The sequence below is a fragment of the SAR86 cluster bacterium genome (genome assembly GCA_023703615.1).
Lineage (GTDB): Bacteria > Pseudomonadota > Gammaproteobacteria > Magnimaribacterales > D2472 > MED-G85.
In genome coordinates, this window is sequence record CP097971.1 from 1038085 (window position 1) to 1095755 (window position 57671).

Sequence of the window (57671 nt, forward strand, 5' to 3'; positions counted from 1 at the left end):
TATATTTCTTGATGCAATCACTTCTCCAAGACTTACAGCATGAATCCAAACACAACTATCAAGATTTTTTGTTTGATATATACCAAATCTGTTAGAAATGTTTAATTTGTAGTCCTTATCCCAAATGCTTTTAAATAGAATTCTTAAAACCATGAAAGGTGCTAACAAAAATATTAAAAAGTTATATAAAAAAAGAATCATTTATGAATCATGCATACTAATAATGTAATAATACATTCAAATACTCATGAATAAAATCATACTTAATATTATTATTTTTTTTTGGAAACTTTTAATAAGGTTACCCAGATCTTTTCAAATAAAAATTTCAAAAATCCTCGGGGTAATAATCTGGACACTTCCTTTTAATAGAAATAAGTATTCAAAGATTAATATAGAATCATGTTTAAAAGATTTTTCAAATCAAAATAAGACACAAATTTATAGGCAAAATATTATTGCGTCAGGAAGAATTATTTTTGATACAGGCATTTCATGGTTTTGGTCTAATAAAAAAATAAATCGATCAATCAACTATGAAATGATTGGAGAAGAAAAAATATTAAAAGAACAACAACAAAAAAATGGCGTTTTATTAATTTTTAAACATTCTTTACATCTTGAACTCGACGCAAGATTAATAGGTATGAACTTAGAGGCTTATGGCGTTGAAAGATCTCATAATTCTAAAATATTTAATGATATTCAATCAACTGGTAGAAACAAAAGCTTATTAGGAAGTGCGGATAGAAGAGAACCAATTAAATTTATTAGGTGGTTAAAAAATGGAAAAACAGTTCTATATGCACCTGATCAAGACTATGGAAATAAAAATTCAATAACCGTCAATTTCTTCGGTCTTCCTGCCGCAACTATCAAAGCTCCATATAAAATTTTAAAGTCAACTAAATGTAAATTATATTTTGTAAATAGTTATATCAAAAAAGATAAATATTTTTTAGAATTTGAAAAATTAAATCTAAATGAATCAAGCGAAAAAGAATTTTTACAAGAATTAAATATCTTTATAGAAAGTAAAATTAGAAATCATCCACATGAATATCTTTGGCAACATAGAAGATTCAAATCTACTCTTGGAAAAGAAAATTTTTATGGAAAATAACTTAACAGATTTTAAAAAAATTAAGGGGTTTTTATGTCATGAGGAAGGACTATTTTTGCATAAGTTAGCAAAAATAAATTGTTCAAAATCTTTTTCAGTTGAAATTGGATCATATTGTGGTAAATCCGCATGTTACATAGCTGAAGCATGTAAAGAAAATAAAACTTATCTTATTTCAATAGATCATCATCAAGGTTCTGAGGAACAACAGTTCGGTGAAGAATACTTTGACAAAGAAATATATGATTATAAAAAAAAAGTTGTTAATACCCTTCCTCTATTTTTAAAAAATATAAAAAAATTTAATCTATCTAATTATATTAAGCCATTAGTTCTCTCATCTGAGGAAGCCTCAAAAATAGTGGATAATGAAATAGATTTAGTTTTTATCGATGGAAGTCATACATATAAATCTGCAAGATTAGACTTCAATTGTTGGAAAAATAAAATTAAGGTTGGTGGCATACTTGCCATCCATGATATTTATGATTCAGAACAAGAAGGGGGACAAGCCCCAAGAGAGATTTATGAAACAGCTCTAAAAGAAAACTTTGTCTTAGTTGATAGAGTAAAAAGTTTGGTGGCACTAAGAAAGATCTCTTAAAAGTAAAAAAACATTTTCATTTGTTTTGTTGAGATTACATAAAGCATGAGCGCCAATAATTATAGCAGCATTAGACCATGTTGAATTTTCTTCAGGCCAAAGTATATCTAATTCATATTGATATCCAGTTGGGAAAATGCCATCTGGATTTTGATATTTTAAAATATCTTTAAAAATATCTTTAGCAACCCTATGCTCACCACAAATAATTGCAGCTAGCAAACACTCAGAGCTTTCCGCTACTGTTACCCATGGTTCTTCCTTTACACATTTTACTCCTAACCCACTTACATAAAAATCTTCTAAATTTTTTTTAAAAACTTGTTGATTTTTCTTTACTCCAGCCATGTAGGGATAATAAAAATCCATTGAAAAACGCGATCTATCCTCACCATCTCTATCAAACTTCTGATCCCATAATGATAGATCTAAATTAACTGAATTATTATTTTTATATAGTTTTTCAGACATAATATTTGACATTGTTGCAGTAATTAATGAGTTGTCAGAATAACCTTTTTCATTCTTTGCCCAATAAAAATATCCATCATTGTCTTTAAAAGAATTTAAAGCATTAAAAATTTTATCGATTTTAAATTCGAATTCTTTAAACTCTTTAGATTTTCTTTTATGTAGTAATGAAGCTTGTTTTAGTGGAAAAATAATATATGGAGCATGGTGACTTTCAAAATAAAATTTACTAGGTTTACAATTTTGATATTCAGAATAAATTAGTCCATCATCGTTTAGATTTTTAAAAAACCATTCGACTCCTTTATCATAAGCCTCCCATTCTTCGTATATTGCAAGAGCAATTAAACACTCACAGTGATCCCATGGATCACATTTTCCTTTTTCATCCCATTGTATTGAACCATCGTTTAATTGATTTTTTATTATCCAATCTAATGCAGGTCTTAAAAGAGATTTATATTTATCCCAATTCATTTTTTTTCAAAATAAAGAGCAATGCTTTTTCCAAGGATAGGATTGAAAAATTGATCAATTAGATCAATCCATAAAGGTTTCTTAAGAATATGAGTTTCAAGAAATTTTTTATATGCTTTTATAAAAATATTAGTATCCTGCGTGTTCCAAAACAAACATCTAAGCCACCAATACGGAGAATGAATAGAATGAAACCTTTCAGAACATAAAAATAAAAAATCTTCATCACATATTTCTTTTATAAGCTTTCTTTTTTTAAAAATTCTTAGATGGCCGCCAGGTTGATTTTGATAGTCTTTAGATAGAAACCAACATATCTTTTCTGGAAATTCAGAGGGCACACTTGCTAAAAATTTACCACCAGATTTTAAGACTCTATTAATTTCCTTTATTGCATCATTATACTCATGAAGATGTTCGAGCACCTCAGAACATATTACTAAATCAAAAGTATTATCTTTAAATGGCAAGCAATATGCTGATCCACTTGTAAATGAGGTATCCTTGTTTGATATATCTTTAAAATACTCAAGACCCTCTAAAGATTTATCCAAAGATTCTAAATCTGGATCAAGACCAACACATTTGATGTTAGGAAATTTTTCCATCACTGCAAATATATGTCGACCTTCGCCACAACCTAAATCTAGCATTATCCCATGATCATTTGAGAGTGTAATTTTATTGAAATTAAATGTTAGCATTGTGCTCCTTGATGGTTTTCATAAAAATTTGTTCATAATTATCTATTACATTTGTCCAATTAAACCTTTCAATAACATATTCTCTTGCTTTTAATGAGTTTTTATTAAATTTCTCTCTATTTTTGAAAATTTCTTCTACTGCTTCGCAAATCGCCTCAGGATTTTTTGAAGGTATTAAAGTAGCATATTCTTTAACTAAATCAGGAATCGATGCAACATTTGTTGCAATTAATGGAATTGCGCAACTCATTGCTTCTATTGCAGGATAGCCAAAACCTTCATAAAGAGATGTGACAAGTGCAATTGAACTTTCAGCATATTGAAGTGATATATCTTCTTTACTTAATCCAGTTTTAAAATGAACAACGTCTATAATTCCTAAATTTTCTATGAGCTTTTGTGTATGTCCATCTTGCTTTATCTTTCCAATAACAATTAATTCAATTTTAGGATACTTTTTTCTTAACTTACTTATTGCCTTTAATGAAAAATCTAAACCCTTGAGAGCCACATCTGCACTTGCTGTTGTTATTAATCTAAAATCTTTTCTTATAATATTCTTATGTGGTAAAAATCTTTCGGTATCAATTCCGTTATCAATAACACTTATATCTTTACAAAGGCATTTAAAATCTGTTTGAATATCTTTTTTTGAGTTTTTAGAAACTGTAATTATTTTTAGTAACTTTGGAGCAACTTTTTTCTGCATTTTCAAAAAAGAATACCAACGATGTCGTGATAATTTGTATGTAAAACTATTTGAAAGGGTTAATTCAAATTCAAAATCTTTTGATATTGGATGATGTATTATTTCAATAAGAGGAAATATTTTTTGAATCTTCAATAAACCATAGCTTAATGATTGGTTATCAACGACAATATCGTACTTTTTATCCTTTATCCATGAAGAAGCTCTATAGCCAAAAGTTCTCATCTCAGGAAATCCTCCAAATAAGACTGAAAAAAATTCATAATAATCTATGATAGATTTTCCTTTTTTATAAAGAAACTTTTTTACTCTATCCTTAAACGAAAATGACTCAAACAAATCTAAACCAGGCAGCTTTATTAAATTTACATTATTACTGAGTATGGGGTATGGTAGTCCTGATAATACATCAACCAAATGTCCTCTTTCAGAAAGTCTTTTTGAAATGTCATGGATGTATATTCCTTGCCCTCCTCCATATGGAGCACTTCTATAACTTAAAATTAGTATCTTTAATTTTTGCAAAAGAATTTATTTGACGAAACTTAGCCAGTCTTTATATATTAAATTATTGCCAGAAACTATTTCAAGATATGTTCTTTGAAGTTTTTCAGTAACATCACCTCTTAATCCAATTCCTATGCGTTGATTATCAATCTTTGTTATTGGCGTTATTTCAGCAGCAGTACCTGTAAAAAAAGCTTCATCACAATCAAGCAACTCATCAAATTTAAGATTTTTTTCAATAACATCATAATTAAAATCTTTTGCAATTTTAATTACAGATTGTCGAGTGATTCCATTCAAACAATGTTCAACTGTAGGAGTATAAATAATGTTATCTTTTACAAAAAAGATATTTTCGCCACTTCCCTCAGAAACATAATTATTTTTATCAAGAAGTATGGCTTCATCTGCTCCTTTTTTTATAGCCTCATTAACTGCCATAGTTGAATTAATATAAGTACCAATAATTTTATTGCCTGAATGAAGTGGATCACTATATTGCTTGTAAGAAGATTTAATAATTGAAATGCCTTTTACTCTAGCTTCGGGGTCCATATATGAAGGCCATTCCCATGCAGCAATAGCAACGTTAACACTTAAGTCTTTAGCTCTAAGCCCAAGACCTTCACTACCTAAATATACAATTGGCCTTAAATAGCCTTCATCAAGATTGTTTATATTAAAAATCTCTTTTTGAATAGTATTTAGATAGTCTTTTGTATACGGGATTTCAATGGAAATTTTATCTGCAGCCTCAAAAAGTCTCTTTGTATGATCTTCTAATCTAAAGATTGCTGCACCATTTTTAGTTTTATAGGCTCTAACGCCCTCAAAAACACCTGTGCCATAATGTAACGTGTGAGATAAAATGTGAACAGAACTTTCATTCCATTTCTCAAAAGTTCCGTTTTTCCAAATAAATTTTGAATCAGTATTTTTAAACATCCTAAAAAGATATAATAAAGGTTGTTTATTATGACAAACTCACCAAGATAACTAAAGAAATAATTATGTCTGTTGATAGAACTATATTTCGAGAATATGACATTAGAGGTGTCTATCCATCTGATTTAAATGAAAAATCAATTGAGGTTATTGCAGATGCTATTTCAAAAAAATGCTTTAAAGAAAATATAAGATCTGTTGTTGTTGGAAGAGACGGAAGAAATTCTGGTCAAAGCCTTTTGAAAGCTTTTTCGGATAGATTGATAAAAAATGGAATAAATGTAAAGAATATTGGTTTAGTGACGAGTCCAATTCTTTATTTTGCAGCAAAAAAAGAAGTTAATAAAAGTGGCATTATGATTACTGGGAGTCATAATCCAAAAAATTATAACGGCTTAAAAATGATATTAAATGACGAGCCTGTATCTGGAAAGGAAATATTTAATTTAATTAACGAAGAAATAAAATTACCTTTACTAAATGCTAAAAGTGAAGAGATTGACATAATAGATGAATATATAGATGAAGTTTGTAAAAATATTTTCATAAAGACAAGAATTAGGGTTGTCCTCGATTCTGGTAATGGAGCTGCTGGCTGTGTAGCGCCAAAGCTATTTAAAAAATTAGGTTGTGATGTTATTGAGTTATTCAGTGAAATCGATGGTAATTTTCCTAATCATCATCCAGATCCTGGAAAGATTGAAAATCTGCAAGACTTGGTAAAAAGCGTAAGAGAAAATAATGCGGATTTAGGTATTGCTTTTGATGGAGACGGTGATCGTCTTGGAGTCGTTACCGAAAAAGGAGATATAATTTTTCCTGATAAAATAATGATGTTATTTTCAAAAGAAGTATTAAAAAGAAAAAAAGGTAAGGTAATTTATGATGTTAAATGTTCTAGAGATCTTGAATATATAATTAAAAAATATAATGGCGAACCAGTAATGTCTCCAACTGGTCATTTTCATATAAAAAATGCAATTAAAGAAACCAAAGCTATTTTAGCTGGTGAAATGAGCGGACACATTTTTTTTAATGACATATGGTATGGTTTTGATGATGGACACTATGCTGGAGCAAGAATGGTAGAAATAATATCTAATTCCTCCAGAAATCTCTCTAGTATTATCGATGATTTTCCAAAATCATATTCAACTCCAGAATTAAATATAAGTGTTACTGATGATACAAAGTTTAAAATTATTAAAAAATTCACCGAAGAATGCGAAATTAAAGGCGATAAAATTTCTATTGATGGATTAAGAATAAATTTTAAAAATGGATGGGGTCTTATAAGAGCATCTAATACCTCTCCAAATTTAGTTTTGAGATTTGAAGGAAGTAGTGAAAATGATTTAAATATAATTAAAGATGAATTTATTTCTGAGCTTTCACGGATTTGTCCTGATGTTGATATACTAATTAATTAGATATGAAAAAAGATAGAAAAAATATCATTCTCGAATCTTTGGCTAATCTGCTTGAAGAAAGAAATATGTCAAAAGTTACAACCGCCCTTCTGGCAGAAAAATCAAATATAACTGAAGCAGCTTTATATAGACATTTTCCTAGCAAGAGAGCCATATATGCTGAATTATTTTCTTTTTGTGACAATGCAATTTTTTCAAAATGTACTGAGTTAAAAAAACAAAAAATTTCATCAAAAGAAAAAGTTAAAAATGTTTTTCTATTTTTTATGATTTTTATTGAAAAAAATAAAGGGTTTGCTCGACTATTATCAAGAGAAGCTCTCTCAAATAATGAACAAAATGTTGTCGATTCAGTTAATCAATTTTATGATAGATTCGAACTATCTATTAAGCAAATGCTTAATGAAGATGCTAACGCCTTAATATCTCAACCAGGAATTTCTTCGCAATTGATAGTAACCTGCCTTGAAGGTAACGTAGGCAGATACATCAGATCAAAGTTTAAGGAAAATCCTAGTTCTTACATTGAGAATATATGGACCTTGCTTTCGATAAACATTTTTAAGAACTAATCATTTATATTTTCGTCTAAGAACAACTCAAAATAGGTTTCATCTGAAACAGTATTATCTATTTCTCCAGTATTTTTATTTATTCTTACAAAAGATATATTTTCTGGTATTTTGTTTGCTTCAAGATCTAAACTTTCATTTATTTGCATCATAAAATCACTCCAAATTGGTAAAGCAATTGTTGATCCATATTCATTTGAGCCTAAAGATGAAAAATTATCTGTGCCTACCCAAACAGTTGTTACTAAATCTTTATGAAATCCTGAAAACCAGGTACTAACAGAATCATTAGTAGTACCAGTCTTGCCCGCAATATCATTTCTTTGTAAATTTGATGTTTTTTTTCCAGCTGAGCCTCTTTTTAAAAAATCTTTTAATATATCTTTAATTAAGAAAGCAATACGTTCGTCGATAACTCTCTCATCTATATTAATTGGGTTTACAAGATAATAAGGTCTTTTCTTTTCAATTTCTAACGTATTCAACCACGGAAATGCTACAAAATTTGATTTAATATCAATATTTTCATAAAGTTCATGAGAAAAAATTATATTTTTACTTCTGTCTTCTATCCTTGAAATAAAATAAGGATCTTTTAGATAACCGCCATTGGCAAAGACGCCATAAGCTCTTGCCATCTCTGCTGGGGAAAAATTTCCAGATCCTAAAGCTAAAGATAGGTCTGGTGGCAATCTTGTTTTTTTAAAACCAAAATTTACTAGATAGTTTCTTGTTTTATCAATCCCTAGTTCTCGCAAAAGTTTAATTGAGACGATATTAATAGATTGTATTAATGCTTCTCTTATTGAAGTAAGTCCATAAAACTTGCCTGTATAGTTTTGAGGCTTCCAAACGCTTTCCAAATTAGCATCTTGAAAAGCAATCGGTGCATCATTTATTTGTGATGATAAGTTATAACCGTTTGCTAATGCGCTTGCATATATAAAAGGTTTAAAACTAGATCCAGATTGAGGATATGCGAGTTTTACTCTATCAAAATTACTTTTGTCAAAACTATATCCTCCTATATATGTTAGAACTGCACCTGAGTTAGGATTAATTGATATGATCGAAGCCTCTGCTTCAGGAATTTGATCTAATAATAAAAACTCATCGTCTTTTTTTAAGTAGATGATGTCACCAAATTTTAAAAAGTCACTGAAAGATTTTGGTTTAGGTCCAAATTTATCAATATCAATTCTTTTTCTTGCCCATTCATATTCATTAGTCCAATTAATACTTAAAATATTCAAATCCTCATCTAAGAAAAATAGTTTTTCATTTACTACTTCTATAACTATTCCTAATTTATGAGACTTATATGCTGGAAATGTTTCAAAAAGCTCATTTATTGTAAGAAAAATATTCTCATATTCGTATAAATTTCTATCAGAAAGAGCTTTAGTAATATTTTCTTTATTTAAATTTTGAAACTCTAATACTTCATTATTATTGAAATAATCTTCGATATTTTGTGAATCAATCCATCCATGCCTTTTATGATAAGCAGTTAGTTGATTCTTTAAACTTCTTAGAGCGCTCTTCTGATGACTTGAATTAATAGTTGTATATACTGACCAACCTTCATTATATGCTTTCAATCCATATCTATCTATAACTTCTTGACGAACCATTTCAGTTAAATATCTTGCATCAATCTCATATTGATTGATATTTTTGTATGTTTTTATGTTTTCTATAATTGATTGTTCGTATTCTAAGTCTGAAATCAACCCAAGAGCATTCATTCGATATAAGATCCAATTTCTTCTAATTTTTGTTCTAGATGGATTTTTAATTGGGTTTATTTTTGATGGAAGTTGAGCCATAGAAGCAATAGTTGCACTCTCAGATATAGATAAATTACTAACGCTTTTATTAAAATAAGTATTTGCGGCGGCCTCTATACCATATGATCTATTTCCAAGAAAAATCCTGTTTACATATAATTCAAAAATCTCTTCTTTTGATAATGTGCCTTCTAACTCGAGCGCTAAAAAAATTTCTTTTACTTTTCTTGAAATAGTTTTATCTCTAGAAAGTAGATATCCCCTTACAACCTGCATTGTTATAGTTCCTCCACCACCAGAACAACCATCTGATGAGATACATCTTACAAAGGATCTTATAAGTCCTTTGTAGCTAATTCCTTGATGATTAAAAAAATTAGAATCTTCTGCAGCAATAAATGCATTTCTTAAATCTTCAGGAATGTCTTTAAATGATATAGGTCTTCTTTTAATTTCTCCAAATTCACCAATTAGTACTCCATCCTCGGTATAAATTTTTAGAGGCATTTGAAGATAAGATTCATCTACTAAAGAAATTTCTGGCAAACTTGGTTTTAAAAAAAAGTATGAAAATAAAATTGTTAATAAACCTAATATGCAAACTGACATGCTTGAGAGAAATAAAAATTTTGCAACTCTTTTCATATTAGAAATATTACTATTAAAAAATATAGGGTAAAGCTTTTTTTTCTGTATAAAACTATTTTATATAGTTAAGTGTTAAAATTAACAAAAATTAATTTCCTTTTATGAATATATTTATAGTAGGTCCAATGGGCTCTGGCAAGTCAACCGTAGGAAAGATTATATCTAGTGAACTTTTTTTGACTTTTCTTGACACTGACGAAGAGATAGAAACAAGAACAGGTGCATCTATAGATTGGATTTTTGATCTTGAGGGTGAAGAAGGTTTTAGAAAACGAGAAAGTAAAATCCTTGATGAAATGGTTAAAAAAAATTCAATAGTACTGTCTACAGGTGGTGGGATAATATTGTCAGAACATAATAGAGAGTTGCTTTCCTCTAGAGGAAGTGTTTTTTACCTAGAAACTCCTATTGAAATTCAACTTGAAAGAACTTCTAAAGATAAAGATAGACCTCTATTAAAGGAGGGAGATCCTGGAAAAATTTTAAAAAAACTTCATGAAGAAAGGCAAGCGCTTTATGAAAACGTAGCTGATCACATTGTTAAAACTGAAAATAAATCAAGCCAAGAAGTTGCATCTGAAATTATAAAATTAATAAAAAATTATGCCTAAATCATTTAGTGTTGGTAAAGATACATCAAAATACAAAGTAGTAATCTCTAAAAATTCACTATCAAAAAAAAATCTTGATCCAGTAATTAATAAAAGTAATAAAGTAATGATTGTTACTGATTCAGGAATACCAAAAAAATATTTAAAAGAATTAAGATCGATCTTAAAAAATAAAACCTTATATATTCATATTTTAGAAAAAGGTGAAAACTCAAAATCGTCTCTTAATTTTTTTAAAATACATGGAAAATTATCTGACCTCAAGTTTGATAGAACAGACTGTTTGCTTGCTCTTGGTGGTGGGATGGTTGGAGATATAACTGGTTTTTGTGCTGCAACATATTTAAGAGGTATCCCATATATTCAAATTCCAACAACTTTATTATCTCAGGTTGATTCATCGGTTGGAGGGAAAACAGCTATTAATATAAAGCAAGGTAAAAACTTGGTTGGTGCATTTAATAATCCTGCCTTGGTACTGATTAGTACAAATTATTTAAGTACTCTTCCAAAAAAAGAATTCAAGTCTGGATTGGGAGAAATAGTTAAGTATGCATTTATCAAAAATAAGAAACTTTATAAATTACTAGAATTAAATGGCAATAAAGTTTTAAAAAAAGAACCAAAAATTTTAGAGGAAATCATTACTGAATCCATAAAAACAAAGGCAAAGATTGTAACTGAAGATGAAAAAGAACAAGGAATAAGAGCTATATTAAACTTTGGTCATACTTTTGGACATGCCATTGAAGCGTATGAAAAATATAAGGGCATTACACATGGAGAAGCTATAACTCTTGGCATGGTAATTGCGCTTAGAATATCTCTGTTGGAAAAACATATATCAAATACGAAGTTTTCTAAATTTGTAAGCCTTATAAAGTCTTTGCAATTAAATACTAATTTTAAAAAATATAAATATAATAAATTAAAGAAATTCTTAATGAATGATAAAAAAGTGGCTGATGGAGAATTAAATTTAGTTTTGATCAATAAATCTGGCTATGCATTTAAAACCAATAAATTTAAGACAGATAATTTAATTAAAGCTTTTGATTAATTTTTATGCAGCATTTGCTGTTGTAGCTTTTAATAAATCTTGAATATTTGATGCCGCTGGCATAACTAACCAAAAATATGGCTCAAACTTTTCAAAATCATCTATAAGTTCTTTTGCTTTACTGCTTTTCGTTTCCTTATAGTGCTTTGCAATGAGTTCTTTCAAGTGTTTTCTGTGCGGTTGCATATCTTCAGTTATTATTCTTTCTATATTAACAAGGCCTCTATTGCATTTATCAAAAAAACTTTTATCTTCGTCTAAGACATATGCAAAACCTCCAGTCATTCCTGCACCAAAATTAGCTCCAACAGAGCCCAAGACTGTTATTTGTCCACCTGTCATATACTCGCAGCAATGGTCTCCCGCACCCTCAATAACTGCTTGCGCACCTGAATTTCTTACACCAAATCTTTCGCCCGCTCTACCAGATACATATAATTCACCGCCAGTAGCACCATAAAGGCATGTATTTCCAACCAAAACATTATCAGATTCTGAGGAGTATGAGCTGCTGTTTTTTATAACAATCTTTCCTCCATTCATACCTTTGCCAACATAATCATTAGCATCACCTTCTATGCACAATTCAACTCCATTAGCATTCCAACAGCCAAAGCTTTGTCCAGCTGAGCCATTAAAATTAACAATTAATGGTTTCGAAAGTCCTTTTTCTCCAAACTTATCAGCAACATATCCTGAAACAGATGCACCAACAGATCTATCAGTATTTGAGATTTGATAATTTAAAGTAATGCTTTTGTTTCTGTTTATATGTTTTTTTGAATCTTTCAAGATTTTTTTTGCAAGCGTTCCCTTATCCCAGGGTTCATTCTTTTTAGAAGTGCAAAAAAAGGACTCTTTTGAATTATTATCTTTAAATAGTAAATCGCTTAAATCAATTGATTTGTAGTGATTCTCCACATTAGTTATCTGCTCCAAATATTGTGTTTGACCAATAATATCGTCTAATTTTTTTACACCCATTTTAGATAAATGATTCTTTACATCATTTGCAATAAATTCAAAGTAATTCATTACTCGTTCTTTCTCACCAATAAAATGATGATTAATAAGATCATCTCTTTGTGTTGCAACCCCGGTCGCACAATTATTTAAATGGCATATTCTTAAGTACTTACAGCCCATCGCTATCATAGGACCAGTGCCAAAACCAAATGATTCAGCACCTAAAATAGCTGCCTTAATAACATCTAGGCCTGTTTTCATTCCACCATCTGCTTGAAGTCTAACTTTATGTCGAAGTCCACTGTCTCTTAAACTCTGGTGGGCTTCAGCCAAACCTAACTCCCAGGGAGATCCTGCATATCTTATAGAAGTTAGAGGGCTTGCACCTGTGCCACCATCATGACCTGAAATTGTTATTAGATCTGCATACGCTTTTGCTACTCCTGAGGCTATCGTGCCTACTCCTGGTTCAGAAACCAACTTAACAGAAACTAAGGCTTTTGGATTGACCTCTTTTAAATCATAAATTAACTGAGCTAAATCTTCAATGGAATATATATCATGATGTGGAGGTGGTGATATCAAGGTCACACCAGGTGTCGAATATCTTAACTTTGCAATTAATTTATTTACTTTACCTCCAGGTAATTGTCCACCCTCGCCTGGTTTTGCACCTTGCGCAATTTTAATTTGTAAGACTTCTGCATTTACTAAGTAATGAGGCGTTACTCCAAATCTTCCAGATGCGACTTGTTTAATCTTTGAGGTTTTATCAGTTCCGTATCTTTCAATAGCTTCTCCGCCTTCGCCAGAATTTGACCTTGCACCAAGGTTATTCATTGCTTCGGCGAGAGTTTCATGCGCTTTAGGCGATAATGCTCCTAAACTCATGCCAGCTGAATCAAATCGCTTTAATATTTCTTTGCTCGATTCAACACTTTTTATATCGATGCTTTTTCTGTTTGTTTTGATTTCTAAAAGATCTCTTAACATTGCAGGAGGTCTTTTATCTACAAGATTTGAATACTCCTTATATGATACCTCTGAACCAGTTGAGACTGCTTCTTGTAGTTTTTTAACAATCTCTGGATTATAGGTGTGGTATTCGCCTCCATGAATATATTTTAATAAGCCTCCTACATTCATATCACTTAAATTAGATCTTGCATATTCATCAATAGATCTGATTTCTTTGTCAAAGTCATTAAAGTTTCGTCCTCGAATTCTGCTTGTTGTGTTTGTGAAACACAGGTCAACAATATCAGAATTTAATCCTACAATTTCAAATAATTGTGAACCTCTATAGCTCGAAATTGTTGAGATACCCATTTTTGATATTATTTTTAATATGCCTTTGTTAACACCCTTCCTATATCGAGCACAATTTTCATGAGGCGAACCTTTGAGTTCGTTTTTGTTAGTTAAATCTAATATTGTTTGATAGGCCAAAGTAGGATAAACAGCAGTTGCTCCAAAACCAATTAAACATGCAATTTGATGAGTGTCTCTTGCTGAAGATGTTGTTATAACAATATTTGCATCTGATCTTAATCCAAGCTTAACAAGTTTTTGATGAACACCGCCCACAGCAAGTAAAGCATTAATGGGTAAAAAACTAGCATCCGGCAATTCTTCTTTAAGATGAATTATTGCGTAGCCCTTTTTTACACTACTTACAACTTGATTTTGTATATTTTTTATTGCTATCTCTACTGATGAGTTTTTTGGATAAGATAATGGAATTTCTTTTGTCTTAAAATAAGGATTTTTAATAATTGACTGGAGTTTTTTATGAGATAAAACTGGTGAAGTTGTTACCAATCTTTTTGCGTGATCTTTAGATTCCTCATAAATATTTAATTCTGGACCAAAACATGTTTCCAGTGACATAACACTTCTTTCTCTCAAAGAATCTATAGGTGGATTTGTTACTTGTGCAAATTGTTGCCTAAAATAATCATATATTTGTCTATGCATTTTGCTCATTACTGCTAGAGCAGTGTCATCACCCATGGAGCCTGTACCCTCTTGGGATTCAATTGCTAAAGGTTTTAACACTGAAGTTCTCTCTTCTTTAAATAGTAGAAAAAGTTTAGATGAAGTATTAAATTCATCAGCAGGAATTGCTTTGAGCCCTGGACCCTCAAATTTATCTAGACTTGATTCTATGTAAATTGCGTTATTTTTTAACCATTTTCTATAGGGGTTAGTGCCTTTTAAATCATTATCAATTGGATTTTCATTCAATATTTCACCAGTTTCTGTGTTGATTGCCAAAATTCCACCTGGCTGAATTCTTCCTTTTGTAATAATTTTTGATTCTTTAACAGGATTAACTCCGGTTTCAGAGGCAATCGTAACGAAATTATCTTTATCAATCTGATATCTAGCCGGTCTAAGGCCATTCCTGTCAAGCATACAAACTGCCCACTTGCCATCTGACATGACTATACCAGCAGGACCATCCCAAGGTTCCATATGCATAGAGTTATACTCGTGGAAAGCTCTTATATCTGCATCCATAGATTGTGTATTTTGCCAAGCGGGTGGAAGAACCATTCTTATTGCTCTAAATAAATTGATGCCACCCTTAATAAGAAGTTCTAGCATATTATCTAGTGATGAAGAATCAGATCCTGTTTCATTAACCAATTGTTTGAATTTTTGGATTTTTGGAATTAGTGGCGTAATAAATTTAGATGATCTCGCTTTTACCCAATTTCTGTTACCTCTAATTGCATTTATTTCTCCATTATGAGCTAACAATCTGAAAGGTTGTGCTAAATGCCATCTTGGACTTGTATTTGTAGAAAATCTTTGGTGAAAAACACAAGATGAAGCCCTAAAGTCTTTTTGACTTATATCAATGTAAAATTCTTTGATTGCGTCAGGTAGCATTAAACCTTTATAGACAATAGTTTTAGATGAAAAGCTACAAATATATAAAGTTTCGTCATCTAAATATAATTCCTCAATAAATTTGCGGGCTTGGAGCAAATTAGTCTCAAACTCCTGATCATTAAAAACTTTCTCATCTAATGTAATAAATAATTGATATATATTTGGTGCGTACTTAAATGCTATTTTCCCTAAAATATTTTTATTTACGGGTACATTGCGACAAGCTAATAACTTTAATTTTTCTTTACCTAGAATTTTCTTTATTTTGGGTAAAATCTTTGAAATATCGTCTTTATAAAAAACTTGGCCAATTGCATAGGTTTCAGGTAGTTTGATGTTTTCTTCTTTAAGTAAAGTATTTCTATAAAAATCATGGTCTATGTCAAATAGTAAACCACAACCATCACCAGTTTTTCCATCAGAGCCTATAGCACCTCTGTGCGCCATGCTTTCCAGAGCTTTGATAGAATTAATAATTAATTTGTGCGATTTTTCACCATGAATATTAGTGATTAAGCCAAATCCACAATTGTCTCTAAATTCTTGTTTTTTAATTAATCCAGGCATGTTTCTCTAAAAGTGAAAGATAATAATATCACAGAATTCTATGATTTGTATAAAAAAAGTGTCATACTATGTCATACACACTTTGAAAAATGAAGACTAAAAATAAACAATACAGAATTGAAAAAGGACTTCTCCTATTTACTCAGCCAAGATCACCCTATTTTTATGGAAAGCTAAGAGTAAACGGTAAATATATAACACAATCTTTTGCTCCCATATTAAATATTGAGGATGCGAAAAGACATTTATATAAATGGAGAGATGAAATTATTGGTAATGGTTCTTTTGGAACAACAAGCAGTGATAGAAACGAATATATCAATCATGAAAAGTTGGATAATGATTTTCAATTTTTGGATGTTGGAAGATTCGATCCAAATAAAAAATCTATTGAAGAAAGGAAGATTAGTTTTGTAGAAATATATGATGAATATAATCAAGTAAATGCATCTAACCAAGCACATAGATGTCTAGATTGTGGAAATCCATATTGTGAGTGGAAATGTCCTGTTCATAACTACATTCCAGATTGGTTAAAATTAGTTAATGAAGGAAATATAATAGAGGCTGCGGAGTTATGTCATTCAACGAATAGTTTACCGGAGGTTTGCGGTCGCGTTTGTCCTCAAGATAGGTTATGTGAAGGTGCATGTACATTAAATGATGGTTTTGGTGCTGTAACAATAGGCTCAACTGAAAAATATATCACCGAAAAAGCATTTGAGATGGGCTGGAAGCCAGATATGTCATTTAGAAAATGGACAAATAAAAAAGTAGCAATAATTGGTTCTGGTCCTGCAGGTATTGCATGTGCTGATGTTTTAACAAGATCTGGGGTTAAAAGTCATGTATTTGATAAAAATCAAGAGATTGGTGGTTTGTTAACATTCGGTATTCCAGAATTTAAACTTGAAAAATCTGTTATAAAAAGAAGAAGAAAAATCCTTGAAGAGATGGGTGTTGAGTTTCATTTAGGCAAAGAAGTAGGTAAAGATATCCCATTTAAAAAAATATACGATAAATATGATGCGGTATTTTTAGGTATGGGAACATATACTTCTTTAGAAGGAGGTTTTCATGGAGAGAAGCTAAATGGAGTATATAAAGCAATTGATTATTTAATATCTAGTACTAATAAGCTTCTAGGTATAAAAGATAAGCAAAACAAATTTATAAATTTAAAAGGTAAAAATGTAATTGTTTTAGGTGGTGGTGATACTGCGATGGATTGTAATAGAACAGCAATTAGACAAGGTGCAAAGTCTGTAAAATGTTTATATAGAAGAGATGAAGAGAATATGCCAGGATCAAAAAGAGAAGTTCTAAATGCTAAAGAAGAAGGTGTTAAATTTGAATTTAATATACAACCGATTGATATTGTCGGTGATGAATATGCAGAGGGGGTTAAAATAGTAAAAACAAAGTTAGGAGAGCCTGATCAAAATGGAAGAAGAGTCCCTATTCCTATTCCAGGATCGGAGGAAATATATGAAGCAGATGCGGTAATTGTTGCTTTTGGTTTTAGAGCGAGTCCATCAGAATGGTTTAAAGATTTTAAAATTAATACTCATAAAAATGGTTTAGTTGATGCTGAAGAACATCAAGAATATAAATTTCAGACTACAAATAACAAAATTTTTTCTGGTGGCGATATGGTAAGAGGATCAGATCTAGTTGTCACTGCTATTTGGGAAGGCCGTGAGGCAGCTAAAAGTATTATTAAATATGTTTCATGAATTTATCCCAACCAATATTTCTTAAGGCACTAAATAAAGAAATTTTAGATACTCCACCAATTTGGTATATGCGTCAAGCTGGAAGGTACATGCCAGAATATCAAGCTGTAAGAAAAAATTACAAAAATTTTCTTGATATGTGCAAAGATCCAGATACATGCTGTGAGCTTGCATTGCAACCAATAAATAAATTTAACCTAGATGTAGCAATACTTTTTTCAGATATTTTAACAATTCCTGATGCTATGAATTTAAATGTAAAATTTATTGAAAGTCAGGGTCCCGTTTTTAATAACCCTATAAGAAGTCCTGATGATATTTTAAATATCCAACAATTCGATGAAAGTAGACTTTTGTATGTATACAAAGCAGTAAGTAACATAAAATCTGCTTTGCCAAAAAATATTCCATTAATTGGTTTTTCCGGTAGCCCATGGACATTGGCGGCATACTCTATTGAAGGAAAATCATCAAAAGACTTTTTAGTTACTAAAAATTTTATTGATCACAATGAAAAAGAAACTCATTTGTTTCTAAAAATATTAACAGAGGCATGTTTTAAATATCTCAAAAAACAAGTTGAGTCTGGAATTGACGTGATACAAATATTTGATTCTTGGGCAAACCTGCTTTCTGAAAAAAATTATGCTATTTATTCCTTAAATTATATTGAAAAGTTAGTTTCAAAATTAAAAGAGGACCCTATTACCTCAAATATTCCAATTATTCTTTTTGCAAGAAGCCCCAAGTGCGATCTTGATGAGCTTGCTTTATCTAACATAGATTGTTTAAGTCTTTTTTGGGATGTAAACCAAATGGAGAGTTTAAAATTGTCAGGTAAAGTTTCTATTCAAGGTAATCTTGATCCAAAAATTCTTTTAGAATCAGATGAGATTATAAAAAAAGAAACATTCAAGATCTTAGATACATATAAAAACTATCCTGGTTATATATTCAACTTAGGGCATGGGATTACACCCAACATAAATCCAGAAAAAATAAAGTTTTTAACTGAAATAATCAGGTCAAGATAATTATTTTTTTTCAGGCCAAAGTCTAATTAATCCCTCCTGTGTGCAGGAAGCAACTAAATCGCCGGTTCTAGAAAAAATTGAGCCCCTTGAAAAACCTCTTGCATTCCTCGTAATTGGGCTATCAATTGAATAAAGAAACCAATCATTCAAATCAATTTTTCTATGAAACCACATAGCATGATCTAAACTAGCATTTTGAAAATTTTTTGTTAAAAAATTAACTCCAACAGAATTATTTGCAGCAGCTAGTAGTCCCATATCTGATATATATAACAAAAAAGCTTGTTGAGAAATAAGATCTTTTGGCAATTTACCCTCAGCTTTAATCCAAGTATTTTTATAAGGAGGCAATTTTTTTGGATTAAAATAATCTTGAACTTCAACAGGCCTCATTTCAATCTCTCTTTGTTTGAGAAACATTGGCATGTCGCCCTTATCCATATTTAATTTCTCAAGTAAAGCTCTTCTATTCTCAATCTCACTTTTTAAGTCTTCTGGTTTTGGCACATCAGGCATTTTTATTTGATGCTCTAGTCCTTTTTCTTCTTTTTGAAAAGAAATTGACGAATTAAATATTGCTTCTCCATCCTGAATTGCTTTTACTGTTCTTGTAGAAAAGCTCTTACCATCTCTAATTCTATCGACAGTAAAAGTAATAGGCTTTTCCATTTGACCCGGTCTTAAAAAGTAAGAGTGGAATGAGTGTGCAAAATGTTTAACATCAATTGTTTTATATGCAGCTATCAAAGTTTGTGCCATGACTTGGCCGCCAAAGATTCTTTTATAGCCAACATTCTTTCCAGACCAGCTATAAATATCCCTATCAACTTTATCTAGATTAAAAAGGCTTAAAGATTTTTCTAAAAGAGATTTCATGGCTTACAAATATCTTATGAATTATTGATATTCTATTTTACATTAGATTCTTTCATAAAAAACTAGAACTTTGAGCATTCTAAAGGTAGGATATTCAACTCAAAATTCTTAAAACTATGACAATAAATAAAAACATTGAAATTCCAAATAAGCCAAGCGAAAAATATAGTGTTTCAAAAACATATGGAATAGATAGTAAGCTCATTGTTAAGGGCTTTAAAGAGAAATCTGATTGGGTTCCTGATATTGATAATGATTATGTTTTTGATAAAGAAACAACGTTATCAGTTCTTGCTGGTTTCGAACATAACAGAAGAGTTATGATTCAAGGCTATCACGGAACCGGTAAATCAACACATATCGAACAAATAGCAGCAAGACTTAATTGGCCTTGTGTAAGAATTAATCTTGATAGTCACATTAGCAGGATAGATCTTCTTGGAAAAGATGCTATTACTCTTAAGGATGACAAGCAAATAACTGAGTTTCAAGAAGGTTTGTTGCCATGGTCAATTCAAAACCCAGTTGCTCTTGTATTTGATGAATATGATGCTGGCAGACCAGATGTGATGTTTGTAATACAAAGAATTTTAGAGGTAGAAGGTAAATTAACACTTCTTGATCAAAATAAAATAATTAGCCCTCATCCATCCTTTCGACTTTTTGCTACAACTAACACTGTTGGTCTTGGTGATATAACAGGCTTATATCATGGAACGCAACAAATAAATCAAGGCCAGATGGATCGATGGCATATTTTGTCAACACTTAATTATCTTGATCCAAAGCAAGAATTTAAGGTTGTTTTATCTAAAGTAAAAGATTTTAAAAGCGCAAAAGATAAAAGCCTTCTTCAGGACATGATTAAATTAGCAAACCTTACTAGAACAGGTTTTGCCAATGGCGACGTTTCAATTTTGATGTCACCAAGGACCGTTATTTCATGGGCTCAAAATTACAAAATATTTAAGAATATTAAAGATACTTTTAATTTAACCTTTTTAAATAAATGTGATGATCTCGAAAAACCAATATTTGGTGAATATTTTCAAAGATGTTTTGATGAAGACATAGATAATGCTAACTAATTTAAATGGCTAGAATAAAAGACAGAGATAAGCTTCATGAGGCTTCTATATCAACAGTCAAATCAATTTCAAAACAAAAAGATCTAAATTCAATTAGTGGGGTTATACATAGGCCGCCTTTAAAAAATCAACTTAATACCCAAACAGCACCAAGTTCGACTAATCAACTGAATTCTTACCGGGGAGCCTCAGATTTTCAAGCATTTTGGCACCTTTATCATGAAGAAGTTGCTGAGATACCTCTAACAAAAGAAGCAAGGAAAATATTTAATGAGCTTGAATTAGCAAGGGTAGAAATCTTAGGTTCTATAGAATTTAGAGGATCGAAGACAAACATTAATGAATACATAAAAAATAAAATTACTAGCTTAGAAGAAGAAAAATCAAATGAATACCTAGCGATAGCCTCAAATGTTTGGTTGAAATACATGCTTGGTTTACTAGATGACAGAAATTCAAAAGAAATTGCAAATAATTTCAATAACAAATTTAATTTAAAAGGTAATAATAATCTAATAAGTGAATTTAAAAAAAATATATCGAATCAAGAATCGTTTCAAAAAACATCATTAAAATTTCTTCAAGCAATCAATTTGGTTGAAAAGTCTGAGGATATTATTGAAGAAAATGATGAGTCTATAGATCCACCTGGATCATCAGATGATCTAGAGAGTAATATTGATGATGTAAATGATGGAGATGAAACTGAAAGCATTGAGTCTAATGAAAGTATGGATATGCCTGATGAAATGCTCTTTGAGGAGGATTCGACCTCCTCTGCAGAAGCTTCTATTGATGAGGAAATTGAAGCATTATCTTATCCAGAAAATACTTTTAATTCTGAATTACAAAAAAATTACGAAATATATACAAATGATTTTGATGAAGTTATTGATGCAAAAGAGCTGACGACAAATGAAGAATCACTAAGACTCAGAAAACAATTAGATAATCTAATAAAACCCCATCTTACCACTATAGGAAAACTTGCTAATAGACTTCAAAGATTGCTTCTTGCAAAACAAAATACTAGTTGGAACTATAATCTTGAAGAAGGAATTTTAGATACAGCAAGATTACATAGGATCATTGCAAAACCTGGCTTCCCATTAAGTTTTAAAGAGGAGAAGCAGACAGACTTTAAGGATACTGTAGTTAGTTTGTTGATTGATAATTCAGGGTCAATGAGAGGAAGATCAATAAGCCTCGCAGCAATCTGTGCAGATATCATTAGTACAACATTAGATAGATGTCAGATTAAAACAGAAATTTTAGGGTTTACAACAAAACATTGGAAAGGTGGACAATCAAAACAATTATGGTTGCAAAGAGGTAGCCGATCCTATCCTGGAAGATTAAACGATATAAGGCATATTGTTTATAAAAGTGCGGACAATAGCTTAAGGAGAGCTCGTAAGAATTTTGGCACAATGTTAAGAGAAGGTTTGCTAAAAGAAAATATTGATGGTGAAGCGCTTGCATGGTCTCATGAAAGATTAATAAAAAGAGGAGAAGAAAGAAAAATTCTTATTGTTATATCAGATGGAGCACCGGTTGATGATAGTACATTGTCAGCAAATAAAGATGATTATTTAGATAATCACTTAAAAGAGATAATTTATTTAATTGAAAATAACAGTCCTGTTGAACTTCAAGCCATCGGGATTGGTCATGATGTAACAAAATATTATAAAAACGCTTTAACAATTAATAGAGCTGAAGAATTAGGTGAAGTTTTGCTTGATGAGTTAACAAAACTTTTCAAGGATTGATAATTAATATAAAATTGGGCTTACGCGTATGCGAATTTAAGGATTAGAATAATGAAAGTTACAAAAAAAAGTGGTCCGCCAAAAGACCTAGTTTATTTTGATGAAGATCTTAATCTTACAAAGATGCATGTTGAAGATGTTGTTGAGATTTTTAATACGCCTCTTACAGGATCTTATAATTGGGACTACACAATTGCAGATAACCGCATAAAAAAACTTTATGAGTTAGGTAAAGAATTAAATTGGAATGGGTCAATTGATTTAAACTGGGAATATACTCATCCAAGAGATGAAAAAATTGTTGAGCCTGATGAAGATCTTCCTCACGAAACACTTGAAGCCTATCAAAATCTTTCTGAAGAAGACAAAATATTATTCGACAGACACAGTACTGCTGAACTTATGAGTCAATTTTTACATGGGGAACAAGGAGCTTTATTAGTTGCATCTCAACTTGCTTGCTGTGCTCCCACTTACAATGCCAAGTTATATGCAGCATCACAGACTTTTGATGAAGCCAGACATGTAGAAGTTTTTAATAGGTATCTTCAGGAAAAAATAGGTATTCATTATCCTATTAATCCAGCATTAAAAATTTTATTAGACAAGATTCTTACTGATGAGAGATGGGACCTAAAATTTATTGGCATGCAAATAATTATTGAAGGACTAGCATTAGCTGCTTTTCAAATGCTCAAAGTAATCACCAAGGATCCTCTGTTAAAGCAACTTCTGCATTATGTTGTAAGAGATGAAGCAAGGCATGTTACGTTTGGTATTAACTATCTCGAAGATTATATTAAAACACTTTCTCCAGAAGAGATTAATGAAAGAGCTGAGTTTGCTTATGAGGCATGTGTTATTTCAAGAGAAAGACTTATCAATACGAAATCTGAACAAAGATTTCTTAAAATGTCAGAGGAAGAAGCTAGAGAATTTCAATTAAATACGAAGACATTTGAGATGTTTAGAAATTTCTTGTTCTCAAGAGTTATACCAAATCTTTCAAGAATTGGTCTTTTGACTGATGAGGTAAGACCAAAGTTTGAAGCTTTAGGTCTGCTTGAATATGAGCATGCTCCAAGTGATTTTGAATGTGACTGGGCCGAAATGAGAAAACCACTTGAGCAATTTGGTCAAATTCCAGAAGCTATATAATTCTCATTATTTTTAAATTTTTATATACCAATATATTAGGATACAACTATGTCAAAACACACAGCTATAAATAGATTTGGAAGATCAGGAAATCCTGCATTTTCACAAGGATTTGGAATAAATCAAAGTGTTACTGGAGAAGTTATGACTCTTGATGGCACTGTTAATAAAACTGGCATTCTTTTAGGATTATGTGTCGGAGGGGCTTATTTTGGCTGGAATGCTCCAGGGCTAGTCTTACCAGCAGTACTTATTGGATTTGTAATAGCGTTATTTACTATATTTAGACCAAAAAATTCTCCTTATACTGCTCCTGCATATGCAGCTATTGAAGGAGTAGCTCTTGGCGGAATAACTATGATTTTTGAAGCTCAGTATCCAGGAATAGGTATACAAGCTATTGGATTAACTTTTGGAATACTTGCATCACTTTTATTTTGTTATAAAAGTGGAATTATTAAACCAACTGAAAATTTAAGACTTATGATTGTTGCTGGAACAATGGGTATATTTATACTGTACTCAGTTAGCTTTATTATGAGCTTTTTTGGAAATAGCATTGGATTTATTCATTCAAATGGTCTTTTTGGCATAGGTTTTTCTTTGTTTGTGGTTGCAATTGCTTCACTTAATCTTGTTCTTGATTTCGATTTTATCGAAGAAGGTGCTGAAAAAGGTATGCCTAAATATCTTGAATGGTATGGTGCATTTAGTCTGATGGTCACTTTGGTATGGTTGTATTTAGAAATACTCAGACTCCTAGCAAAACTTAGAAGCCGGTAACCTCGTTGAACTCAATCGCATTTATAGTATTGGCATTATTTTCTTTATTTGTTTTTTTTAAATTAGGAAAGGTAAGAGCCTCTAATAAGCAACTCAATAGAAATAATAGAATTAATAGAATTAATAGATTTGGACAATCTAATAAATCTAATATCTATGAAGGAGAAGCAAAAGAAATTCATGAAGACAAAAAAGAAGATAAAGATAACTAAAAAATTTGCCGTTCTTTTAACATTAATACTTTTAAATAATTTAGTATTATCAAAAGAAGCGCCAATACTACAACCAGGATCTCCTGGAGAACCATCAAAAATTCTTGATGAGAAATCTGCAACAGATATTGCAAATACATCATATATTCATGCTGATATTAGTTTTCTGCGGGGAATGATAATTCATCATGAACAAGCAATTCTTATGGCAAGCATGATAACTGAAAGAACCAACAATAAAAAAATTGTGGATCTTGGAAAAAGAATAGATGTTTCTCAAAAAGATGAAATAAATTTCATGGAAAGTTGGCTAAAAGATAGAAATGAATTTGAATCTAAAGCACATAATCATATCCATCATGAAATGATTGGTATGGCATCGAAGATGCAACTTGATAAACTTGAAAACTCTTCAAGTGCAGATTTTGACAGATTATTTCTTCAATTGATGATTGCGCATCATGACGGTGCACTTGAAATGGTCGAAGAACTTAAAAAATATCCTGGGTCAACATACGATCCAATTCTCAATGAATTTGTTTCAGATTTAGTAAATGATCAAGGTATTGAGATTGAAAGAATGAATACTATTGCTGTGAATATCTCTGATGATCCTAGATCAGGTTTATCGCCAGGACTATATATTGCTGGTGAAGCAATATTAAATCTTGAATTAATTGCTTCCCTAAGAAAGCCTGCTGGTTTTTTTGATCCTAAAAATCCAGAAGGAAAAGGATCTGAGGATCTTACAGAAGATAATTCAGATAAAACTACAGAAGAAATGTCTAGATCTCTAAGAAGCCCGATGTTAAGTTTTGCTAGCACTGATATGGCATTTCAGGATGATATTCTTATTGCTGGTAGTTATCATGGTTTTAACATATACAAGTTGAATACTAATGGTATTCCTGAATTAGTTTCATCTGTTGTTTGTCCCGGTGGGCAAGGAGACGTTTCCATAGTTGATGATTTACTTATTATGTCGGTAGAGGAAAATAGAAGCAGAATTGATTGCGGTCTTGAAGGTGTAAAAAGTGATGCAAGTCAAGAAAGATTTAGAGGAATTAGAATTTTTGATATATCTGATCTTTCCAATCCTAGACAAGTTGGAGCAGTTCAAACTTGTAGAGGCTCACATACCCATTCTGTTGTTTCGTCCTCAACTGTTGATAATAAAATTATTGTCTATAATTCTGGGACGGGCCGAGTAAGAGATATTGAAGAAATGGATACCTGTTTTGGTTGGAGTAGTGGTGGATCTTCATATTTTACGATCGATATTATTGAAATTCCAATTAGCAATCCAGAAAAATCAAAAATTGTTAAGAGTCCAGCTGTCTTCACAAATCTAGAAACTGGCAATCGAGCAGGTTTATGGAGTGGTGGCGATCATGGTGAGGAGACTCAAGATACCAAAGCAACAGATCAATGTCATGATATAACTGTCTTTCCAACAGCTAAGATTGCAGCAGGAGCATGTTCTGGAAATGGAATCTTATTTGATATATCAGATCCTTATAACCCTACCAGGCTAGATGCTGTAAGAGATATTGGATTTGCATATTGGCATTCAGCAACATTTAATAATGATGGAACAAAAGTAATATTTACTGACGAATGGGGTGGCGGTGGAAGAGCAAGATGTAGAGCATCGGATCCTTTAGACTGGGGTGCTGATGCAATTTACGAAATTATTAATAATAAACTAGTCTTTAAAAGTCACTACAAGATGCCAGCGCCACAATTAGAAACTGAAAATTGCGTTGCGCATAATGGCTCAATAATTCCAATTCCAAATAGAGATATATTTGTTCAAGCTTGGTACCAGGGTGGTTTATCTATAATGGATTTTACTGATTCTGAAAATCCACAAGAAATTGCTTATTTTGATAGAGGTCCAATTTTTGATGATATTTTGATTACAGGCGGTTATTGGTCAACGTATTTTTATAATGGGTATATATACGGAACTGAGATTAAAAGAGGTCTTGATGTTTTTAAACTTGTGCCAAGCGAGTTCTTAACAGAGACTGAGATTGATGCAGCTTCAAATGCATATCCTATATCTGGTTCAAAAGTTTTTAATCCTCAGCAGCAAATTCCAATGACCTGGATTGAGAGTGCATCAGAATAAGTTGTAAAAACTATGAAATTAGGAATTGACTTTGGAATTACAAATACGGATATAGTTCTTTGTGAAGGTAATGCAAAAAAGTTCTATTCAATGCCTTCAGAGCAAATAAATGAAGAAATATTTTATAAAGTTTCTAAGCTTATCGGAATTGATTTGATAGATATTAGCAAAATTGCAGTTACAGGAGGCAAATCAAGCGATCTTCCAAATTTATATAAAAATATTTCAATAGTTAAAGTAAATGAAGTTGAGGCAATTGGTTTGGGTGCTAAAGAAGTATATGGGTTTGAAGATAAATCTTTTGTTGCAGTTAGTACTGGAACTGGTACTGCGTGTGTTTTTGGTAAAAAAAATAACTTTACTCATCTTGGAGGAATTTCTATTGGTGGAGGAACTCTTCAGGGGATTTCTAATTATTTATTGGGGACATCAGAAATAAATGCAATCACTGATCTAGCGAAAAAAGGTTGTCGAAAAAAACTTGACTTTTCCATTGGTGAGGTAGTGAACGACATAGGCAATCTTTATCCAGAAGTTACTGCGTCTAATTTTGCAAAGGCTAAATTAAATAATAATCATAAAGCTGAAGATGTTGCTGCATCAATTACTAATATGATTGGAGAAGTAATTGGAACAGTAGCATATTTAAATGCACTATTAATGAATGTTGATAAGGTATTTTTTTTGGGGAGAGTTTGTAAAATTGAACCAGTAAAAAATGGTATAATTGACAGACTTAATCTTGCAAGTATTAAAGGTGAATTTAATAAAAGCCTTGAGTATGGTTCTGCGCTGGGCGCACTTGCATTTTTATCAATAAATCATGAAAATAACGACATTAAATAAACTATTATGATTGTTACAGATAAATCTTTAGTAATAACATTCGCAATACCTGTCTTTTTTATATTGATGTTGGTTGAGTATTTCTATGGGAGATCAGTAGGAAAAAATACTTATAGATTAAATGATACATTCACTAGTGTTGCTATTGGGATGATTAGTAGATATCCAACAATGCTAAATCTTGGGTTTCAAAGTGCTGTATTTATATTTATAAGTAATAACTTAAATTTTGAGCTTCTTTCAACAAAAAGCCCACTAACATGGGTAATTGCTTTTTTGCTTTATGATTTATCATATTATTGGATGCATAGAATGCATCATGAAATTAAGTTTCTTTGGGCTACTCATAGTGTCCATCATCATGGTGAAGATTTTAATCTTTCAACAGCTTTAAGACAGACAAGTACAGGTTGGTTGTGGAAGTGGGTTTTTTATTTACCAATGGTTTTAATAGGTATCCCAGGTGAAGTATTTATTACAGTTGCAGGAATTAACTTAGTCTATCAGTTTTGGGTTCATACAGAACATATTGGTCACTTAGGTTTTTTAGAGAAAATTTTCATAACACCGATGAACCATGGTATTCATCATGCTAAGAATAAAGAGTATATCGATGCAAATTATGGAGGAGTATTCATAATTTGGGACAGAATGTTTGGAACATATATCGCACGCGATCCTGACATTGAACCTGTGTATGGAACCGCGACAGCTTTAAAAAGTTGGAATCCAGTATGGGCAAATTTTCAGATCTTTTCTCAAATGCTAAAAGATAGTATTAAGACAAAAAAACTCTCTGATAAAATAAAAGTTTGGTACTCCAAAACTCATTGGCGCCCTGAAGACTGTTTAGAAGAAAAGGACCCAAAAGATTTTTATGTAAAATATAATCCAAACATTACTAATGATATAAAACTGTTTTGTTTCATTCAGCTTGGTTTTATAGGACCTGTATCATATTCAGTCTTATTTTACATAAGTAACTATACTTATATTGAAATAATATATTTTGGTATTGCATTGTTAGCAATAAGTTCTTTAACTTCATATTTACTGACTGGAAATAAAAATGCCTATCAGTGGTTATTTGGTTTTTCAATTTTTGGCATTTGTGCAATCTATCCTCTTGGTTTAATCGACTTATCTTTGATTTCAACTCAACTTTTACTGGCACAATTTATTACAAATATTGTAATAATAAGTTCGATAACTCTGGCAAAGGTTTTTCTTGAAAAAGAAAAGACTTATAACTAAAGAATCATTATTTAATTTTTAGTTCTTTGGCTGGCACGCCTGCTACAGTTGAATTTTTTTCAACATCTTTTAAAACCAAACTTCCTGCAGCAACAATTGAGTTTTCACCAATAGTAATATTTCCTAAAACAGTACTTGCTGCAAAAATAGATGCTCCTTTTTTAACATTTGGATGTCTTTTTCCTGATGCAAATCCCCTACCTCCAAGAGTAACACCTTGAAATATTGAAACCTCAGATTCAATTACTGCCGTCTCCCCAATTACAACTCCTGTAGCATGATCAATCATTACGCCGCCTTCAATTAATGCAGCAGGATGGATGTCTAGGCCAAAAACTTCTGAGGCACGATTTTGAAAAAATAAGGCCATGGTATGCCTTTCACTTTCCCATAAACAATGAGCAGCTCTATAAGTAGCCAATCCTAAAAATCCTTTATAAAAAAGAAGAGGTGTTGAATAATATTTACATGCAGGATCATGTTCTTTAAAAAATATTAAATCAGCTTCTAATTTTGACTCGATCTCGTCGCAACTTTTAAAGGCATCTAAAATAAATAATTTTATGTCTTTTGCAGACAGCGCATCGCTATGTAATTTTGATGAAAGAACTGAAGCAACAGCACTTTGAAGATCATCTTGTGAAATAATTAAAGAATTTAAAAATGGTCCTAATGAAGGCTCAGCATCAATTCGCAAATTAATTTCATCGCATATCTTTTCCCATACTTCTATAGTCATATGGTGCGAATTATAAGTTATCTAGCTAAAAATAAAATATGTAATCTATTCTATATCAACAATTTTTTTCATATGCAGACGTGTTTCAGCAAGTAAATCACTCATATATTCTTGAAAAAATATAATCTTTTCATCTTTTAGACGCATTACCATTGCATAATTATTATTATATTCACCATTAATAGCTGTTGCTTTTCCCTTAACCATATAAACAACCATATCTCCATCTGCAATTCGTTGATAGATATTTATATCAATGCCATTTGGTAAAACTTCTGGAATGACTTTTCCCAACCAAACAGATTCATAAGTTTCTTTATTATACTTCTGACAAATTTCACAAATACCCATAAATTCAAATTCAAAATCATCATGAAGAAGATCCATTGAAACTGAGGGATTTGTTAAGATATTCTCCCAAAATGTATCAACTATAGCGATATTATTTGCTCTGGTATCTTTATGATGTCCTGCCCAAATTGATGTTGATGCTATGAGAAATAGCAAACTAAATATTATTCTTTGATTCATATGTATCTCCTCTTAGTTATAACTATTTATAAACATAATAGGCAACAAAAGCAAATGAAAAATATTTTTTATTGCCATATATAGTAGGAAATATTGCTATAGCTGATATCATTTTTATGATGGAAAAATTTAAAATTGATTGTTTAATTATTGGTGGAGGTGTTGCAGGTCTAGCAATAGGAAAAAGTATAGGTAAACATTTTAAAAATATCTTTTTAGTTGAAAAAAATAATTACATTGGGCAAGAAACTTCTAGTAGGAATTCTGAAGTTATACATGCTGGAATTTATTACAAAAAAGATTCACTTAAATCAGAGTTTTGTATTGATGGGAAAATTCTACTTTATGAATATCTTAAAAAAAATCGAATTCCTTATAATAATTGTGGCAAATATATACTTGCAAATACTGATGAAGAAATTATTAAATTACAAAAGATTAAGGAAAATGCATTTGAATGTGGAGTAGATGATCTAAAATATGACGACTTAAGCATTAAAAAATATGGTTTTTTGAATTATAAAGATGCTTTGTTTTCACCATCATCTGGAATATTTGATAGCCATACTTATATGAATTCACTTAGAAATGAATTTGAACAATATGGCGGCTCTATTCTTTTTGGTAATAAGCTTCTGCAAATTACAAAAAAAGCTATTGGTTTTGACATTTTAATTTTTGATAAAAATTCTAATCAAGAGTTTGTAATAGAGACAAAGTATTTAATCAATGCAGCCGGAATTGATTCTGTTAGGATTGCAAATTTAATATTTGGATATGAAAAATATAAAAATAAATTTATTAAAGGTGAATATTATAACTACTCGGGAAAGGAAAAATTAAAGCATTTAATTTATCCTGTGCCGTCAAAATATAGCGTTGGGCTGCATGCAACAATAGATTTAGGTCAAGGTATAAGATTTGGTCCATCATCATATGAAGTTCAAGAAATTGAATATAAGCATTCTGACAAACAAAAAAACAAATTTTATGAAGTTGTAAAAGGCTATTGGCCGAATATTTTAAAAGATGAATTAACTCCAAGCTATACTGGAATTAGGCCGATGTTGGATGATACAGATGATTTTGTAATCGATATAGAAAAAAATGAAAACTCATTATCTATAAATATACTAGGGTATGCATCTCCAGGACTAACCTCTTCTCTTGCACTTTCAAAAAATATTGAGAAAAGGATTCTTGAAAATATCTAGAGCTAATTAAGCTTAATGTTATAAAAATTTTCTACAGTTGAGTTTGCAATTTCCTGTAAAAAAATTTTATCTACATGACGAATTTTACCAAAATAATCATAATTAATTTTTTTTGGAGACTGGTGGGTAATACTTGAATAGACAACAAGTGCCGATAAATAAGTTCCTAGCAAATCTGGATGACTGCCATCAAAAGGTTTGTGCAATTGAATATCAGATCGTTGATTGTAAGCTTCTTCGAATGCAAGGCCTACAGGAATTACTAGCGCATTATTCTCAATACCTGCCTGAATATACATTTCTTGAATATCATTGATCATTTCTGGATAAGCATAATCATGAGGCTCAACTAAAGCATGAATCATATATAGTGCAGATTCGGCACCACTTTTTTTAATTTCGTTTGTAATTTCTTTAATTTCTTTACTAAAATTTTTTCTTCTATTTTCGTTAAAAGTTTCTCCACTTCCCCCATGAACTATTACAAGTTCGAAAGGGTCTTGCATTCTTAAACTCTTATAATCTAAAGAATGCTTTATATTATGATCTGAAAGCGCAGCACCACTTATAGTGATAGATTTATAGCTTCTTCTATCAATATTTTTAGAATAGTATTCCTCTAACATTCTTCTTACATGATTGTGTAGACTGTCGTTATAGTAAAAATAACTATTACCAATGTATAGAACCCTTTCAGGTTTTTTATTTTCTAAACCTTGAACTCTAATTTCTTGTGAACTAAGAAAGGTTGAAAACATAACCAACAAAATTAAAAATTTCATGAGTTTAATATTTACTTAGTTTGCGTTTTTCTTCTATTTCTTTGATTATTAATTGTGTTTGCTTTTTAGCTAAACCAATATATGTTTCAGGATCCAAGAGATCAGATAAAATATCATCAGAAAAATATTTAGAAATATCTTTATTTTTTTGTATTGCTTCTTTTAATGTAATACCACTTCGTAAGGCTTCCATTGATACTTCATGCATAATGTTGTCAGCTGTATCTTTTCCTATTTTCTCTGCTAAATAAAAAGTAACTCTTTGTGAAAGAATAAGGCCTTTCGTTAAGTCTAAATTTTTTCTCATTACTTCTTTATTTACTTCAAGCTCACTAAATAATCTTTTTGCTGTTTTGAGCATATCTGATGAAATTATAGAGATATCTTTAATAGACTCATCACTTCTAGGTTGATCTCTTTCAAAACTATTAATCATGTCATCGAGAATTATTTCTGCTTGTCTAGGAATTATTCTTGAATAATTTACTAAATTTCCAGGTCCTCTAGGATTTTTCTTATGAGGCATAGTGCTGCTTCCAATAGCTTTAAATCCAAGATTTTCAAGCGTTTCACCAATTTCAGTCATTTGCAGTAATGTTAATTCATCTCCAATTCTTCCAAAAGATTTTGATATTAGTGCCAAAGTAAGTCCATATTCTGCAAATACGTCTCTTATACCATGCCAGTCTGCAAGATAAGGTGTTGATAAATTTAATTCTTGCATCATTAGTTTTTCTGTTTCAATTGCCTTTTCCCCTAGACCAAGATAAGTACCAACAGCACCTTTTAAGATTCCTGATTTATCTATTTTAGATTTCACAGTTATCAATCTTTCAATATTTCTTCTATTTTCTGCTAACCAAGTACTAGTTTTTTTACCAAAAGTAATCGGAAGTGCATGTTGGCCAATTGTTCTACCAGCCATGTATGTATCAATATTATCTTTAGTTAAATTCAATAAATATTCTTCAATATCGTATAAACTTGATATCAAAATTTCTAACGATTCCTTTATTTGTATTACAAGTACTGTATCAAATATATCAACTGTGGTTGCACCAAAATGTAAGTATTCTTCAGCTCCATTATCTAACGATCGTTTCCATACGTTAAGTCTTGACACAAGCCTATGTCTAATGAGTTCATTTTCAATGATAATTTCTTCTATAGGCATATAATTAATGTTGGCTTTTTTAGTAATCTCTTCTGCAGCCCAATTTGGAATTATTCCTTGTGATGCTTGTGCTCTTGCTAAAGCAGCTTCAATATTCATTACGATCTGATTAGTATTTTCATCACTAAAAATATATGAAACTGTTTTTGTTAGATCAGATTGAATTTTAAAAGATATACAAAGTATAAAAATGAAGATGTATTTATAATATTTCATCTTTTATCCTTGAAAAATCATAGGGGCTATTAGATATGAAAAAGCCGTGACAACTATTATGCCAAAAATATTTAATATAAAACCAGCCTTTATCATTGTGGCAATTGTAAATTTATTAGATCCGTAAACAATAGCATTTGGAGGAGTTGCTACGGGTAACATAAAGGCACAACTTGCCGCCAAACATACTGGAATTGTTAATGAAACAGGTAAAACTCCAATTGCAACAGCAATGCCTCCAAAAACTGGTAGAAAAGTTGTAGTAGTTGTTACGTTTGAAGTTATTTCTGTTAGAAAAATAATCATTGTTGCTACTGCAAAAATTAATATTAAATTAGGAACGCCTTGAAGTGCTAAAAGACTATTGCCGATCCATAATCCTAAACCAGTTGAGCTAATTTGGGCAGCAAGAGATAACCCTCCACCAAATAATAGCAATAAACCCCATGGAAGTTCTTTTGATTTCTCCCATTTTAAAATATCCCTATTCGCAGTACTTGATGGGATTATAAAAAATAAAATTGCAGCTATTATTGCAATTCCTGCATCTGTTAAACCACTTAAAAAATCTAATTCGATTAGATAGCTTCTAGTCATCCATGCTAAAACTGCAAAGCTAAAGACAAAAAGTACCTTTTTTTCATCTTTTGACATTGGGCCAAGATCAAAAAGCATTGTTTTTAAATGCTCTTTTGTTTCTTTTGAGGTTATAAAATTAACTGGGAATACGAATTTTGTTAGCACTATCCAAGCAATTACTAGCATGATTGCCGATAAAGGCACTCCCATCATCATCCAATCTACCATGCTAATTTCAATATTATATGTTTCTTCCATAAAAGCTCTAAATACAATATTTGGTGCTGTACCAATTAAAGTCGACATGCCACCAAGAGTGGCAGCATACGCAATACCTAGCAACAATGCCGTATCAAAATATTTCTTTTTTAAATCTGTGAGGCCAGGTATTGTTTCGCTTACTACACCACAAACTGCTAAACCAATAGGTAATAACATTAATGTTGTTGATGTATTCATTACGAACATGCTTATTAGTGCAGCAACAAGCATAAAACCACCTATTAGCGATGGTGCATTTTTCCCAACATATAAAATCATAGAAAGAGCCATTCTTTTGTGTAAACCTGATGCTTCTATAGCAAGAGCGATAATAAAGCCGCCTAAAAATAAATATATGTTTGGATTCGAATATGGAACTGCAGCTGTTTTAAAATCAACAATACCAAGTAAAGGAAAAAGTGCCAACGGAAGCAAAGCAGTTACAGGGACTGGTATTGATTCAGTTGCCCACCAAGTAGCCATTAACACTGCAACTGCTGCGACTTTCCATGCGTTAGCACTTAACTCAGCAGGAGATGGTAATAGCAAAATTATAAAAAATAATGCCAAACCAATCCAAAATCCCCTTTTTTTGTATGCTGACATATATTTCTTTTAAAAATTGGTGGAGCTACGCGGGATCGAACCGCGGACCCCCTGCTTGCAAAGCAGGTGCTCTCCCAGCTGAGCTATAGCCCCATTAATTAGGTGAATCATTGTACTTGAAAAAAAAATATATTTATAGAATTCTTTCAAGAAAAAAGGGATGCTTTCGCATCCCTTTCTCTAGGGGGATTTAACACCCCACTCCTAAATAATATTTAGAAATCGTATGAAAAACCAACTTTAATAGTTGCAGGTTTTTGCGATCTAGCTCCTTCTGAAGGTGCTCTTGAAATTAAATCTTCATTATCAGTAACATTTTCAAGTATTAAATAAACACTAATGGAATCACTTAGTACCTGTCTAAGACTTAAATCAATATAACTATGAGCATCGATTTTATTATAAATTCCGCAAGCTGCAATCGAGCAAGACCCACCTACATTGACGATTCTTGCATTACCACTTAGTCCATTATCATTAATAAAACCTAACACTATAGAGCTTTGTGAGTCAGGAATGTATGGCAAATCGTCTCCTGCTGCAACTGTTCCAAAATAATCACTATCTGAACTATTACTAAACGTCGCATCTGTACTTGTGTAATTAACTGAAATTGGATACATGACGCCATTTTCACCTTGCAACATCCATGATCCACTAAATTCAAGACCAGATACTTCAGCTTCGCCACCACTAAATATTGCAGATTCGTCTGCATCACATGCAGCACCGCTAACTTGAGTACATTCAGCAGCTAGTCTTGAGTAATCACTTGCAAAGTAGAAAGCTTCAATATTTGTTGTGCTCTCTGAATACCTTACTCCAAGCTCCATATTATCAGCTTCTTCAGGATCGGAACCAAACATAGGTGTCATTCCTTCATGGAATCCAGCAACTAAACTTGTGGTGTCATTTAATTTATATGTAGCTCCAATACTTGATGTAGTATGGTCATTGTAGGCCATTGTATCTCTATTATCAGCTTCACCAGTTCTTACCATTGTTAAATTTGGTCCTGCAGCATCTGACCATCTTCTGTGACGTTGTTCATAATCTTCTGACCTATATCCAACTGTTACAGCAAGCTTGCCAAAATCCATAGTATCTTCTAAATAATATGAAGTTGCACTTGACTCTCTTAATCTGTTATTACTATTATTTAAACCGACATAACCATATAAGGCTGATAAAGAACCGTCTGCAGCTTGATCTGCATATTCATGAGCCTGAACTCTGCTCTCTGAATCTTCCATATCTCTATAACCTACAGTAAGAGAATGTATACCGATTTCTGTTGAAACAGTAAATTGATATCCCTCATTCGTGTAGTATCTGTTGTTGTGTTTATATTCTATTTCTACAGCTAATTGTCCATCTAGAATAGCTTGAGCATTTGCACTTCCATTATTTGCATCACTTATAAGCTCATTAATATCGTCTCTTTCTCCATGTTCTGAGTCGTTATTAAAATCACTTACTTTGAACCAATCTCTGTGATAATCGTTTTGCCATGAAGTAAATACAACATCAAAATTATCAAAATCACCAACATAAGTAAGAGAAGTTTGCTCGCCATCATTCATCATTTCATCGTATGCTGTAGCACCATACCTCATTCTTGGATTTTTATTAAAACTTGCTTGAGATAAACCTACATATGATTGATCTGAGTTCTCTTCTAAATCAACCATTTTGAATCTTAAAGAATGATTACCAGTGTTATATTGAGCTTTAATCATTAAGTCTGATTTATCAAAACCTGTATCACCCCCAACATTAGCAATTGAATCGAAACCATCGCTTGAATGTTCGTGGACTTCTACAAGAGCCCCAAAATTTGCACTATTGATTCCATAAAAAGCATGGGTTCTTGCCATGCCATTTTCTCCAAGTTCTTGTATGAATTTACCAGAATTAACTTCAGGAATTGGAGTACTTATCAAATTTATAGCACCACCAATAGTCTGAGGTCCTTGAGATACAGCCGCTGGACCTTTTAAAAACTCAACTGAATGTATTCTGCCAGTTGTTGGAAAATAATAAGCAGATGAAGATGTATACGGTGATGGAGCAACTAAAACGCCGTCTTCCATGATCGTGACTTTTCCTGATCTTTCAATTGCGGTACCTCTTATAGAGATATTTGGTCTTAAACCATACCCTTCTTCTGTTCTCATATAAACACCTGGAACAGCTGTAAGAATTTTTTGAATATCGGTATCCATTGCAATTTCTAGGTCTTCATTTGAAATAATTGCACCAGATCCTGCTAGGTTTTTTAAATCCTCTTTTGAACCAATAATTGATACAGATTCTATTTCTTCAACTTCATCATCAGCATTAATTGTTGTTACAACTGATAAAAGAAGAAATAAAAACAACATAAACAATGTTGATTTGTTCTCAATCATTTCTCTTAATATATTTTTCATGTTATCTCTTTATATTGAAACAATCTCAAAGAGCGTTTATAAAACCACTTATGTTTGTTATTTGGAGGTCAACAAACAAATTGCACACTTTAAAGAGATAGAATATGTAACTCTTCAAGATCGTAATGAGAATGATAATGATTCTCATTTTGATTTACAAGCTTTTTTTTATATTTTTAATATATAATTTATTGATGTTTTTTCGCAGTGTTATTTCTTCGGTATTGGTTCTTGCTTCATTACAATTTTTTGGTGAGGAGTATATTATTGGTAAGGCGCATATAGAACCTGGAATTGATGTTGTCTTTTAAGCTGCACCAAAAGATATTATTTACCCAATAGGAAAGTTTTTAGAAGAAGATAAAATCTATTTATTACCTTTAATCAAAAAATAAATAACTATTACAGATAAAAATATTTGTTCACTGTTAAATAATTTTATTGGTGGCCATTCAAACCAGTCCGGGTGTCCAATTAAAAAAACACCAATCATTAATAAAAAAAGTGAGAAAGCGGAAGCTCTCGTTATCAAGTGCCCAAGCTGAGAAGCTATAAATCCTATTAAACCACCTAAAATGATTCCAATACCTCCTATCACTTCTGTAAAAATCACTAAATTAACGAGCAATTCAGGAGCTGGTATAAACATACTCTCAAACCACGTCACCATCCTATGCTGCTCATCTATCATAAATGGTGCTGGAAGTTTTTTATATCCATGAATAAACATAGATATACCAAGTGTTAATCTAAGTAGCCATGGACCTACTTCAATAAAAGGTTTTGTAATTGAGTCTAATCTTGAATTAAGTTTTTTCATTTAAGTGCCTAACTTTTCTAAAATTATATCGTTCTCTTGACATAGATTAAACCCATTTATTTTTAAGAAATTATTAAGGTCGTCTTTTCCAATTTGGAGATAAACATAAATATTTCCACATGATGAAATTTTTTCATCTTTAATACATCCCATTCCAAATAGTTTTGATCTTATTTTCCCCATTGATGACTCCAAAGAGATCCAACCACTATATATTCCGTTATATAATTTTTTATTTATATTCTCTCTTAATTTATCAATACCAATATTCTTCTCTGCTGATATTAATATTTCTTTTTTTGGATTAAATAGTCTAGATGAGTGCGTTTTAAGAAGATCGCATTTATTTTTAACAATTATTGTTGGAATATTTTCTAAACCTAGATCCTTTAAAATTTTATCAACTTCTAACAATTTCTGGTGATAGTCATTATCAGAAGCGTCGACAATGTGAAGTAATAAATCTGCCGATTTTAACTCATCAAGTGTAGCTTTAAATGATTCTATTAACTGAGTTGGTAAATCTGAAATAAATCCAACTGTATCTGAAAATAGTATTGGGCCAATTACTGGATCAATATTTCGCCTGGTTACTGAATCTAATGTCGCAAATAACTTATTTTCAGCAAACTGCTTACTATTTGTAAGTTTATTAAATAAAGTGGTCTTTCCGGCATTTGTATATCCAACTAGCGCTACTGACTTATTCATACTTTTTTTTCTGGCATATGAATTTAATTTTTTTTGATTATGAGCTTTATCTAATCTTTTTTTAAGATTTTTAATTCTGTTACCTATTAGTCTTCTATCTGTCTCTAATTGAGTTTCTCCTGGCCCCCTTAATCCAATGCCTCCTTTTTGTCTTTCTAGGTGAGTCCAGCCTCTAATAAGTCTTGTTGATAGATGATTTAACTGAGCTAATTCAACTTGTAATTTACCCACATGAGACGAAGCCCTTTGAGCAAAAATATCCATAATTAATTCTGTTTTATCGATTACTCTTATTTTTAATGTTAATTCAAGATTTCTTGCTTGAGATGCAGATAATTCTTGATTAACAATAGCTAATTCTGCCTGCGATTCAATTACTTTATTTTTTATCTTTTCTAATGTTCCTTTGTTTATAAAATTTTTAGTCTCTGGTACCTTTTGTTTGTTAAAATTTTGTTCGACTACATCAACGTCTGTAGAATTAATCAATTCAAAAAATTCTTTTTGTTGTTCATCGAGCTCAATATTTCTTTTTAAGGAATCTACTTCTACGTAGATTAAGAGTGTTTTTGTTTTGATTAGTTTATCTATCATTTTTTATATACAGATTATTGTAGAGATTTTAATTAAATTTGTTACTATTAAATTAAAGAATTAATACAGTTTTTAATGGAGAAATAAATAAATAAAGGGGAAAGAGTTAGAAAATCGAAGTTAGCCAGCCTAAAAAGAAAAGTGATAAAAGAAATTAAAAAAAAGAGAATTTCAAAACTTTATCGTGAACTAAGAAGATTGCGAAAGAATAATCACTAAAGTTTATAGAAATATTAATCTTTTTAATTAGTCTGCATAATCTAAGCCCTTTGAGGCTTGCACTTCTCTTTTATTAGGATTAACAGATTCTCTGAAAGGCACATCTACAACTTTTGCATCGACTGGAACTCCTGGAGATTCTGAGTACTCATCAGGAAGTTTAACCATAAATTTAGTACCAACCTCTGAGGATTCCCATGGAACCCATGCAAGAGCAATATTTGTTTCTAACTCAGGCGACCACCATGGTGATGTAACATAACCCACTTCATTTGCATCTGTATCTGTTACTAACCAAAAATCAGGAGCATAATCTGTGATCTCTTTTCCTCCGAGAGTTAAGCCAACCATTTTCATTTTAAAAGGAGCTTTACCTTCATCAATTATTGCTCTTTGCTTTTCAAGCTCTTCTTTGCCAATATAATCAGCAGCTTTGTTTCTTGGTACTTGATAGCTCAAATTTACCTGAAATGGAGACGTTTCGTGATCTAAGTCTTGGCCCCAAGATAAAATACCAGCTGCAATTCTGCGATGATGTGCAGGGGCAATAACCATCAAACCAAATTCTTCACCAGCTTCTAGAACTGCATTCCACATTTTTTCAGCATTCTCATGTGCGTTACGAACATAAATTTCATAACCTTTTTCGCCAGTGAATCCAGTCTGACTAATAACACAATCAGCGCCACCAACTTTAGTTTCTAAGATTCCATAATAAGGCACATCTCTTAATTCCTCGCCAGCTAGCTTTGCCATAAGATCTTCAGATAGAGGACCTTGAATTTGAACAGGACAAGCATCAATTTCATCAATTTCTACATCATATTTTTTGGAAACATTTACTCCTTGCAGCCAAAACAAAAGATCACTATCCGAAATAGAAAACCAAAATTCGTCCTCTGCAAGTCTTAAAAGAACTGGGTCATTAAGCACGCCACCCTTTTCATTACATAAAATTGCATACTTGCCATTTCCAGGCTCAATTTTTGTTGCGTCTCTTGTAATTACAAAATCTGTGAAAGCTTCTGCATCTGGGCCTTTTACTCTTATTTGTCTTTCTACAGCAACATTCCACATTGTAACTCGATTCACCAGTGCCTCATATTCAACCATTGCGCCCCCATCCTCTGGTTTTACATATCCTCTTGGATGATAGATTCTGTTATAAACCGTCGCTCGCCAGCAACCGGCATCATGAGATAGCGCCCAAAAAGGCGATTTTCTTACCCTAGTTGAGATTAACAATTCAGTTGGTGTTCGACCGCTTTGTCTAAGATTTATAGGAACTATACGTTCACTTTGATCAACGCTTGGATGATTTGGATTTGCCATACTGCCTCCCCTATTAGATTATGACATTGACTAAATTTATCATCAGTTTTTAACTTTGTAAATCAAAATTTAGCGGATATAAATCTAATAAAAAATAATAAAAAAGAAATTATTTTTTAGAAAATTTTATTTACTATTTTAGATCAGTAGGTGTTAAAAATTCTTCGTATTGTTTTTGGAGTCTTTGCATCCCCTTTATCCATCTATCTCTATCATTTCCTTTTCTCATTACATATTCTGATACTTCTTGATGGGGTAAAACAAGAAATTTTTCTTCGTTTATTGCCTTTATGACACATTCTGCTACTTCATCTGGTTCCATCATTCCATCAACACCAGCAACACCAGCACCACCAGCGGTCATAGCTGTTTTTACTGCTTGAGGACATAAACAAGATACTCCTATACCTTTTTCTCCATAAGTTATTTTGATCCACTCTGCAAAACTAACAGCTGCAGCTTTAGTAACAGCATAACTTGATGCCCCAAGTTGTGTTAACAACCCTGCAGCGGACGAAGTATTTACTAAGTATCCCTCACCTCTATCTAGCATCTGTGGAAGTACATGTTTTGCAGCATGAATATGTGCTTGTACATTAATTTCCCAAATTTTTTGCCAATCAGCAGTTTCAGATTCAAAAAAACCAGGCAATCCACCAATGCCGGCATTTGAACAGAATATATCTATACCTCCAAATTCTTTTGTGGTTTTTTCAATAACATTTTTTATATCTTCCTCTTTAGAAACATCGGCAAATAAAGACATACCAGAAATCTGTTGTGCCGTTTCTTGTGCACCATCTAAATTTACATCAACTGCACATATTGAAGCAGCACCATGACTTTTGAAAGCTATGCAGAGTTCTTTACCAATTCCACTAGCTGCACCAGTTACAACAACTTTTTTATTCTTTATTTCCATATATTTAAAATTATATATTTATTGACGATAAGAAATTAAGTATTTTTCATAAATAAATTTTGCCATATTATATATTTAATAAGAACTATTAAATTAGTTTTGTATTAATACACATTTATTCTCATCCTGTTAAAATCAATAACATATGAACATAAAATATTTAAATCCATTTTTTCTTTCATTTCTTATTAGTATTTCTTTCATTGTTTCTGCAAATAAAAATGACGATACTGAAAATATGTTTCTTGTTCACAAAACTCCAACATGTGGTTGTTGTAAAAGGTGGATGGAACATTTTAAAGAAGACGGATTCAAAGTTTACTCTCAAGATCACCAAAACTTAAATCAAATTAAAGAAAAATATAATATTGATGTTTCATATAGATCATGTCATACAACCGTGTCATCTAATGGCTTTATTTTTGAAGGTCATATTCCTAGCAAATACATAAAGCAATTTCTCTCAGAAACTCATGAAAATGCTATTGGTTTGTCTGTTCCAGGGATGCCACTAGGTTCTCCAGGAATGGAATACGAGGATCGATTTATGCCTTATGAGGTTTTAATTCTTTATAAAGATGGATCCAGTAATGTATATGCTGCAGTTGAGAACAAATAAGAATTATCTAACTATACTTAATTCTTCAAGAATATTGTCTGCCTTTTCTAATTTTTCTAAAGTCCAAAGAAAATATCGGGAATCTACTGAGATAGTTCTTGCATCAGGAATATGTTTGTAGTCTGCAATAATTGTCTCTAGCATTCCGTCAAAAGCCAGACCAACTAACTCAAATTTAGAATTAATAGTTGCCGATCCTGAGTTGCCATTGGTTATATCTAGTGTTGCTAGAAAATTCACTGGTACAGAGTTTATTGGTTCATAAGCATATTTACCATAATCTTTATTTTTAATAAGGTCTAATAATTTATTGCTTGCATTAAATGGCTCAACTCCAGTATGTTTCTGAACAATGCCTTCAAGTCTTGTAAAAGGCTCATAAATCATGCCATCTTTCAAAGACACGCCAGCTACATTCCCATAAGTTACTCTCAAAGTTCCATTGGCATCTGCATACATTTGTTTATCCAATGATTCATAGTATTGTTTTAAAAGTTTAATAAACTTAGATTTGAGTAACTGCCTTTTGGCACCTATTTCTTCAAATTCTTTTTCGTATTTTAATGATTCTTCAAAAGTTTCTTTAGCAAAAATAATCAAAGGGTCATTCGAATTATTTAATTCATTTAAACTCATATTCATCATTTGTAAAAAGTTTTTAGACGTTTTGTACTTTGTTGAATAGATTTCATCTACTTTAGATAAAATTATCTTTTCAGACTTATCAAGCCCAAGTAAATTACTGTACGTAGGTCTTCTTAAAGATGTATCGAAAGTCTTATAGGTCATCAACCTATCTAGAAATATTGCTTGGTCAACTCTATAGTCAAATGAATAATCAAGACGCTTTATTCTATTAGTAATTCTTTCTTGATCTCTTTCTTGATAGCCAGGTTTTCTTTCTGAGTCAGCTTTTTCTCGTTCAAACGCGTTTCTATATATTCTTTTTGCTTGAGAAATTAAAGAAGAGCTTCCATAGTATCTTCTTGATATAGCTTTTTGTTGTTCTTGATCAATTAAATCTATTAATTCATAAAAAAAACTTTTGTCTGTTTTAGAAGATTTATTTTCAACATAATCCAAAAAATTCTGCCACTTAATATTTTCAGATTCAATAAGTTTAAAATTCTTTGCGCCGTCTATTTGGCCTGAAATTTTTTTATAATAATTTTCATAGCCACTTTTTGAGCCTCTATATTTGAGTGAAGAGCCGTCTGAAGAATTGGTATTTTCATCAATTAATTCGATACCCCTCTTGAGATACTTTACGTATTCATTGAAACCAACTTCTATATCCCATTTAATCTCATTGAAGGTTATTGTTCTGTTTGTTCTACCTGGATATCCAACGACCATTACAAAATCACCATCTTCTATTCCCTTTGCAGAAATTTTTAAAAATGAATCAGATTGATAAGGAATATTTTTTTCGTCAAACTCTTTACTTGAGCCATCTTTTGCAATGTATGCTCTTAATAGTGCAAAATCGCCTGTATGTCTTGGATACATCCAATTATCAATCTCACCACCATATTCTCCAATATATGAAGGTGGCGCATAGACCAATCTAACATCTTTTATTTTTAAAACTTTTTCTAATTTGTATGTTTCTCCACTAAAGAAAGATCTCACCCTGCATTCAATATCATCTGATGTTTCACATTCTTTTATGATTACTTTTTTATTATCTTCAATGATTTTTGCTCTATCGATATTTTGTGTCTCATCATTCAATCCATTTAAAACTTCTTTTGTAATATCAGTGCTTTCAAGAGTTACATAAACTCTTGATCCGGGTGCTGACCTTTTTTCTTCATCCATTGATCGGGCAACAAAACCAGTTTTAAATAAATCAGTTTCAGCATTAGAGTTAAATTGAAGAAATGATCTTTCTATACAATGATAATTAGTAGCAATAAGCCCTTTGTCTGATACAAAAGCAGCAGAGCATCCTCCTAAACTTACAATAGCGCTCATAGGATGTTTAAATAAATCGCTTACGTTTGAAACTTCGCCTTCAAACCCACTAGCGCGAAGTTCTTTTTGCAATGATTTCATTTGATATGGTTCCCACATTCCTTCATCGGCAATAAGGAGAAAATGAAAAATTGTTAAAAGAGCAATTGAATATTTCTTTATCATAAAAAAATTTTCCTTATAAAAACCATTTCCCCCATGGCAAGAAGTTCAATAATGGTGGGCCCGGGAGGACTCGAACCTCCGACCAATGGATTATGAGTCCACTGCTCTAACCAACTGAGCTACAGGCCCTAAAAAGGTAAAGTATTCTAACGCTAATTTATTCGTCTAGGAAGCTTTTTAAATGGCTGGAGCGACTTGGATGTCTTAATTTTCTTAATGCTTTTGCTTCTATTTGACGTATTCTCTCCCTAGTAACATCAAATTGTTTACCGACCTCCTCAAGGGTATGGTCAGTATTCATACCGATACCAAATCGCATTCTTAGTACTTTTGCTTCTCTTGCGGTTAAAGAACCAAGAACATCATCGGTTGCAAAATGTAAGCTATCTTCGGTAGCATTTTCTAGAGGAGATTCTACTACAGTATCTTCAATAAAATCTCCTAAACTTGAATCTTCATCATCACCAATGGGTGTTTCAGTTGAAATTGGTTCTTTCGCTATTTTTAGAACTTTTCTAACTTTATCTTCTGGCATTTCAAGTTCCTTGCTTAATTCTTCCGGAGTAGGTTCTCTGCCCATGTCTTGCATCATTTGTCTTGAGACTCTGTTAAGTTTATTAATTGTTTCTATCATGTGCACAGGAATTCTTATAGTTCTAGCCTGATCAGCTATTGATCTTGTTATAGCTTGTCTGATCCACCAAGTTGCGTAAGTTGAGAATTTGTAACCTCTTCTGTACTCAAATTTATCAACTGCTTTCATTAATCCAATGTTTCCTTCTTGTATTAAGTCTAAAAATTGTAGTCCTCTGTTTGTATATTTTTTTGCAATTGAAATAACTAGTCTTAAATTAGCTTCAACCATGTCTTTTTTAGCTCGTCTCATTTTTGTTTCGCCCATAGACATATTTCTATTAATTTCTTTGATTTCTTTTATACTAAGGCCAACATTTTTTTCAAGTTCTAAAATATCTTTTTGGGCAATAACAACATCTTGTTTAACGGAATCTAATAAGTCTTTTTTGTATTTTTTTTCTTTCATTAAAGCATCAATCCATCTAACTTTTGTAAGGTTATCAGTATATTGTGCTAAAAAGTCTTTTCTTGGCATGCGCGCATTTTTGACTAACTTATTTTGAATAAACTTTTCTTTTTCTCTAAGCTTTGATAATCCGCTTCTCGCGATGGATGAAATATCATCAAACATTCTCGGACTAAATTTAAGAAATTGAAAAATTTGTCCCAATTTTTCAAACTCACGATTAGCTTCTTTGGAATATCTTCCTTTAGATTCTATAATTTTGTTTGTTTTATTATATTGACGTTTCAAATTAGTCATTCTTCTTTGCACTTCTTCCATATCAGGACCTGATGAAACTTCTTCATCAGATTCTTCAGCTGCTTCTGCTTCTTCTTTTGCTCTTTGGCTTCCTGGTCCGGCTGATGGCACTTCTTCCATTTCTTCTAAAAAACCGGTTAAAAAGTCATTAATCTTTTTCTCGCCATCTTTTACCATTTGATGGTAGTCGATTACATATTCAACAGTTCTTGGATAGAAAACACTAGCATTGAGAAGTTCTCTCATGCCTTCTTCGATTCTTTTTGCTATTTCAATTTCGCCTTCTCGTGTTAAAAGATCTACTGTTCCCATCTCTCTCATGTACATTCTAACTGGATCAGTTGTTCTTCCTGTTTCATTTTCAACAGCAGCAAGTGCTTCTGCTGCTTGTTCAAGAGCAATATCATCTGAATCTTCTGATTCAGCTAACATTAAAGTGTCAGCATCAGGTGCTGACTCATGAACTTGAAGACCAAGGTCATTAATCATACCTATTATTTCGTCTACTTGGTCTGGATCGGAAATATCATCAGGTAAATGGTCGTTTACGTCTGCATATGTAAGGTAGCCTTGCTCTCTTCCTTTTTCGATGAGTTCGGCTATTTTTGATCCTTTTTTGCTAAGCTTATCCACTATATTTATCGCCCCTGATGTATTAACTCTATTTAGTGATTAATTTCATTATTTCAATCTATTTAGAACTCAATTCTTTAAGTAAAGTTTGGTCTTCTTTTGATATCTCTTTAGATAACAAGATTAATTTTTGAAGTTCTCTTGTTTCTGAAGAAGAAATCTCGCCCATATTATACTTTTCTTTGAGAATTTCTAGTCTATCGTCTCCAGATTGAGAAATATTACTAATACAATCTATCAACATAGATTTTGCATCTTCTTTAGATAATATTATTTCTGACACTAAAGCCTCACTATAAAGATTTTTAATTTTATCTTCTTTTATACTTTCTAGAACTGCCGATGGGTTGATTTTTTCATTTTCTTTATATTTTTCTTGTATAGATCTTATAAATTTGTAGCTTGAATTAGTTTTAATTTCATCAAATATTTGCTCTGTTGATAATGATGGGTATTGAATTAACGAAATAAAAATATTGAAAACTGATTTCTTTGCATTTGATGAGCTATATTTATCTTTTCTTGGTGATTCGTCTTTATCTTGATTTGTGATTGTTTTTTTATTTTTTGCTAAAAGACTTGAGAAATCTAAATTACACAAATTACTAATTTCTTGAATATAAGCTTGTCTAATGGTCTCATTATTGATGCTTTTAATATAAGGAAGTGCAAATTTTGCTACATTCGTTCTTCCCTCAAGACTATCCAAATTATCTTTGTCCTTAAGTGTTTGTATGAAAAATTCTGATAAAGGAATTGACTTGTTTGTTAATTTTAAAAATTCATCTTTTCCATTTTCGTTCACATAACTGTCAGGATCTTGACCTTCATCAAGAAAGATAAATGACATCTTAATATCTTCTCTTAAAATTGGTAAAGCATTCTCAACAGCTCGCCACGCTGCTTTTCTTCCTGCAAGATCTCCATCAAAAGTAACGTATATTTGCTTTGCATATCTCATGAGTTTTGAAATATGCAAGCCGGTTATTGCTGTTCCTAAGCTTGCAACTGCATTTTTTATTCCATTTTCATATAAAGCAATTACATCCATGTATCCTTCTACAACAAACAAAGTATCAATATTTTGATTGTTTTTTTTTGCTTCATACAAACCATAAAGTTCTTTAGATTTGCTAAAAGTTTTTGTTTCGGGAGAATTTAAATATTTGGGCTCTCCTTCATCTATAATTCTTCCTCCAAAACCTATGTGATCACCCTTTAGATTCTTTATTGGATACATAATTCTGTTTCTAAATCTGTCTTTTTTGCTATCGGAAAATAATCCAGAATCAATTAATTCTTTGTCTTCAAATTTTTCTTTTAATGAATCATAAAGAGCTGTCCAACTATCAAGAGAGAATCCAATTTCAAAAAATTTTGCAGTTTCACCCGAAATACCTCTCTTTTTTAGATAGCTAATAGCTTTCTTACCATACTCACTAGTTAATTGCTTTTTAAATATTTCAGCAACATCACTATTAATGTTAATTGCTGCTGAATTATCAAAAGAAGTTTTTTCCCTTGGCACTTCCAAACCAACTGTTGAAGCAATGGTTTCAACAGCATCAACAAAATCTAAATTTTCATAATTTCTTAAAAAATTAATAGAGTTGCCCTTAGCGCCACAAACAAAACAGTAATAAAATTGTTTATCCTGATTCACTGCCATAGAAGGTTTGTGATCATCATGAAATGGACACAAACCCCAAAAATTTGAGCCCTTTTTTGTTAATTGAACTCTTCGACCAACAATATCTACAATATCTGATTGATCAAGAATTTGGTCTATAAAGCTAGATGGTATTGTCATTTTCTAACCAATTATCTATTAATATCTGTGCAGCATGTGCATCAACAAGCTCATTATCAAAATTTTTATCACCCGATTCTAACAAAAATTTATTTATATTATCTCTAGCCTCAAAGGTAGTCAGTCTTTCATCTACATAAATACATTCTGCATCAGTTAATTTTTTTATTTTATTGAAAAAGTTCTCAACTTTCTTCATGATTTCGCTTCTAGATCCATCCATATTCAATGGTTTACCAATAATAATTAATTTAGGATTCCATTCTTTTAAAACTTCTTTAATATCTTGCCAATTAATTTTATTTTTCTTATTAAAAATTACTTTATAAGGAGATGAAGATTTTGTTTTGGTCTGACCTACAGCAATTCCAATTTTTTTTTCACCAAAGTCAAAAGATAATATTTGCATTTATAAAGTTGAAAAATTCCAGTCTCTTACTATTTCTAAAACATCGTAATCATTAAGCATTGATCTTTCAAATGCTTCAAATGGCGATGCTTGGATAAGAATATTTAAAGCCATATTATCAATCTCTGTATTTCCTGAAGAAATAAGTATTACTGAATCTATTAAATTGCCTTGAGAGTCAATTTTTGCAGCAATTTGAACCTTTTTATTTTCAAAATTTTTTCCCGATAAAGAGATAACCTCATCTCCTATGCTTTCTATCTTTCTTTGCCATAAATTCAGATATACAGCTTCTGCATTATTTAAATTTGAGTTAGCTTGTAATCTTTTAATTTTATAAGACTGCGAGAAGCTATCTTTTTGTATTTTTTTTGAGGACAAATCATCGCCTATTGCTTTGGAGAAAGTTGAATTTGATTTTTTTGAATCTAAGCCAACTAAATCTTGTGATGAGTTTGCAAATTTAACATTTATTATGGGTGAATCTTTTAAAAAGGATATTTCATAAAAAGTTGTGAAAGTTATGCCAAAAACTAAAAAAACATGTATTACCAATGAGATAAAAAAAGATTTATTAAACGTAAGTGCTCTTTTGCTGGTAATTTGATCGTTTAGAATAATTGAACTCATAGTTTTTCAAGATATTCTCGTATAGGATTTGAATTGCTCTCATCAAAAATTTCTCTAGCGCATGTTGGACTGGTAATATTTATTTCAGTTAATTTATCTCCAATCATATCAATTCCTGCAAAATTTATATTTTCTTTAATTAATATATCTCCAACCAGCTCTCCAACTTCTTTCTGCTTAGGAGTTAGGTCCACTGTTTGACCAAAGCCCCCCGCTGCAAGATTTCCTTTAAAACTATCGCCTTGAGGAATTCTTGCTAATGTTTTGTGAAAAGGTTTTCCATGAATTATTAGGATTCTATAATCACCTTTGTATATGTCTTCTAAAAATTCCTGAGCAATAATTTTAGTCTTCTCATTTTGAGTTAAATTTTTAATAATTTGAATATTGTTCTCATTAGGAGTATCAATCTTATATATAGATTTACCTCCCATACCATCTAAAGGTTTTACAACAATACTTTGAAACCTTTCTTTGTATTTTAAAATCTTATCTAAGTTTGAAGTAATTAATGTCGAAGGTATAAATTCTTTAAAATATATTGCAAATACCTTTTCATTAAATTTTTTTATTGAGTCTGGATCATTAAAAATTTTTACGCCATCTTTTTTAGCTAATCCTAATAAATGAAGAGCGTTAATATAATCTTGATCTACAGGAGGATCTTTTCGCATAAAAATATACTTAAAATCATTTAAAGAAAATGATTTCGATTCTTTTGTTTTTAATTCTGTCTTGTTTGCTGTCTTAATATTTAAAGCATCTGACCAAACTTTTTTGTTCTCTAAATATAAGTCTTTTAACTCGCATTGATAGACCTCAAAATTCATTGATAAAGCCTCTTCCATAATAAGCACAGAAGTATCCTTTTTTATGTTTAAAGTTTCTAAAGGGTCTGTAATTAGTATAATTTTATTGCTCATTGTTAAATTCTACCAAAATGATTCTGTATTAATGATGAAATTACTATTGGAGCAGTTTCTGCTCTAAGAATTGTATTACCAATAAGTCTTGTTTCAATGTTTTGATTTTTTAGCAAACCTAACTCGTTTTGTGAAAAACCTGATTCAGGACCAGTTACAAAACATGCACTTTCTGTAAAGTCAATTTGTGAAAAAGATTGATCAGCATCTAAATCAAATGCATATATAAGACCATCATAAGTTTTTTTTAATTCTTGAATTGAATCTTCTAGGTTTTTATTAAAAGATAGATCTGGTAAAAAATTTATCCCACTTTGCTTACATGCACTAATTAAAACTTCTTTAGATTTTATAAAAATTTTTTCGTGATTTTTTCTAATCAAGCTTTGATCAAGATGATGTGGTTTGTAGATTAGAATTTTATCTAGCCCAAGCTCTGTAAGCTTTTGTAACATGAAGTAAAAATTTTCTTTTTTAATTAGAGGAACAATGGCACAAAGAACGTTTTTATTTTTCTTTTCTTCTTTGATTTGAGAATCAATTTTAATTTCAATTTTATTTTTAGAGATGGAGATTATTTGAGATATTGCAGATCTGCCAAGGCCATTAAAAACTTCAATGTTATCTCCAACTTTTAGTCTAAGAACTTTTGAGGCATGAAGAGATTGGGATTGATCTAAAAAATAATTATTAACGTCTGTTGATAAATCTTTACAATATATTCTATGAATTTTCACAATATCATTATAGCTATAGGTTCATTATAAATGTCAGAGATTAAATTAATTTTAATTAGGCATGGTGAAGCTGCATCAGCTTTTGGTGAATCCGAAGATCCGTCATTAAGTGCACTTGGAACTAAACAATCAAAAAAACTAGTTAAAGATCTTAATATAGATGTTCTTAATAAATATAAATTTTTTTCTAGTCCTAAAGCTCGAGCCATACAGACTGCCAAACCGCTAGTTGATATATTAAAAAAGGATTTGATAGTAAAAAAGGAATTTTCAGAAATACCAGCACCAAAAATTGATAGTAAAGAAAAACAAAGGTGGCTTAAAAATATAATGTCATTACCTATTGATAAGTTACCAAAAGACGTGAATTTATGGAGACAAAACTTATTGAAAGTAATGAGTAGCTTAGAGAAAAATACAATTGTGTTTACTCATTTTATGGTAATTAACGCGTTAATAGGACATATAGAGAAAAATAAAACCCTTCTTTATTTTTATCCTGCAAATGCTTCTGTAACTACAGTGTTTTTAAAAAATGGTACTCCATCTAGTTATCAAGTTGGAGAAAATAAAAAAACTTTTATAAATTTGTAAAAAATTGTTGAGCAATTTTTAAACAACTGTAAACTGTAAGTCCTTTTAAATAAATCTGTAGTTTTGAAAAAAAAAGATTCATTCGATAGCTATTCTAAAAAACCATTAAAAGATGAGGTCAGAAAAGCTATGAAAAGATATTTTCTTCAATTAGATAAAAAAAATACTCCAATAGATGTATACGATTTAGTATTGAATGAAATAGAGCCTCCTTTATTAAATGCGGTAATGAAGTTTTCAAATAACAATCAATCAAAAGCTTCGAGAATTCTTGGCATTAATAGAACTACATTAAGAACAAAACTAAAAAAATATAATTTGATGTAATGAATTTAGTTTCTCCAAAAACTGCATTGATAAGTCTATCTGACAAATCAGAATTAAAAAAACTAATAAATTTTCTTGATACAAAGAATATAAAAATTCTCTCTACCGGCGGCACATATAAAGCTATAAAGGAAATTACTTCAAATGTCATAGAAGTTTCAGAATTTACAGGATTTAAAGAAATGATGGAAGGTAGAGTAAAAACATTACACCCCAAAATACACGCAGGGATTCTAGCAAGAAGAGATAAAGATTTAGAAGTACTTGCTAATGAAGGGTATGAGCCAATAGATCTTGTAATTGTAAATTTGTACCCTTTTAAGAATGTCATTGCAAAAGATTGCTCCTTCGAAGAAGCTATTGAAAATATTGATATTGGTGGACCAACTATGATTAGATCTGCGGCTAAAAATTTTAAAGATGTCGTTGTTGTTTCTGATCCAAAAGATTATGAAAATCTTATTAATGAATGGGAAGAAAAAGATGGAATCTCATACGATTACAGAAAATATCTATCTTTAAAAGTTTTTGAACTTATGGCTGACTATAACAAGTCTATCGCAGATTATTTAAATAAAGACTCTGATCTTGAAATACCCAATTATTCCTTTTCAAAAAAGACTAAATTAAGATATGGAGAAAATCCTCATCAAAAGGCTAGTCTCTTAACATTTGCGAATCTTAAAAACAAAAATATAGCTAATGCACACATTATTCAGGGCAAGGAGCTTTCTTATAATAATATTGTAGATGCTGATGCTGCATGGAGCTGCGTAAAAGAGTTTAAAAATGATGCATGTGTGATTGTTAAACATGCAAATCCGTGTGGTGTAGCTGAATCAAGTTCTGTACTTCAGGCATATGATTTAGCTTTCAGAACTGATCCAACCTCAGCTTTTGGAGGAATTATTGCATTTAATAAAATGCTAGATGCAGAAACTGCAAAAGAAATAAATGATAGACAGTTTGTTGAGCTTGTTATTGCGCCCAAATTTGATGATGGAGCTATAAAAGAATTTAATAACAAGAAAAATGTGCGAGTTCTTGAAGTAGATCTAGAAAATGATGATCAATATCCAGAAGTAATTAAGAAAGTGTCAGGGGGAATTTTAATCCAGAGTGATGATTTGCATTCTATAAAAGAAAGTGAACTTAAATGTGTTACAAAAAGAAATCCAACAAGTTCAGAACTAGAAGATATGATATTTGCTTGGAAAGTAGCTAAATTTGTTAAAAGTAATGCGATTGTCTATGTCAAAGACAAACAAACTGTTGGTATAGGTGCTGGACAAATGAGTAGAGTAATTAGTGCCGAAATTGCAAACATAAAAGCAAAAGAAGAAGGCTTAGAGGTAAAAAATGCTGCAATGGCATCTGATGCTTTCTTCCCATTTAGAGATGGTATTGATAAAGCAGCATCAAGTGGAATAAGTGCAATCATTCAACCAGGTGGATCAATAAAAGATAATGAAGTCATCGCTGCTGCAGACGAAGCAAATATTGCCATGCTATATACTGGAGTGAGGCACTTCAGGCACTAATGAATATACTAATAATAGGATCTGGAGGCAGAGAGCACGCTCTTGCTTGGAAAGCTGCTCAAGATAATTTTGTTAGTATTGTTTATGTCTGTCCAGGGAACGCTGGAACGGCTCTAGAAGAAAAAGTATCCAATATCAAAATAGACCATAATAATTTTGACGAAATAAAAAATTTTTGTGTAAATAATAATATAGAACTTGTAATCATTGGTCCTGAACAACCTTTAGTGAATGGTTTATCTGATTTTTTGCAAAAAGAAGGAATTAAAACTTTCGGGCCTTCTAAGATGGCAGCGCAATTAGAAGGATCTAAGACTTTTTCAAAGAACTTCTTTGTGAAATATGGAATACCGACAGCAGAATATAAATCCTTTACAGATTTCGATAATGCTCTATCTCATTTAAGCACAATAAGTTTTCCGACTGTCATAAAAGCAGATGGCTTAGCAGCAGGCAAGGGTGTAATAATTTGTAATAGCAAAGAAGATGCTGAAAATGCTTTAAATAATATTTTCAAAGATAGAACATTTGGAGATGCTGGTAATCGAGTAGTAATAGAAGAATTTCTTGAAGGGGAAGAAGCTTCTTTTATTGCAGTTGTCTCAAATGATGAAATGATCTCACTTGCCTCGAGCCAAGATCATAAAGCTATCGGAGATGGGGATATAGGATTAAATACTGGTGGAATGGGTGCTTATTCTCCTGCACCTATTATTGATAACGAAATGCATCAAAAAGTAATTGATCAAGTTATGAAGCCTACTATGGAGGGTTTAATAAAAGAAGGCTCGGCCTATCTTGGATTTTTATATGCTGGCTTAATGATAAAAGATAATAATATTAAGGTTCTTGAATTTAATTGTCGATTTGGCGACCCAGAAACACAACCAATTTTATTTAGACTTAAATCTAGTCTTGTAAGTCTTTGCTTTGCTGCAATTGAGAATAAATTAGATGATTATGAAATAGAATGGGATCAAAGACATTCATGTGGAGTTGTGATTGCATCACAAGGCTATCCTGAAGATTATGTTGCAAATAAGATAGTTGATATTGTTGAATCTCAAGATAAAGATAGTAAAATATTTCATGCTGGCACTGAACTAAAAGATAACAAAATTATTACATCAGGCGGAAGAGTGTTTTGTGCTACAGCACTTGGAAAAGATTTAAAAGAAGCTCAATCAAAAGCATATGAAACTGTTAAAAATATTTCATTTGATGGGGCTTATTATAGAAAAGACATAGGAAATAAAGGAATAAAATGAGTTTTATAGATAGTATTGTAAATGAGTGTGATATTGCTCTAAAAACCCTTTCAAATAAAAAAAATGGAACATCTAGAAAATATCCTTCAAAAAAAAAGACGAAAAATTTAACTAACGAAGAAAAAATCCTTTCTGCCAAATTAATGCGAATTAATTTAGCTGGAGAAGTTGCTGCGCAAGCTTTATACAGAGGTCAGGCATTGGTATGTAAAGATCCTGACATTAAAGAACATTTAATTAAAGCAGGCGAAGAAGAAACAGATCACCTAATATGGTGTAAAAAAAGACTGGATGATTTAGATGGTAGTCCATCATTATTTAATCCCATATGGTATGCAGGATCTTTTACGATTGGAGCTATTTTTGGAAGTATGGGAGAAAAAATTAGCTTAGGTTTTGTTGAAGAAACAGAGAAACAAGTCGTAAAGCATTTAGAAAAACATCTAGATAGAATTTCAAAGAATGATAAAGAGACTATAGATGTTTTAAAAACTATGAGAAACGATGAAGACGAGCACGCAAAAGAAGCATCTGATGAAGGTGCAAAAGAGTTAAAACAGGCTACAAAGAAATTTATGGGGTTAACTGCAAAAATAATGACATCAACAAGCGAGTATATATGAAAATACATATTTTTTTTCTGCTTTTAGTTGGACTAAATCTACAATCTGAGAATTCAATTTCTGCCTTAGAAGATACAATTGAAAAATTTTGGGAAGCTAGAAATGATCAAGATTTTGAAAAGATATTTTTTTATGAAAGTAAAATTGGTGCTTTAACAGGTTCTTCAGCAGAAAATCATTTTTATGAAGATCCTCCGCCTGATCTTAAGTCAGTTATAGACTATTATTCAAAAGTTGAGTCAAATGTGAAGCCTTATAATATAACTATAAGAAAGTTATCAGACAATGTTTATTTATCCTTGTATTACCTTGTTGGGAGCTACAAGTACTCTAGTGGAAAAATCAATAATGATTATAAAACTAGAGCCTCAAATATATGGTTATTCGAAGATGGTGGCTTTAAACTTTATTATAAAAATTTTACAAACTTAAAAAAAGAACTAGAGCCAACTAAAATTATTGCTTATCCAATGGATTGAATTCAATAATCCTATTTCCATTTTATATTGCAACCCATTGAAGGAAATTGATTAGTAGAAATTTTTTGATTGTTCATCATGCAAGCTATAGCTTTCCTTAAGTCACTACCATGAGGTGCTTGATTCGATCCTGGCGAGGTTTCATCAAATCTACCTCTATAAACTAATCTTTTTTGTTCATTAAACAAATAAAATTCAGGAGTACATTCGGCCTTATATGCTTTTGCAATTTCTTGCGTCTCGTCATACAGATATGGGAATGAAAGTTTAAGCTTTTTCCACATTTCTTTCATTTCATTTGGACCATCTTGTGGATAATTAATCGCATCATTTGAGCTTATGGCAATCATATTTATTTGATTTGAGTAATCATCATTAAGTTTTTTGATTTCGTCGTGATAATGAATTACATAAGGACAATGATTGCATATAAACATTATCAAAATTGGCTTATTGTCTAAAGATACTGATTTAAAATTTTCATTATTTAAGGTATTTATTAGATCAAATTCAATAAAATTGGTATCTAAATCAAGCATGCTTGAATATGTTAATGACATTTAAATATTATAATCTCATTTGCTGCCACTTGACTGGCACGCCTTCAAGTTTATATCTATTAGATTCTTCTCTTAATTTTTCAAACTCTGTTTTTGATGAATATACGGTAACAATAAGAGCATTTTCTTTATTTGCAGTTATCCGTAATACTCTTCCCATTCTTTGAATTCTCTGCCTTTTAGAAGAAGATGCACTCAAAATCATAGCTCCATCAGCTTCCGGCATATCAAAGCCTTCGTCTAAAGCGGTGCAACTTACCAAGACATTTAGATTTCCACTCTTGAAATTATTAAGGTTTTCTTCTCTTTCAGCATTATCTAAATCAGTATTATAAATAGCTGATTTATAACCTTTCTTATTTATAATTTTGTTGAATTCTTTGGCTTGTTTTTTATTTTCTGTAAAAACTATCCAACTATCTCTTTTATACTTTTGCAAAAGCTTTACCCCAGATGGAATTCTATTCTTAGAATTTTTAACCATTCTTGCTCTATTAAAAATTAGCATCTTAAGTGGATAATCATTCATATTGTTTCCACCAATTGTTGCTGCTCTTCTTTGTATTTTTTTTGTGAAGTCTTTGTATTTATCGTTCTCGGCTTCTGTCATTTCTGCATAAGCGTAAAGAAGTTTAAAATTAACAATTACTTCATCTTCTCTTGCATCTATATAATCATAATCAAAAATTATATCGCCTAAAATCTTTTTAATAATGATATAAAAGTTATCGTCGTAGTCTCTTTCTGGAGTTGCAGAAAGGCCAAGAGTTGCATGCCAATTACCTGCTAACATCTCACCTCTTTTTTCAGTGCCAATCTTGTGACATTCGTCCACAATTAATAAAGTACTTTGTTGCTCAACCTTGCTAATTATGTTTTTAAGAGAGTCAATTGTTGTTATACAAACTTTAGATAAGTCAGTAATCT

General features: G+C 31.2%; 51 protein-coding genes and 2 tRNA genes (2 of these 53 only partly in view). 24 read left to right on the forward strand and 29 right to left on the reverse strand.

Annotation, left to right across the window (positions count from 1 at the left end; translation table 11 throughout):
- A protein-coding gene (locus M9C80_05390) for a 3-deoxy-D-manno-octulosonic acid transferase (protein ID URQ69367.1) crosses the window boundary here: on the reverse strand, positions 1–201 show its 5' portion. 1029 nt of this gene lie to the left of the window's left edge; the window shows 201 of its 1230 coding nt (coding positions 1–201); its start codon is at positions 199–201; the stop codon falls past the left edge of the window.
- Between the two features lie 46 nt (positions 202–247).
- Here M9C80_05390 and M9C80_05395 point away from each other — a divergent pair, with 46 nt between their 5' ends.
- Both M9C80_05395 and M9C80_05400 read left to right on the forward strand, forming a co-directional pair.
- Positions 248–1123, forward strand: a complete 876-nt coding sequence (locus M9C80_05395) for a hypothetical protein (GenBank protein ID URQ69368.1) — start codon at positions 248–250, stop codon at positions 1121–1123.
- Positions 1113–1727, forward strand: coding sequence for a class I SAM-dependent methyltransferase (locus M9C80_05400; protein ID URQ69369.1), 615 nt, complete (start codon positions 1113–1115; stop codon positions 1725–1727). The genes M9C80_05395 and M9C80_05400 overlap by 11 nt, the downstream gene beginning before the upstream one ends.
- Here M9C80_05400 and M9C80_05405 read toward each other — a convergent pair.
- From M9C80_05405 to M9C80_05420, 4 genes are read right to left on the reverse strand one after another with little or no spacing between them, the layout of a single operon-like run.
- Entirely contained in the window at positions 1710–2675 is a 966-nt protein-coding gene (locus M9C80_05405) for a hypothetical protein (protein URQ69370.1), read from the reverse strand. The genes M9C80_05400 and M9C80_05405 overlap by 18 nt on opposite strands.
- Positions 2672–3379 carry a methyltransferase domain-containing protein gene (locus M9C80_05410; GenBank protein URQ69371.1) on the reverse strand — a complete coding sequence of 236 codons (708 nt, stop codon included), beginning with the start codon at positions 3377–3379 and terminating at the stop codon, positions 2672–2674. Before M9C80_05410 ends, M9C80_05405 begins: the two co-directional genes overlap by 4 nt.
- Positions 3366–4613 (reverse strand): glycosyltransferase family 4 protein, encoded by a 1248-nt coding sequence (locus M9C80_05415; protein URQ69372.1) that lies wholly within the window; start codon positions 4611–4613, stop codon positions 3366–3368. Before M9C80_05415 ends, M9C80_05410 begins: the two co-directional genes overlap by 14 nt.
- 6 nt (positions 4614–4619) lie before the next feature.
- Complete coding sequence (locus M9C80_05420; protein ID URQ69373.1) at positions 4620–5540, reverse strand: branched-chain amino acid transaminase; 921 nt, start codon at positions 5538–5540, stop codon at positions 4620–4622.
- A gap of 65 nt (positions 5541–5605) precedes the next feature.
- Here M9C80_05420 and M9C80_05425 point away from each other — a divergent pair, with 65 nt between their 5' ends.
- Together M9C80_05425 and slmA are read left to right on the forward strand one after the other, a co-directional pair.
- Complete coding sequence (locus M9C80_05425) at positions 5606–6970, forward strand: phosphomannomutase/phosphoglucomutase (GenBank protein ID URQ69374.1); 1365 nt, start codon at positions 5606–5608, stop codon at positions 6968–6970.
- Between the two features lie 2 nt (positions 6971–6972).
- On the forward strand, positions 6973–7542 hold the full coding sequence (gene slmA, locus M9C80_05430) for a nucleoid occlusion factor SlmA (GenBank protein URQ69375.1): 570 nt from the start codon (positions 6973–6975) through the stop codon (positions 7540–7542).
- Here slmA and M9C80_05435 read toward each other — a convergent pair.
- Positions 7539–9977: a PBP1A family penicillin-binding protein gene (locus M9C80_05435; protein URQ69376.1), complete on the reverse strand. Its 2439-nt coding sequence runs from the start codon at positions 9975–9977 to the stop codon at positions 7539–7541. The genes slmA and M9C80_05435 overlap by 4 nt on opposite strands.
- Before the next feature lie 104 nt (positions 9978–10081).
- On the opposite strand from M9C80_05435, the gene aroK reads away from it, so the two are divergent.
- Both aroK and aroB read left to right on the forward strand, forming a co-directional pair.
- Positions 10082–10591, forward strand: a complete 510-nt coding sequence (aroK, locus tag M9C80_05440; protein ID URQ69377.1) for a shikimate kinase AroK — start codon at positions 10082–10084, stop codon at positions 10589–10591.
- Positions 10584–11651, forward strand: a complete 1068-nt coding sequence (gene aroB, locus M9C80_05445; GenBank protein URQ69378.1) for a 3-dehydroquinate synthase — start codon at positions 10584–10586, stop codon at positions 11649–11651. The genes aroK and aroB overlap by 8 nt, the downstream gene beginning before the upstream one ends.
- A gap of 3 nt (positions 11652–11654) precedes the next feature.
- Here aroB and gltB read toward each other — a convergent pair whose 3' ends face one another.
- A complete protein-coding gene (gltB, locus tag M9C80_05450) occupies positions 11655–16085 on the reverse strand; it encodes a glutamate synthase large subunit (protein ID URQ69379.1) in 4431 nt (1476 codons plus the stop codon).
- A gap of 89 nt (positions 16086–16174) precedes the next feature.
- Here gltB and M9C80_05455 point away from each other — a divergent pair, with 89 nt between their 5' ends.
- Both M9C80_05455 and hemE read left to right on the forward strand, forming a co-directional pair.
- A complete protein-coding gene (locus M9C80_05455; protein URQ69380.1) occupies positions 16175–17821 on the forward strand; it encodes a glutamate synthase subunit beta in 1647 nt (548 codons plus the stop codon).
- Positions 17818–18855, forward strand: coding sequence for a uroporphyrinogen decarboxylase (gene hemE, locus M9C80_05460; protein ID URQ69381.1), 1038 nt, complete (start codon positions 17818–17820; stop codon positions 18853–18855). The genes M9C80_05455 and hemE overlap by 4 nt, the downstream gene beginning before the upstream one ends.
- On the opposite strand, the gene M9C80_05465 is transcribed toward hemE, so the two are convergent.
- The gene (locus M9C80_05465; GenBank protein URQ69382.1) at positions 18856–19731 is read right to left on the reverse strand and encodes an acyl-CoA thioesterase II; all 876 of its coding nucleotides are present in this window, start codon (positions 19729–19731) and stop codon (positions 18856–18858) included.
- A 116-nt stretch (positions 19732–19847) separates the two neighbouring features.
- On the opposite strand from M9C80_05465, the gene M9C80_05470 reads away from it, so the two are divergent.
- The 8 genes from M9C80_05470 to M9C80_05505 are packed head-to-tail and all read left to right on the forward strand — an operon-like array spanning position 19848 to position 28978.
- On the forward strand, positions 19848–20819 hold the full coding sequence (locus M9C80_05470) for an AAA family ATPase (GenBank protein URQ69383.1): 972 nt from the start codon (positions 19848–19850) through the stop codon (positions 20817–20819).
- Between the two features lie 5 nt (positions 20820–20824).
- Positions 20825–22591, forward strand: coding sequence for a cobalt chelatase (locus M9C80_05475; protein ID URQ69384.1), 1767 nt, complete (start codon positions 20825–20827; stop codon positions 22589–22591).
- A gap of 51 nt (positions 22592–22642) precedes the next feature.
- The gene (locus tag M9C80_05480) at positions 22643–23749 is read left to right on the forward strand and encodes a ferritin-like domain-containing protein (protein ID URQ69385.1); all 1107 of its coding nucleotides are present in this window, start codon (positions 22643–22645) and stop codon (positions 23747–23749) included.
- A gap of 48 nt (positions 23750–23797) precedes the next feature.
- The gene (locus M9C80_05485) at positions 23798–24532 is read left to right on the forward strand and encodes a Bax inhibitor-1/YccA family protein (GenBank protein ID URQ69386.1); all 735 of its coding nucleotides are present in this window, start codon (positions 23798–23800) and stop codon (positions 24530–24532) included.
- Between the two features lie 5 nt (positions 24533–24537).
- The gene (locus M9C80_05490) at positions 24538–24744 is read left to right on the forward strand and encodes a hypothetical protein (protein URQ69387.1); all 207 of its coding nucleotides are present in this window, start codon (positions 24538–24540) and stop codon (positions 24742–24744) included.
- Positions 24713–26878, forward strand: coding sequence for a DUF305 domain-containing protein (locus M9C80_05495; GenBank protein ID URQ69388.1), 2166 nt, complete (start codon positions 24713–24715; stop codon positions 26876–26878). Before M9C80_05490 ends, M9C80_05495 begins: the two co-directional genes overlap by 32 nt.
- Before the next feature lie 12 nt (positions 26879–26890).
- Positions 26891–27724: a pantothenate kinase gene (locus tag M9C80_05500; GenBank protein ID URQ69389.1), complete on the forward strand. Its 834-nt coding sequence runs from the start codon at positions 26891–26893 to the stop codon at positions 27722–27724.
- Between the two features lie 6 nt (positions 27725–27730).
- Positions 27731–28978, forward strand: coding sequence for a sterol desaturase family protein (locus M9C80_05505; protein ID URQ69390.1), 1248 nt, complete (start codon positions 27731–27733; stop codon positions 28976–28978).
- Positions 28979–28985: 7 nt separating this feature from the next.
- Here M9C80_05505 and cysE read toward each other — a convergent pair whose 3' ends face one another.
- The gene (gene cysE / locus M9C80_05510) at positions 28986–29717 is read right to left on the reverse strand and encodes a serine O-acetyltransferase (protein URQ69391.1); all 732 of its coding nucleotides are present in this window, start codon (positions 29715–29717) and stop codon (positions 28986–28988) included.
- A gap of 45 nt (positions 29718–29762) precedes the next feature.
- On the reverse strand, positions 29763–30248 hold the full coding sequence (locus M9C80_05515) for a hypothetical protein (protein URQ69392.1): 486 nt from the start codon (positions 30246–30248) through the stop codon (positions 29763–29765).
- 71 nt (positions 30249–30319) lie between these two features.
- Between M9C80_05515 and M9C80_05520 the strand changes: the two genes are divergently transcribed.
- Positions 30320–31462, forward strand: a complete 1143-nt coding sequence (locus M9C80_05520; protein URQ69393.1) for an NAD(P)/FAD-dependent oxidoreductase — start codon at positions 30320–30322, stop codon at positions 31460–31462.
- Positions 31463–31464: 2 nt separating this feature from the next.
- Here the strand turns inward: M9C80_05520 and M9C80_05525 are convergent, their stop codons facing one another.
- From M9C80_05525 to M9C80_05565, 9 genes are all read right to left on the reverse strand, one after another.
- Complete coding sequence (locus tag M9C80_05525; protein ID URQ69394.1) at positions 31465–32244, reverse strand: hypothetical protein; 780 nt, start codon at positions 32242–32244, stop codon at positions 31465–31467.
- Between the two features lie 4 nt (positions 32245–32248).
- Positions 32249–33634 carry a lyase family protein gene (locus tag M9C80_05530; protein URQ69395.1) on the reverse strand — a complete coding sequence of 462 codons (1386 nt, stop codon included), beginning with the start codon at positions 33632–33634 and terminating at the stop codon, positions 32249–32251.
- A 3-nt stretch (positions 33635–33637) separates the two neighbouring features.
- Positions 33638–35080, reverse strand: coding sequence for a DASS family sodium-coupled anion symporter (locus M9C80_05535; protein URQ69396.1), 1443 nt, complete (start codon positions 35078–35080; stop codon positions 33638–33640).
- Positions 35081–35097: 17 nt separating this feature from the next.
- A tRNA-Ala gene (locus M9C80_05540) sits at positions 35098–35173 on the reverse strand.
- Positions 35174–35295: 122 nt separating this feature from the next.
- Positions 35296–37512 carry a TonB-dependent receptor gene (locus M9C80_05545; GenBank protein URQ69397.1) on the reverse strand — a complete coding sequence of 739 codons (2217 nt, stop codon included), beginning with the start codon at positions 37510–37512 and terminating at the stop codon, positions 35296–35298.
- Positions 37513–37879: 367 nt separating this feature from the next.
- Complete coding sequence (locus M9C80_05550; GenBank protein ID URQ69398.1) at positions 37880–38332, reverse strand: DoxX family protein; 453 nt, start codon at positions 38330–38332, stop codon at positions 37880–37882.
- A complete protein-coding gene (gene hflX / locus M9C80_05555; protein ID URQ69399.1) occupies positions 38333–39637 on the reverse strand; it encodes a GTPase HflX in 1305 nt (434 codons plus the stop codon).
- A gap of 246 nt (positions 39638–39883) precedes the next feature.
- Complete coding sequence (locus M9C80_05560) at positions 39884–41188, reverse strand: aminomethyl transferase family protein (GenBank protein URQ69400.1); 1305 nt, start codon at positions 41186–41188, stop codon at positions 39884–39886.
- 133 nt (positions 41189–41321) lie between these two features.
- The gene (locus tag M9C80_05565) at positions 41322–42110 is read right to left on the reverse strand and encodes an SDR family oxidoreductase (GenBank protein ID URQ69401.1); all 789 of its coding nucleotides are present in this window, start codon (positions 42108–42110) and stop codon (positions 41322–41324) included.
- 145 nt (positions 42111–42255) lie between these two features.
- Between M9C80_05565 and M9C80_05570 the strand changes: the two genes are divergently transcribed.
- On the forward strand, positions 42256–42729 hold the full coding sequence (locus tag M9C80_05570; protein URQ69402.1) for a DUF411 domain-containing protein: 474 nt from the start codon (positions 42256–42258) through the stop codon (positions 42727–42729).
- Positions 42730–42732: 3 nt separating this feature from the next.
- Here the strand turns inward: M9C80_05570 and M9C80_05575 are convergent, their stop codons facing one another.
- The 8 genes from M9C80_05575 to M9C80_05610 form a co-directional block, all read right to left on the reverse strand.
- Positions 42733–44871: a S46 family peptidase gene (locus tag M9C80_05575; protein URQ69403.1), complete on the reverse strand. Its 2139-nt coding sequence runs from the start codon at positions 44869–44871 to the stop codon at positions 42733–42735.
- Positions 44872–44923: 52 nt separating this feature from the next.
- A tRNA-Ile gene (locus tag M9C80_05580) sits at positions 44924–45000 on the reverse strand.
- Between the two features lie 28 nt (positions 45001–45028).
- Positions 45029–46843: an RNA polymerase sigma factor RpoD gene (gene rpoD, locus M9C80_05585; GenBank protein URQ69404.1), complete on the reverse strand. Its 1815-nt coding sequence runs from the start codon at positions 46841–46843 to the stop codon at positions 45029–45031.
- A 58-nt stretch (positions 46844–46901) separates the two neighbouring features.
- Entirely contained in the window at positions 46902–48653 is a 1752-nt protein-coding gene (gene dnaG, locus M9C80_05590) for a DNA primase (GenBank protein URQ69405.1), read from the reverse strand.
- Complete coding sequence (gene ruvX / locus M9C80_05595; GenBank protein URQ69406.1) at positions 48637–49062, reverse strand: Holliday junction resolvase RuvX; 426 nt, start codon at positions 49060–49062, stop codon at positions 48637–48639. The genes dnaG and ruvX overlap by 17 nt, the downstream gene beginning before the upstream one ends.
- Positions 49063–49692 carry a hypothetical protein gene (locus M9C80_05600; GenBank protein ID URQ69407.1) on the reverse strand — a complete coding sequence of 210 codons (630 nt, stop codon included), beginning with the start codon at positions 49690–49692 and terminating at the stop codon, positions 49063–49065.
- A complete protein-coding gene (gene gshB / locus M9C80_05605) occupies positions 49689–50615 on the reverse strand; it encodes a glutathione synthase (protein URQ69408.1) in 927 nt (308 codons plus the stop codon). The genes M9C80_05600 and gshB overlap by 4 nt, the downstream gene beginning before the upstream one ends.
- Positions 50616–50617: 2 nt before the next feature.
- Positions 50618–51352, reverse strand: coding sequence for a 16S rRNA (uracil(1498)-N(3))-methyltransferase (locus M9C80_05610; protein URQ69409.1), 735 nt, complete (start codon positions 51350–51352; stop codon positions 50618–50620).
- 30 nt (positions 51353–51382) lie between these two features.
- Here M9C80_05610 and M9C80_05615 point away from each other — a divergent pair, with 30 nt between their 5' ends.
- The 6 genes from M9C80_05615 (at position 51383) to M9C80_05640 (ending at position 56184) form a co-directional block, all read left to right on the forward strand.
- A complete protein-coding gene (locus tag M9C80_05615; protein URQ69410.1) occupies positions 51383–51946 on the forward strand; it encodes a phosphoglycerate mutase family protein in 564 nt (187 codons plus the stop codon).
- 63 nt (positions 51947–52009) lie between these two features.
- On the forward strand, positions 52010–52273 hold the full coding sequence (gene fis / locus M9C80_05620) for a DNA-binding transcriptional regulator Fis (GenBank protein ID URQ69411.1): 264 nt from the start codon (positions 52010–52012) through the stop codon (positions 52271–52273).
- A complete protein-coding gene (gene purH / locus M9C80_05625) occupies positions 52273–53814 on the forward strand; it encodes a bifunctional phosphoribosylaminoimidazolecarboxamide formyltransferase/IMP cyclohydrolase (protein URQ69412.1) in 1542 nt (513 codons plus the stop codon). The genes fis and purH overlap by 1 nt, the downstream gene beginning before the upstream one ends.
- A complete protein-coding gene (gene purD / locus M9C80_05630; protein URQ69413.1) occupies positions 53814–55082 on the forward strand; it encodes a phosphoribosylamine--glycine ligase in 1269 nt (422 codons plus the stop codon). Before purH ends, purD begins: the two co-directional genes overlap by 1 nt.
- Complete coding sequence (gene coq7, locus M9C80_05635; protein ID URQ69414.1) at positions 55079–55705, forward strand: 2-polyprenyl-3-methyl-6-methoxy-1,4-benzoquinone monooxygenase; 627 nt, start codon at positions 55079–55081, stop codon at positions 55703–55705. The genes purD and coq7 overlap by 4 nt, the downstream gene beginning before the upstream one ends.
- Complete coding sequence (locus tag M9C80_05640; protein ID URQ69415.1) at positions 55702–56184, forward strand: hypothetical protein; 483 nt, start codon at positions 55702–55704, stop codon at positions 56182–56184. The genes coq7 and M9C80_05640 overlap by 4 nt, the downstream gene beginning before the upstream one ends.
- A gap of 11 nt (positions 56185–56195) precedes the next feature.
- Here the strand turns inward: M9C80_05640 and M9C80_05645 are convergent, their stop codons facing one another.
- The gene (locus M9C80_05645; GenBank protein URQ69416.1) at positions 56196–56744 is read right to left on the reverse strand and encodes a thioredoxin family protein; all 549 of its coding nucleotides are present in this window, start codon (positions 56742–56744) and stop codon (positions 56196–56198) included.
- Between the two features lie 7 nt (positions 56745–56751).
- On the reverse strand, positions 56752–57671 hold the 3' portion of the coding sequence (locus M9C80_05650; protein URQ69417.1) for a DEAD/DEAH box helicase. It continues 250 nt past the right edge of the window; the window shows 920 of its 1170 coding nt (coding positions 251–1170); its start codon lies off the right edge, out of view — the gene reads right to left on this strand; it ends in the stop codon at positions 56752–56754.

Excerpts from the sequence above, each read along its gene's own strand:
- M9C80_05600 (URQ69407.1), bottom strand. The coding sequence starts at position 49,692 with ATGAGTTCAATTATTCTAAACGATCAAATTACCAGCAAAAGAGCACTT.
- coq7 (URQ69414.1), top strand. The coding sequence starts at position 55,079 with ATGAGTTTTATAGATAGTATTGTAAATGAGTGTGATATTGCTCTAAAA.
- M9C80_05400 (URQ69369.1), top strand. The coding sequence starts at position 1,113 with ATGGAAAATAACTTAACAGATTTTAAAAAAATTAAGGGGTTTTTATGT.
- M9C80_05410 (URQ69371.1), bottom strand. The coding sequence starts at position 3,379 with ATGCTAACATTTAATTTCAATAAAATTACACTCTCAAATGATCATGGG.
- M9C80_05525 (URQ69394.1), bottom strand. The coding sequence starts at position 32,244 with ATGAAATTTTTAATTTTGTTGGTTATGTTTTCAACCTTTCTTAGTTCA.
- gshB (URQ69408.1), bottom strand. The coding sequence starts at position 50,615 with ATGAGCAATAAAATTATACTAATTACAGACCCTTTAGAAACTTTAAAC.
- M9C80_05515 (URQ69392.1), bottom strand. The coding sequence starts at position 30,248 with ATGAATCAAAGAATAATATTTAGTTTGCTATTTCTCATAGCATCAACA.
- M9C80_05435 (URQ69376.1), bottom strand. The coding sequence starts at position 9,977 with ATGAAAAGAGTTGCAAAATTTTTATTTCTCTCAAGCATGTCAGTTTGC.
- ruvX (URQ69406.1), bottom strand. The coding sequence starts at position 49,062 with ATGCAAATATTATCTTTTGACTTTGGTGAAAAAAAAATTGGAATTGCT.
- aroB (URQ69378.1), top strand. The coding sequence starts at position 10,584 with ATGCCTAAATCATTTAGTGTTGGTAAAGATACATCAAAATACAAAGTA.
- slmA (URQ69375.1), top strand. The coding sequence starts at position 6,973 with ATGAAAAAAGATAGAAAAAATATCATTCTCGAATCTTTGGCTAATCTG.
- M9C80_05545 (URQ69397.1), bottom strand. The coding sequence starts at position 37,512 with ATGAAAAATATATTAAGAGAAATGATTGAGAACAAATCAACATTGTTT.
- M9C80_05645 (URQ69416.1), bottom strand. The coding sequence starts at position 56,744 with ATGTCATTAACATATTCAAGCATGCTTGATTTAGATACCAATTTTATT.
- M9C80_05480 (URQ69385.1), top strand. The coding sequence starts at position 22,643 with ATGAAAGTTACAAAAAAAAGTGGTCCGCCAAAAGACCTAGTTTATTTT.
- M9C80_05470 (URQ69383.1), top strand. The coding sequence starts at position 19,848 with ATGACAATAAATAAAAACATTGAAATTCCAAATAAGCCAAGCGAAAAA.
- M9C80_05405 (URQ69370.1), bottom strand. The coding sequence starts at position 2,675 with ATGAATTGGGATAAATATAAATCTCTTTTAAGACCTGCATTAGATTGG.
- M9C80_05535 (URQ69396.1), bottom strand. The coding sequence starts at position 35,080 with ATGTCAGCATACAAAAAAAGGGGATTTTGGATTGGTTTGGCATTATTT.
- M9C80_05425 (URQ69374.1), top strand. The coding sequence starts at position 5,606 with ATGTCTGTTGATAGAACTATATTTCGAGAATATGACATTAGAGGTGTC.
- M9C80_05465 (URQ69382.1), bottom strand. The coding sequence starts at position 19,731 with ATGAAATCTCTTTTAGAAAAATCTTTAAGCCTTTTTAATCTAGATAAA.
- gltB (URQ69379.1), bottom strand. The coding sequence starts at position 16,085 with ATGCCTGGATTAATTAAAAAACAAGAATTTAGAGACAATTGTGGATTT.
- dnaG (URQ69405.1), bottom strand. The coding sequence starts at position 48,653 with ATGACAATACCATCTAGCTTTATAGACCAAATTCTTGATCAATCAGAT.
- M9C80_05575 (URQ69403.1), bottom strand. The coding sequence starts at position 44,871 with ATGATAAAGAAATATTCAATTGCTCTTTTAACAATTTTTCATTTTCTC.
- M9C80_05615 (URQ69410.1), top strand. The coding sequence starts at position 51,383 with ATGTCAGAGATTAAATTAATTTTAATTAGGCATGGTGAAGCTGCATCA.
- M9C80_05530 (URQ69395.1), bottom strand. The coding sequence starts at position 33,634 with ATGAAATATTATAAATACATCTTCATTTTTATACTTTGTATATCTTTT.
- M9C80_05500 (URQ69389.1), top strand. The coding sequence starts at position 26,891 with ATGAAATTAGGAATTGACTTTGGAATTACAAATACGGATATAGTTCTT.
- M9C80_05420 (URQ69373.1), bottom strand. The coding sequence starts at position 5,540 with ATGTTTAAAAATACTGATTCAAAATTTATTTGGAAAAACGGAACTTTT.
- M9C80_05505 (URQ69390.1), top strand. The coding sequence starts at position 27,731 with ATGATTGTTACAGATAAATCTTTAGTAATAACATTCGCAATACCTGTC.
- M9C80_05570 (URQ69402.1), top strand. The coding sequence starts at position 42,256 with ATGAACATAAAATATTTAAATCCATTTTTTCTTTCATTTCTTATTAGT.
- M9C80_05495 (URQ69388.1), top strand. The coding sequence starts at position 24,713 with ATGAAGACAAAAAAGAAGATAAAGATAACTAAAAAATTTGCCGTTCTT.
- cysE (URQ69391.1), bottom strand. The coding sequence starts at position 29,717 with ATGACTATAGAAGTATGGGAAAAGATATGCGATGAAATTAATTTGCGA.
- purD (URQ69413.1), top strand. The coding sequence starts at position 53,814 with ATGAATATACTAATAATAGGATCTGGAGGCAGAGAGCACGCTCTTGCT.
- purH (URQ69412.1), top strand. The coding sequence starts at position 52,273 with ATGAATTTAGTTTCTCCAAAAACTGCATTGATAAGTCTATCTGACAAA.
- M9C80_05395 (URQ69368.1), top strand. The coding sequence starts at position 248 with ATGAATAAAATCATACTTAATATTATTATTTTTTTTTGGAAACTTTTA.
- M9C80_05565 (URQ69401.1), bottom strand. The coding sequence starts at position 42,110 with ATGGAAATAAAGAATAAAAAAGTTGTTGTAACTGGTGCAGCTAGTGGA.
- M9C80_05475 (URQ69384.1), top strand. The coding sequence starts at position 20,825 with ATGGCTAGAATAAAAGACAGAGATAAGCTTCATGAGGCTTCTATATCA.
- aroK (URQ69377.1), top strand. The coding sequence starts at position 10,082 with ATGAATATATTTATAGTAGGTCCAATGGGCTCTGGCAAGTCAACCGTA.
- hemE (URQ69381.1), top strand. The coding sequence starts at position 17,818 with ATGAATTTATCCCAACCAATATTTCTTAAGGCACTAAATAAAGAAATT.
- M9C80_05485 (URQ69386.1), top strand. The coding sequence starts at position 23,798 with ATGTCAAAACACACAGCTATAAATAGATTTGGAAGATCAGGAAATCCT.
- hflX (URQ69399.1), bottom strand. The coding sequence starts at position 39,637 with ATGATAGATAAACTAATCAAAACAAAAACACTCTTAATCTACGTAGAA.
- M9C80_05560 (URQ69400.1), bottom strand. The coding sequence starts at position 41,188 with ATGGCAAATCCAAATCATCCAAGCGTTGATCAAAGTGAACGTATAGTT.
- M9C80_05640 (URQ69415.1), top strand. The coding sequence starts at position 55,702 with ATGAAAATACATATTTTTTTTCTGCTTTTAGTTGGACTAAATCTACAA.
- M9C80_05455 (URQ69380.1), top strand. The coding sequence starts at position 16,175 with ATGAAGACTAAAAATAAACAATACAGAATTGAAAAAGGACTTCTCCTA.
- M9C80_05550 (URQ69398.1), bottom strand. The coding sequence starts at position 38,332 with ATGAAAAAACTTAATTCAAGATTAGACTCAATTACAAAACCTTTTATT.